At 71.1% G+C, this 55,889-nt stretch carries 51 protein-coding genes and 1 tRNA gene (2 of these 52 running past the window's edge); 27 read left to right on the forward strand and 25 right to left on the reverse strand.

From position 1 onward, the window contains the following. The 8 genes in view from AOM03_RS01855 to der are tightly spaced (at most 40 nt apart) and all read left to right on the forward strand, a layout consistent with a single transcriptional unit that may run on beyond the window. A protein-coding gene (locus AOM03_RS01855; RefSeq protein WP_062377714.1) for a segregation and condensation protein A crosses the window boundary here: on the forward strand, positions 1–819 show its 3' portion. 15 nt of this gene lie to the left of the window's left edge; 819 of the gene's 834 nt are visible here — the last part of the coding sequence; its start codon lies beyond the left edge, outside the window; the stop codon is at positions 817–819. An 11-nt stretch (positions 820–830) separates the two neighbouring features. After that, complete coding sequence (gene scpB, locus AOM03_RS01860) at positions 831–1,361, forward strand: SMC-Scp complex subunit ScpB (protein ID WP_174441932.1); 531 nt, start codon at positions 831–833, stop codon at positions 1,359–1,361. Continuing rightward, complete coding sequence (locus AOM03_RS01865) at positions 1,361–2,107, forward strand: pseudouridine synthase (protein ID WP_062377718.1); 747 nt, start codon at positions 1,361–1,363, stop codon at positions 2,105–2,107. The genes scpB and AOM03_RS01865 overlap by 1 nt, the downstream gene beginning before the upstream one ends. Positions 2,108–2,147: 40 nt before the next feature. Further along, positions 2,148–2,510: a chorismate mutase gene (gene aroH, locus AOM03_RS01870; protein WP_062377720.1), complete on the forward strand. Its 363-nt coding sequence runs from the start codon at positions 2,148–2,150 to the stop codon at positions 2,508–2,510. Positions 2,511–2,521: 11 nt separating this feature from the next. Further along, entirely contained in the window at positions 2,522–3,571 is a 1,050-nt protein-coding gene (locus AOM03_RS01875; protein ID WP_062377728.1) for a prephenate dehydrogenase, read from the forward strand. After that, entirely contained in the window at positions 3,568–4,365 is a 798-nt protein-coding gene (gene cmk / locus AOM03_RS01880; protein WP_082092144.1) for a (d)CMP kinase, read from the forward strand. Before AOM03_RS01875 ends, cmk begins: the two co-directional genes overlap by 4 nt. After that, positions 4,362–5,063: a lysophospholipid acyltransferase family protein gene (locus AOM03_RS01885; protein WP_227589847.1), complete on the forward strand. Its 702-nt coding sequence runs from the start codon at positions 4,362–4,364 to the stop codon at positions 5,061–5,063. Before cmk ends, AOM03_RS01885 begins: the two co-directional genes overlap by 4 nt. Further along, the gene (gene der / locus AOM03_RS01890) at positions 5,060–6,538 is read left to right on the forward strand and encodes a ribosome biogenesis GTPase Der (RefSeq protein ID WP_062377730.1); all 1,479 of its coding nucleotides are present in this window, start codon (positions 5,060–5,062) and stop codon (positions 6,536–6,538) included. Before AOM03_RS01885 ends, der begins: the two co-directional genes overlap by 4 nt. A 66-nt stretch (positions 6,539–6,604) precedes the next feature. Here der and AOM03_RS01895 read toward each other — a convergent pair whose 3' ends face one another. The 5 genes from AOM03_RS01895 to pcp form a co-directional block, all read right to left on the reverse strand. Further along, a complete protein-coding gene (locus AOM03_RS01895) occupies positions 6,605–6,790 on the reverse strand; it encodes a hypothetical protein (protein ID WP_062377732.1) in 186 nt (61 codons plus the stop codon). After that, entirely contained in the window at positions 6,787–7,224 is a 438-nt protein-coding gene (locus AOM03_RS01900; RefSeq protein WP_062377734.1) for a DUF1801 domain-containing protein, read from the reverse strand. Before AOM03_RS01900 ends, AOM03_RS01895 begins: the two co-directional genes overlap by 4 nt. Before the next feature lie 15 nt (positions 7,225–7,239). Further along, on the reverse strand, positions 7,240–7,998 hold the full coding sequence (locus AOM03_RS01905) for a glycerophosphodiester phosphodiesterase family protein (protein ID WP_062377736.1): 759 nt from the start codon (positions 7,996–7,998) through the stop codon (positions 7,240–7,242). After that, on the reverse strand, positions 7,995–8,915 hold the full coding sequence (locus AOM03_RS01910; RefSeq protein ID WP_062377738.1) for a serine aminopeptidase domain-containing protein: 921 nt from the start codon (positions 8,913–8,915) through the stop codon (positions 7,995–7,997). Before AOM03_RS01910 ends, AOM03_RS01905 begins: the two co-directional genes overlap by 4 nt. Before the next feature lie 81 nt (positions 8,916–8,996). Continuing rightward, positions 8,997–9,935 carry a pyroglutamyl-peptidase I gene (gene pcp / locus AOM03_RS01915; RefSeq protein ID WP_062377740.1) on the reverse strand — a complete coding sequence of 313 codons (939 nt, stop codon included), beginning with the start codon at positions 9,933–9,935 and terminating at the stop codon, positions 8,997–8,999. A 128-nt stretch (positions 9,936–10,063) separates the two neighbouring features. Here pcp and AOM03_RS01920 point away from each other — a divergent pair. Continuing rightward, positions 10,064–10,137, forward strand: a tRNA-Pro gene (locus AOM03_RS01920). Between the two features lie 381 nt (positions 10,138–10,518). Here the strand turns inward: AOM03_RS01920 and AOM03_RS01925 are convergent. The 4 genes from AOM03_RS01925 to AOM03_RS01940 are packed head-to-tail and all read right to left on the reverse strand — an operon-like array spanning position 10,519 to position 13,110. Further along, the gene (locus tag AOM03_RS01925) at positions 10,519–11,283 is read right to left on the reverse strand and encodes an N-formylglutamate amidohydrolase (RefSeq protein WP_062377742.1); all 765 of its coding nucleotides are present in this window, start codon (positions 11,281–11,283) and stop codon (positions 10,519–10,521) included. An 8-nt stretch (positions 11,284–11,291) separates the two neighbouring features. After that, positions 11,292–12,047 carry a TY-Chap2 family putative peptide chaperone gene (locus tag AOM03_RS01930; RefSeq protein WP_062377744.1) on the reverse strand — a complete coding sequence of 252 codons (756 nt, stop codon included), beginning with the start codon at positions 12,045–12,047 and terminating at the stop codon, positions 11,292–11,294. Between the two features lie 50 nt (positions 12,048–12,097). Continuing rightward, complete coding sequence (locus tag AOM03_RS01935; RefSeq protein WP_062377746.1) at positions 12,098–12,469, reverse strand: hypothetical protein; 372 nt, start codon at positions 12,467–12,469, stop codon at positions 12,098–12,100. Next, positions 12,466–13,110, reverse strand: a complete 645-nt coding sequence (locus AOM03_RS01940; RefSeq protein ID WP_062377748.1) for an NUDIX hydrolase — start codon at positions 13,108–13,110, stop codon at positions 12,466–12,468. Before AOM03_RS01940 ends, AOM03_RS01935 begins: the two co-directional genes overlap by 4 nt. A gap of 78 nt (positions 13,111–13,188) precedes the next feature. Between AOM03_RS01940 and AOM03_RS01945 the strand changes: the two genes are divergently transcribed. The 3 genes from AOM03_RS01945 (at position 13,189) to AOM03_RS01955 (ending at position 16,398) form a co-directional block, all read left to right on the forward strand. After that, on the forward strand, positions 13,189–14,667 hold the full coding sequence (locus tag AOM03_RS01945) for an ADP-ribosylglycohydrolase family protein (protein WP_062377750.1): 1,479 nt from the start codon (positions 13,189–13,191) through the stop codon (positions 14,665–14,667). Then, positions 14,667–15,383: a TY-Chap2 family putative peptide chaperone gene (locus AOM03_RS01950; protein ID WP_062377752.1), complete on the forward strand. Its 717-nt coding sequence runs from the start codon at positions 14,667–14,669 to the stop codon at positions 15,381–15,383. Before AOM03_RS01945 ends, AOM03_RS01950 begins: the two co-directional genes overlap by 1 nt. Positions 15,384–15,462: 79 nt before the next feature. Continuing rightward, positions 15,463–16,398, forward strand: coding sequence for an FRG domain-containing protein (locus AOM03_RS01955; protein ID WP_062377754.1), 936 nt, complete (start codon positions 15,463–15,465; stop codon positions 16,396–16,398). Positions 16,399–16,586: 188 nt separating this feature from the next. Here the strand turns inward: AOM03_RS01955 and AOM03_RS01960 are convergent, their stop codons facing one another. Both AOM03_RS01960 and AOM03_RS01965 read right to left on the reverse strand, forming a co-directional pair. Further along, the gene (locus AOM03_RS01960) at positions 16,587–17,684 is read right to left on the reverse strand and encodes a class I SAM-dependent methyltransferase (RefSeq protein ID WP_062379091.1); all 1,098 of its coding nucleotides are present in this window, start codon (positions 17,682–17,684) and stop codon (positions 16,587–16,589) included. A gap of 38 nt (positions 17,685–17,722) precedes the next feature. Next, entirely contained in the window at positions 17,723–19,372 is a 1,650-nt protein-coding gene (locus AOM03_RS01965) for an SDR family NAD(P)-dependent oxidoreductase (RefSeq protein WP_082092020.1), read from the reverse strand. Between the two features lie 135 nt (positions 19,373–19,507). Between AOM03_RS01965 and AOM03_RS01970 the strand changes: the two genes are divergently transcribed. Further along, positions 19,508–19,807, forward strand: a complete 300-nt coding sequence (locus tag AOM03_RS01970) for a UBP-type zinc finger domain-containing protein (RefSeq protein WP_439645023.1) — start codon at positions 19,508–19,510, stop codon at positions 19,805–19,807. Here AOM03_RS01970 and AOM03_RS01975 read toward each other — a convergent pair. The 3 genes from AOM03_RS01975 to AOM03_RS01985 form a co-directional block, all read right to left on the reverse strand. Then, a complete protein-coding gene (locus AOM03_RS01975; RefSeq protein WP_062377761.1) occupies positions 19,804–21,465 on the reverse strand; it encodes an FAD-dependent oxidoreductase in 1,662 nt (553 codons plus the stop codon). The genes AOM03_RS01970 and AOM03_RS01975 overlap by 4 nt on opposite strands. Before the next feature lie 11 nt (positions 21,466–21,476). Beyond that, on the reverse strand, positions 21,477–23,720 hold the full coding sequence (locus tag AOM03_RS01980; RefSeq protein ID WP_062377763.1) for a PAS domain S-box protein: 2,244 nt from the start codon (positions 23,718–23,720) through the stop codon (positions 21,477–21,479). A gap of 173 nt (positions 23,721–23,893) precedes the next feature. Continuing rightward, positions 23,894–25,384 carry a ribonuclease E domain-containing protein gene (locus AOM03_RS01985; protein WP_062377765.1) on the reverse strand — a complete coding sequence of 497 codons (1,491 nt, stop codon included), beginning with the start codon at positions 25,382–25,384 and terminating at the stop codon, positions 23,894–23,896. Positions 25,385–25,625: 241 nt separating this feature from the next. Between AOM03_RS01985 and AOM03_RS01990 the strand changes: the two genes are divergently transcribed. Continuing rightward, positions 25,626–26,585 (forward strand): ABC transporter ATP-binding protein, encoded by a 960-nt coding sequence (locus AOM03_RS01990; protein WP_062377767.1) that lies wholly within the window; start codon positions 25,626–25,628, stop codon positions 26,583–26,585. After that, positions 26,578–27,357: a DUF2705 family protein gene (locus AOM03_RS01995; protein ID WP_062377769.1), complete on the forward strand. Its 780-nt coding sequence runs from the start codon at positions 26,578–26,580 to the stop codon at positions 27,355–27,357. Before AOM03_RS01990 ends, AOM03_RS01995 begins: the two co-directional genes overlap by 8 nt. A 49-nt stretch (positions 27,358–27,406) precedes the next feature. On the opposite strand, the gene AOM03_RS02000 is transcribed toward AOM03_RS01995, so the two are convergent. Further along, positions 27,407–28,738, reverse strand: coding sequence for a maltokinase N-terminal cap-like domain-containing protein (locus AOM03_RS02000; RefSeq protein ID WP_062377771.1), 1,332 nt, complete (start codon positions 28,736–28,738; stop codon positions 27,407–27,409). Continuing rightward, on the reverse strand, positions 28,735–30,429 hold the full coding sequence (gene treS / locus AOM03_RS02005; protein WP_062377773.1) for a maltose alpha-D-glucosyltransferase: 1,695 nt from the start codon (positions 30,427–30,429) through the stop codon (positions 28,735–28,737). Before treS ends, AOM03_RS02000 begins: the two co-directional genes overlap by 4 nt. 130 nt (positions 30,430–30,559) lie before the next feature. Between treS and AOM03_RS02010 the strand changes: the two genes are divergently transcribed. Beyond that, positions 30,560–32,233: an alpha/beta-hydrolase family protein gene (locus AOM03_RS02010; protein ID WP_082092022.1), complete on the forward strand. Its 1,674-nt coding sequence runs from the start codon at positions 30,560–30,562 to the stop codon at positions 32,231–32,233. A gap of 15 nt (positions 32,234–32,248) precedes the next feature. Here AOM03_RS02010 and AOM03_RS02015 read toward each other — a convergent pair whose 3' ends face one another. Next, on the reverse strand, positions 32,249–33,031 hold the full coding sequence (locus AOM03_RS02015) for a phospholipase A2 (protein ID WP_062377777.1): 783 nt from the start codon (positions 33,029–33,031) through the stop codon (positions 32,249–32,251). A gap of 535 nt (positions 33,032–33,566) precedes the next feature. On the opposite strand from AOM03_RS02015, the gene AOM03_RS02020 reads away from it, so the two are divergent. Genes AOM03_RS02020 through AOM03_RS02040 form a run of 5 tightly spaced genes read left to right on the forward strand, consistent with a single transcriptional unit; the run spans position 33,567 to position 40,594 of the window. Then, the gene (locus AOM03_RS02020) at positions 33,567–34,829 is read left to right on the forward strand and encodes a glycosyltransferase (RefSeq protein WP_162197254.1); all 1,263 of its coding nucleotides are present in this window, start codon (positions 33,567–33,569) and stop codon (positions 34,827–34,829) included. Next, positions 34,819–36,126, forward strand: a complete 1,308-nt coding sequence (locus tag AOM03_RS02025; RefSeq protein WP_062377781.1) for a glycosyltransferase — start codon at positions 34,819–34,821, stop codon at positions 36,124–36,126. The genes AOM03_RS02020 and AOM03_RS02025 overlap by 11 nt, the downstream gene beginning before the upstream one ends. Continuing rightward, a complete protein-coding gene (locus AOM03_RS02030) occupies positions 36,123–38,717 on the forward strand; it encodes a glycosyl hydrolase family 8 (RefSeq protein WP_062377783.1) in 2,595 nt (864 codons plus the stop codon). Before AOM03_RS02025 ends, AOM03_RS02030 begins: the two co-directional genes overlap by 4 nt. A gap of 24 nt (positions 38,718–38,741) precedes the next feature. After that, complete coding sequence (locus tag AOM03_RS02035; RefSeq protein WP_062377785.1) at positions 38,742–39,191, forward strand: GtrA family protein; 450 nt, start codon at positions 38,742–38,744, stop codon at positions 39,189–39,191. Next, on the forward strand, positions 39,188–40,594 hold the full coding sequence (locus AOM03_RS02040) for an NAD(P)/FAD-dependent oxidoreductase (protein WP_062377787.1): 1,407 nt from the start codon (positions 39,188–39,190) through the stop codon (positions 40,592–40,594). The genes AOM03_RS02035 and AOM03_RS02040 overlap by 4 nt, the downstream gene beginning before the upstream one ends. A gap of 85 nt (positions 40,595–40,679) precedes the next feature. On the opposite strand, the gene AOM03_RS02045 is transcribed toward AOM03_RS02040, so the two are convergent. Both AOM03_RS02045 and AOM03_RS02050 read right to left on the reverse strand, forming a co-directional pair. Beyond that, positions 40,680–41,957, reverse strand: a complete 1,278-nt coding sequence (locus AOM03_RS02045) for a glycoside hydrolase family 5 protein (RefSeq protein WP_062377789.1) — start codon at positions 41,955–41,957, stop codon at positions 40,680–40,682. Positions 41,958–42,066: 109 nt separating this feature from the next. After that, positions 42,067–43,668, reverse strand: a complete 1,602-nt coding sequence (locus tag AOM03_RS02050; protein ID WP_062377792.1) for an SDR family oxidoreductase — start codon at positions 43,666–43,668, stop codon at positions 42,067–42,069. Positions 43,669–43,858: 190 nt separating this feature from the next. On the opposite strand from AOM03_RS02050, the gene AOM03_RS02055 reads away from it, so the two are divergent. Further along, the gene (locus AOM03_RS02055) at positions 43,859–44,533 is read left to right on the forward strand and encodes a DUF4386 domain-containing protein (RefSeq protein ID WP_062377794.1); all 675 of its coding nucleotides are present in this window, start codon (positions 43,859–43,861) and stop codon (positions 44,531–44,533) included. Beyond that, the gene (locus tag AOM03_RS02060; RefSeq protein WP_062377796.1) at positions 44,530–45,423 is read left to right on the forward strand and encodes a DUF6544 family protein; all 894 of its coding nucleotides are present in this window, start codon (positions 44,530–44,532) and stop codon (positions 45,421–45,423) included. Before AOM03_RS02055 ends, AOM03_RS02060 begins: the two co-directional genes overlap by 4 nt. On the opposite strand, the gene AOM03_RS02065 is transcribed toward AOM03_RS02060, so the two are convergent. Both AOM03_RS02065 and AOM03_RS02070 read right to left on the reverse strand, forming a co-directional pair. Continuing rightward, positions 45,399–46,202: an SDR family oxidoreductase gene (locus tag AOM03_RS02065; protein ID WP_062377798.1), complete on the reverse strand. Its 804-nt coding sequence runs from the start codon at positions 46,200–46,202 to the stop codon at positions 45,399–45,401. The genes AOM03_RS02060 and AOM03_RS02065 overlap by 25 nt on opposite strands. Before the next feature lie 35 nt (positions 46,203–46,237). Further along, on the reverse strand, positions 46,238–47,008 hold the full coding sequence (locus AOM03_RS02070; protein ID WP_062377800.1) for an enoyl-CoA hydratase/isomerase family protein: 771 nt from the start codon (positions 47,006–47,008) through the stop codon (positions 46,238–46,240). Between the two features lie 174 nt (positions 47,009–47,182). On the opposite strand from AOM03_RS02070, the gene AOM03_RS02075 reads away from it, so the two are divergent. Next, positions 47,183–47,815 carry a hypothetical protein gene (locus tag AOM03_RS02075; protein WP_062377802.1) on the forward strand — a complete coding sequence of 211 codons (633 nt, stop codon included), beginning with the start codon at positions 47,183–47,185 and terminating at the stop codon, positions 47,813–47,815. Between the two features lie 121 nt (positions 47,816–47,936). Next, positions 47,937–48,287 (forward strand): DUF2200 domain-containing protein, encoded by a 351-nt coding sequence (locus AOM03_RS02080; protein ID WP_062377804.1) that lies wholly within the window; start codon positions 47,937–47,939, stop codon positions 48,285–48,287. A gap of 25 nt (positions 48,288–48,312) precedes the next feature. Here AOM03_RS02080 and AOM03_RS12345 read toward each other — a convergent pair whose 3' ends face one another. Further along, positions 48,313–49,323, reverse strand: a complete 1,011-nt coding sequence (locus AOM03_RS12345) for a C40 family peptidase (RefSeq protein WP_227589849.1) — start codon at positions 49,321–49,323, stop codon at positions 48,313–48,315. Positions 49,324–49,586: 263 nt separating this feature from the next. On the opposite strand from AOM03_RS12345, the gene AOM03_RS02090 reads away from it, so the two are divergent. Beyond that, entirely contained in the window at positions 49,587–50,801 is a 1,215-nt protein-coding gene (locus AOM03_RS02090) for a cobalamin-independent methionine synthase II family protein (RefSeq protein WP_062377809.1), read from the forward strand. Positions 50,802–50,873: 72 nt separating this feature from the next. On the opposite strand, the gene AOM03_RS02095 is transcribed toward AOM03_RS02090, so the two are convergent. From AOM03_RS02095 to AOM03_RS02105, 3 genes are read right to left on the reverse strand one after another with little or no spacing between them, the layout of a single operon-like run. Then, the gene (locus AOM03_RS02095; protein ID WP_062377811.1) at positions 50,874–51,770 is read right to left on the reverse strand and encodes an EamA family transporter; all 897 of its coding nucleotides are present in this window, start codon (positions 51,768–51,770) and stop codon (positions 50,874–50,876) included. 9 nt (positions 51,771–51,779) lie between these two features. Continuing rightward, a complete protein-coding gene (locus AOM03_RS02100; RefSeq protein WP_082092025.1) occupies positions 51,780–53,795 on the reverse strand; it encodes a DEAD/DEAH box helicase in 2,016 nt (671 codons plus the stop codon). 47 nt (positions 53,796–53,842) lie between these two features. Next, entirely contained in the window at positions 53,843–55,195 is a 1,353-nt protein-coding gene (locus AOM03_RS02105) for a hypothetical protein (RefSeq protein ID WP_062377813.1), read from the reverse strand. Between the two features lie 192 nt (positions 55,196–55,387). Here AOM03_RS02105 and AOM03_RS02110 point away from each other — a divergent pair, with 192 nt between their 5' ends. Continuing rightward, a protein-coding gene (locus tag AOM03_RS02110; RefSeq protein WP_162197255.1) for an HNH endonuclease signature motif containing protein crosses the window boundary here: on the forward strand, positions 55,388–55,889 show its start. The gene runs 998 nt beyond the window's last position; the window shows 502 of its 1,500 coding nt (coding positions 1–502); its start codon is at positions 55,388–55,390; its stop codon lies off the right edge, out of view.

A 55,889-nucleotide genomic window follows, 5' to 3' on the forward strand; every position in this document is an offset into this window, starting at 1 on the left:
GCACCCCGCGGCTTCGAGGTCCACCTCGAGAACTTCGAGGGGCCCTTCGACCTGCTGCTGAGCCTCATCTCGAAGCACCAGCTCGAGATCACCGAGGTCGCGCTCGCGCAGGTCACGGACGAGTTCCTGGCCACCATCGCCTCCCACGAGGACGCGTGGGACCTGTCGCAGGCCTCCGAGTTCCTGGTGGTCGCCGCGACGCTGCTGGACCTCAAGGCCGCGCGGCTGCTCCCGCAGGGCGAGGTGGACGACGTCGAGGACCTCGAGCTGCTCGAGGCGCGCGACCTGCTGTTCGCGAAGCTGCTGCAGTACCGCGCCTTCAAGCAGGCCGCCGTGCACCTCGAGACGGAGCTCACCGCGCCGCCGCGCCTGCCGCGCGACGTGCCGCTCGAGCCCCAGTTCGCGATGCTGCTGCCGGAGCTCATCTGGACGGCCACGCCGGAGCTGCTCGCGCGCCTCGCCGCGCACGCGCTCCAGCCCAGGTCGGCCCCCCAGGTGAGCATCGCCCACCTGCACAACCCCGCCGTGAGCGTGAGGGAGCAGGCCGCGCTCGTCACGCATCGTCTCCAGCGGGAGGGCACGCTCACCTTCCGGTCGCTGGTGGCCGATGCGGGACAGACCGCCGTGGTGGTCGCCCGCTTCCTCGCGCTGCTCGAGCTGTTCCGCGAGGCCGTGGTGGCCTTCGACCAGGTACGCTCGCTCGGCGAGCTGACGGTCCGGTGGACCGGCGGCGACGACCAGGTCGAGGTCTCGGACGAGTTCGACGAGGACGATGCGCTGGGGGTCGCCAGGGCGGCGCAGCAGGAGGAGGCACAGTGACGGACACGCGCATGCGCGGCGCCCTCGAGGCGGTGCTCATGGTGGTCGACGCGCCGGTGCCGGCCGCGCACCTCGCTGCCGCGCTCGAGGCGCCCGTCGCGGACGTCACCGCCGTCCTCGAGGCCATGCGCGACGAGTACGCGGATCCCGACGCGCCGCGCGGCTTCGAGCTGCGCGAGGTGGACGGCGGCTGGCGCATCTACTCGTCCCGACTGTTCGCGGACGTGGTGGGCCGCTTCGTGGTGGACGGGCAGTCCGCCCGGCTGTCGCAGGCGGCGCTCGAGACGCTCGCCGTGGTCGCATACCGTCAGCCGGTGACGCGGGGCCAGGTCTCGCAGATTCGCGGCGTGAACGTCGACGGCGTCATGCGCACGCTCGCCGCGCGCGGGCTCGTCACCGAGGTGGGCGAGACCGGCGGCGCCGTGCTGTTCGGCACGTCCACCGAGTTCCTCGAGCGGATGGGGCTGTCGAGCCTCGACGACCTCCCGCCGCTCGCGCCATACCTGCCCGACCTGGCGGACATCGACGGAGAGGGGGCCTGATGGGGCTCGAGATCCACCGGCCGGAGGGCATCCGGCTGCAGAAGGTGCTGGCGGCGGCGGGCGTGGGCTCGCGGCGCAAGTGCGAGATCCTCATCGAGCAGGGCCGCGTGACGGTCGACGGCGAGATCGTGGACCAGCTGGGCGTGCGCGTGGATCCCGAGGCGGTGTCCATCGCCGTCGACGGCAAGCGCGTCGCGGTCGACTCCGCGCACGTCACCGTCGCGCTCAACAAGCCGTTCGGCGTCGTCTCCACCATGAGCGACCCGCAGGGCCGGCCCGACCTGGGGCAGTTCGTCGCCGAGTACGACGAGCGCCTGTTCCACGTGGGCCGCCTCGACGCGGAGACCACCGGGCTGCTGCTGCTCACCAACGACGGCGACCTCGCGAACCGCCTGGCGCACCCCACGCACGGCGTGTCGAAGGTGTACGTCGCGAAGGTGCGGGGTCGGCTCACCAAGGCCGTGTGCACGCGCCTCAAGGAGGGCGTCGACCTGGACGACGGCCCGGTGCGCGCTACCTCCGCCCAGATCCTCGACACCTCCAAGGACTCCACGCTGGTCCAGGTGGAGCTGCACGAGGGCCGCAACCGCATCGTCCGCCGCATGCTCGACTCCGTGGGCCACCCGGTGCTCGAGCTGGTCCGCGTGCAGTTCGGGCCCATCCGCCTGGGCACCATGGCGCCGGGAGACGTGCGTCGCCTCACGCCCAGCGAGGTGGGCGAGCTCATGGACGACGCGGGGATGTAGGTCGGGGGATGCGTCCCCGGCGGCCATTACGATGGACGCCATGACGATTCGTGCGATCCGTGGCGCCATCACCCTGGAGCGCGACGAGCGCGATCACCTCCACGAGCGCACCCGCGAGCTGGTCTCCGCGATCATGCGCGACAACGCGCTCACGCCGGACGACGTGATCTCCGCGCTGTTCACCTGCACCCCGGACGTCTCGAGCGACTTCCCGGCGGCCGCGGCCCGCGACCTGGGCTTCGGCGCCGTGCCGCTCATGTGCGCCCAGGAGATCGCCGTGCCCGGCGCGCTGCCGCGCGTCGTGCGCGTGATGATGCACGTGGACACCGACCGCGCCCGCGACCAGGTCCAGCACGTCTACCTGCGCGACGCCGTCAAGCTCCGCCAGGACCTCGCCCAGTAGAGGGGACGGACATGACGCGCACGCCGCGCACCCACATCGTGGGGGCGGGACTCATCGGCACGAGCCTGGGCATCGGGCTGGTCGCCGAGGGCTGGACCGTCTCCATCGAGGACCGCGACCCCGAGGCGCAGCGGCTCGCCCGCGCGCTGGGCGGCGGGGGAGAGCCCGCCGGGGACCCCGAGCTCGTCGTCGTGGCGACGCCGCCCTCGGTCGCGCCGTCCGTGGTCGCCGACGCGCTCGAGCGCTGGCCGGACGCGATCGTCACCGACGTCGCCTCCGTCAAGGCGCCGCTGCTCGAGGCCGCGCGCGCCACCGGACACGCCGAGCGCTACGTGGGCTCGCACCCCATGGCCGGGCGCGAGGTGTCCGGCGGCCTGGGCGCCCAGGGCGACCTGTTCAAGGCCCGTCCCTGGGTGATCTGTGCCGGAGACGCGGGGGACGATGCGGTGGCCCAGGTGCGGCTCCTGCCCGCCGCCCTGCAGTGCGACGTGGTGGAGATGGACGCGGCCGCGCACGATGCGGCGGTCGCCCGGGTCTCGCACGCGCCCCAGGTCGCGGCGTCCGCCGTCGCGGCCGCGCTGGGCACCCTGCACGAGGACGACGTGGCCCTGGCGGGCCAGGGGCTGCGCGACGTGACCCGGATCGCGGGCTCCGCGCCCGGCATGTGGGCGGACATCGCGCGCCTCAACCGCACCCACCTGATCGCCACCCTGGACCACATCATCGCGGACCTCGACGAGGTGCGGGAGGCCGACGACGTGGGCGAGGCCCTGTCCGACCTCATCGACCGCGGCCGCTACGAGGTGGCCCGCATCCCGGGCAAGCACGGCGGGGCGACCCGCGAGTGGACGCCCGTCACCGTCATCGTCCCCGACGAGCCCGGGCAGCTGCTCCGGCTCCTCGCCACCGCCGCGGGCGTGGGCGTCAACGTCGAGGACATCACCATCGAGCACTCGCCGCGGCAGCCGGTGGGACTGACGACGCTCCATGTGCTGCCCTCCCGCGCGGGCGAGCTGCTCGCCGCGCTGGAGCGGACCGGATGGGACATCGCCGCATCATGACCGGAATCTCGATCGCGATCGACGGGCCTGCGGGCACCGGCAAGTCGACGGTGGCGCGCGAGGTCGCGCGCCGCCTCCGGCTCGCGTACTTCGACACGGGCGCGACCTACCGCGTCGCCACGCTGTGGTGCATGCGCGAGGGCGTCGACCTCAACGACCAGGACGCGGTGGCCGCCATGGCGGAGACCATGAACGTCGCGATGGTGCTGGACCCGGGCAACCCGCGCGTGATCCTCGAGGGCGACGACGTCTCCTCGCTCATCCGCTCCGACACCATCGCGCTGACCGTGTCCAAGGTGGCCACCAACCTCGAGGCCCGCGCGGCGCTGGGGCAGTGGCAGCGCGAGGTCATCGCGCACGAGCTCGACGGCGGCTTCTCGGGCGGCCGCGGCGTCGTGGCCGAGGGTCGCGACCTCACCACCGTGATCGCGCCCGACGCGGACGTGCGCATCCTCATGACCGCCGACGAGGAGGTCCGCGTGGCCCGCCGCGCCGGCGAGGGCGCGGACGCCGCGAGCGTGCGCGAGGCCGTGCTGGGCCGCGACAGGCGCGACGCGACCGTGGTGCAGTTCCACGTGGCCGCGGACGGCGTCACCACCATCGACACCACCGACCTCACCATCGAGGAGGCCGTCCAGGCCGTGATCGACCTGGTGCTCACCATGCGTCCCGACGTGGAGCCGCCGCGCTTCACGCTCGAGGGACTCGACCCGGCCGGCGGCGAGGCTCCCGCGGAGGCGACCGGAGCATCGTCCCCCGAGCCCCCGGCCGCCGACGATTCGAACCCCGCGTGAGCGTACCCGCGGCGCCGAGCCCCTGGGGCCCGCGCTGGTCGCGCTGGCTCGGGGTGTTCCTCGCGAAGGTGCTGTGGCGCACCGAGGTGCGCGGCGGCCGGTCGTTCCCGCGCCGCGGTGCGGTCATCGTGGTGTGCAACCACGTGGGGCTCATCGACGGCCCGGTCTTGCACGGCGTGATCCCGCGTCCCTCGCACTTCCTCATCCGTGAGGGCATGATGACCGGCCCGTTGGGCGCGCTCCTGACCGCCGCCCAGCAGATCAAGGTCTCTGGCTCGGGCCGCGAGGCGCTCGCGCAGGGGCTCGCGGTGCTGCGTCGTGGCGGCGTCGTCGGTGTCTTCCCGGAGGGCACGCGCGGCGCCGGCACCGCGGAGGCCGTGCACGGCGGCGCCGCGTGGCTCGCGGTGCAGTCCGGCGCCACGGTGGTGCCGGCGGCGATCATCGGCTCGCGCCGCACGGGGGAGAGGGTGAGCGTGTGGCCGCGTCCCGGCCGACGCCTGCTCGTCGCGTTCGGAGAGCCCCTCGACGTGACCCCGCCCCCGGACGTGAGGGGCGGCCGCGCCAAGCAGGCCTGGGCCGCCGCACGGCTCGGCGAGGCGCTGCGTGACCAGGTGGCCCGTACCCTGGAGTCCACCGACCTCGAGCTGCCGCTCGACGATCCGCGCCGCGACGGCGCGTCACAGAAGGAGATCCGATGAGCGACGAGCTTCCCGCGCCGCACGAGTCCGACCCGGCGGAGTCGCTCGACCAGATCCGCGAGGCCGCGCTGCTGGCGGGTCTCGAGGACTACGACCTCACGGACGCGGACCTCGCCGACCTCGCCGGCGAGGACGAGGCCTTCACCGAGGAGGCGCTGCCGACGCTCGCCATCGTGGGCCGCCCCAACGTGGGCAAGTCGACGCTGGTCAACCGCATCCTGGGCAGGCGCCTCGCGGTGGTCGAGGACCAGCCGGGCGTGACGCGCGACCGCGTCGCCTACCGCGCCGAGTGGGCGGGCCGCGACTTCACCCTGCTCGACACGGGCGGCTGGGAGAAGAACGTCACCGGCATCGACCTGTCCGTCGCGCAGGCCGCCGAGGCCGCGATCGACATGGCCGACGCGATCGTGTTCGTGGTCGATGCGACCGTGGGCGCGACCGCCACCGACGAGCAGGTGGTGCGCCTGCTGCGCAAGGCCGACAAGCCCGTGGTGCTCGCCGCCAACAAGGTCGACGGGCCCCAGGGCGAGCTCGAGGCCGCCGCGCTGTGGAACCTGGGCCTGGGGGAGCCGTATCCCGTGTCCGCGCTGCACGGCCGCGGCACGGGCGACCTGCTCGACGCCGCGCTCGCCGCGCTGCCCGAGGAGATGCCCCAGGTGGAGGTGGACGAGGACGCCCCGCGCCGCATCGCCCTGGTGGGCCGGCCGAACGTGGGCAAGTCGTCGCTGCTCAACCACCTCGCGGGCGCCGAGCGCGTCGTGGTCAACGAGGAGGCCGGCACCACCCGCGACCCGGTCGACGAGGTCGTCGAGATCGGCGGCCGCCCCTGGACGCTGGTCGACACGGCCGGCATCCGCCGCCGCGTCCACATGACCAAGGGCGCCGACTTCTACGCCTCGCTGCGCACCCAGACCGCGATCGAGCGCGCCGAGGTCGCGCTCGTGCTCCTCGACGCGTCCGTGCCGCTCACCGAGCAGGACACCCGCGTCATGCAGCAGGTGGTCGACGCCGGGCGTTCCATGATCTTCGTGTTCAACAAGTGGGACCTGGTGGGCGAGGACGAGCGCTTCCTGCTCGAGCGCTCCATCGAGAAGGACCTGGTCCAGCACACCTGGGTGCCGCGCGTGAACCTGTCCGCGAAGACCGGCTGGCACACCAACCGGCTGCTGCCCGCCGTGGACCTGGCCCTGTCGAGCTGGGACCAGCGCATCTCGACCGGCAAGCTCAACGCGTTCCTGGGCGAGCTGGTCGCGGAGCACCCCCACCCGGTGCGTGGCGGCCGCCAGCCCAAGATCCTGTTCGCCACGCAGGCCGCGACGCGCCCGCCGCGCTTCGTCATCTTCACGTCCGGCTTCCTGGACCCGCAGTACCGCCGCTTCATCGAGCGGCGCCTGCGTGAGACCTTCGGCTTCGAGGGCACGCCCATCCAGATCTCGGTGCGCGTGCGCGAGAAGCGGGGCCCGCGGCGCAAGTAGGGGCGGCAGGGGCCGTCCGCCCGAAGGGGCGGCCGGCGCCGTCAGTCTCGGGGGCGGTTGACGCCGTCAGGCGCGGGGGCCGCCTCCCGCCTGGGAGAACGCGAGGCCCAGGCCGACGCCCACGCCCAGGAACGCGGGGAAGAGCGCGAAGTTGTCGGTCGCGATCCAGATGATGAATCCGATCAGGGCGCCCAGGAGCATGCCCGCCGCGAACGGGACGGGGCGGACCGGCGGCCGCCCGTCGCCGCTCACGGGGTCTCCTCGTCTGCCGGGGACGACGCGTCGTAGTCGCCCTGCGCGAAGCCCAGGTCCGCGAGGTCGGCCAGCACCTCCTGGTCCACCTGCACGAGGCGCTTGACGTACACGCATCCCGCGCCGGTGGTGTGCGGGCCCAGTCGCTCGAGCAGGGGAGCGGCCGCGGGCACGTCCTTGAGCCCGTAGAAGGACAGCTGCGCCTTGCGAGGCGAGAAGCCCACCCGCATCCAGTCACCCTCGCGGCCGGTCGCGTAGCGATAGTGGCGCTCGCCCCAGCCGATGATCGACGGCCCCCACATCACGGGCTCGACGCCGGTCACCTGGGTGAAGAGCGCGACCACGCGCTCGGCCTCCTCGCGCCGCCTGTCCGGCGTGACCGCCGCGACGAACGCCTCGACGGGCTGGTCCGTCGGCTGCGTCTTGTTGCTCATGACCCCATCATGACGTCAGCGCCACAGCCCGCGCGCGACAAGCGTCTCCTTGAGCAGGTCCGCCCGGTCGCTCACGAGTCCGTCGACGCCCAGGTCGATGAGACGCTCCATCTCTGCCGTCTCGTTGACGGTCCACACATGGACCGGCCGCCCCGCCCGGTGCGCGGCGCGCACGTGACGGCCCGTCAGCAGGGTGACCCCGCGCATCGTCCACGGGATCTGAAGGCCGTCGACGTGGCGCAGGACGGCCGAGACGCCGCGTCCCAGGTTCCCCAGCGCGAAGTAGCGAGCGGCCTCGCTCGTGCCGGCCGAGGTGGCGACGGGCCGGCTGAGCCGGGCGACGGTCGCGCGCCGGCGCTTGCCGGAGAACGAGGCGAGGCAGACCCGGTCGTGCGCGCCGGTGCGCTCGATCGCCTGGGCGATGGGGACGATGCCCGACTCGCCCTTGACGTCGATGTTCACCCTCAGGTCCGGCCAGGTGCCGAGCAGATCCTCGAGGGAGGGCACGGGAGCCACCCCTCCGATGCGCGCGCGGCGCACCCGCGACCAGGGCAGTGTCGCCACCTCGCCGGCGGCGTCGGTGGTGCGGTCGAGCGACGCGTCGTGCAGGGCCACCGCCACGCCGTCGGAGGTGCCGTGCGCGTCCGTCTCGACATAGCGGAACCCGAGTCGGACGGCGGCCTCGAACGCCTCCATGGAGTTCTCGAGCCCGTCGCGCGAGAAGCCCCGGTGCGCGAGCGCCGCGAAGCCGCCGTCGAAGTACCCGTGAGTCACACCAGTACCCCGTGGAGCCAGTTCTCGACCGCGGTGAGGTAGTCGCGCAGGGGAGCCGGCGCCGAGAGGGTGAGGTCGTGGACGCCGCCCTCGATCGCCACGGAGGTGACGTTGCGGCCCAGGCGCTCGCCCAGGCGGCGGAGCGCCTCGACGTCGAGGACCGTGTCCTCGCTGTCGAGCAGCGGATTGTCGGGGGAGTCCGGCCCCGACCGCGCGGATCGCGCGACCAGCACGGGCACGTCGACGTCGAGGCCACGGGCCACGCGTGCCTGGGCCTGACGGACGGCGTGCAGCCACGCGGCCCGCACCGGCACGCCCGCGGCGTTCTTCCACGTCGTGTCGAAGCTCCAGCGGCCGCCGTTGTCGACGTGCATGCGCTTGCCATAGGTCGAGGGGCCGGAGCTCACGATGCGCTGCGGCGTGGCCTTCGCCATGGCCGGCACGGCGCGCAGAGCCAGGCGCTGGCGCGGGGTGAAGTGGGAGTGCAGGAAGGGGCTGTCGAGGATGAGCCCTGCGAGCGCCGGCGCGGGACGGTCGGCGGCCCAGATCGCGGCGCTCAGGCCTCCGGTCGAGTGTGCGTGGACGATGAGGGGCGTGCTCGGGTATGTCTCGCCGATGGCCGCGGCTGCGGTCTCGAGGTCGTCGCCGTGTTCGGCGACGTCGGTCATGAAGTGGGGGACGTCGCCCTCGCTCAGTGATCGGCCGGCGTTGCGCAGGTCGACGGCGAAGAAGGCCAGGTTCTGGGCGTGGGCCCACTGGGCCAGGTGCGTCTGGAAGAAGTAGTCGTTGTACCCGTGGACGTGGAGGAAGGCGGCGCGGGGATGCTCCGGCCTGTCGACGGCGCGGACCAGCGTCGCGGGTCCGATGGCGCGGGCCTCGAAGCCCGGCAGCACGTCGGCGGACCAGGTCCCAGTCATACCTTCATGGTCCCACGGGGCGGGCGGGATGCCGTGCCCGGCGGGGCACGGGGCGGGGCGGTGTTGGGCCCCGTCCGGGTGTCAGCGGCCGCGCGGACCGCCGATGATCTCGTCCCAGGTGGGCAGGCGCGGCCCGGCGTCGGGCTCCGCCGATGCCGTCGGCGCGGGATCAGGGGTGGGCTCGGGCTCGGGCGCGGGCTCGGGCTCGACGGGTGCCGGTGCCGGCTCGGCGAAGGGCATGGCGAAGGCCTGCGTGGCCTCGGCGTCGGTCTCCTCGCGACCCTCCGGGACGTCCGGGACGTCCGGGACGTCCGGCACGGCGGGCGCGGCCGCCGCGGCCACGGTCGCGGCGGCCTCGTCGCTCTCCGGGCCGGCGGTGGGCGCGGCGACGGAGGTGACCGGCGCATCGTCCCCATTCAAGTGCGCGATGGTCACCTCGACGGCGATGCGCAGGCCCTCGGCGATGGTCGCGGTCGGCACGGTGGGGACTGACTCCGGAAGGCCCATCTCCGGCGTCGCGGGCACGTGGATGAAGCCCGAGGGCACGCCCCAGCGCTCGAGTTCCCGCTGGAGCATGTAGAAGACGTGGTTGCAGACGTAGGCGCCGGCGGTGAGCGAGAGCGAGGCGGGGATGCCGTGGGCCTTCATCGCCTCGACGATGCGCTTGTCCGGGAGGGTGGTCCACAGCGCGGCGGGGGCGCCCTCGGCGATGGGCTGGTCGAGGGGCTGGTAGCCGCCGTTGTCCGGGATGGAGGCGTCGTCGAGGTTGATGGCGACGCGCTCGGGGGTGAGGCCGCGGCGGCCCTCGGCCACGCCGGTTGCGATCACGATGTCCGGGAGGTGCTTGGCGATCGAGGCGCGCAGCTTGCGGGGCGCCTCCTCGAACTCGACCGGGAGGAGGCGCGGAATGATCTCCGCGGAACCGCGCCAGCGCTCCGCCATGAGGGACACGGCGTCCCAGGAGGGGTTGGTGGGGGCATCGCGGAACGGCTCGAAGCCGGTGATGAGCACGCGGACCATGGAGAACAGGGTAGTCGCGGGCCCCTGCGGAGGCGTGGGACCGGTGACCGCGCGGGCGTTTCGCGGCACGCCGGGACCTCCGATGTCACGCGGCCCGGTGAACTTCAGGTAATCTAGTCGGGCTGTCACGGGCTGTGGCGCAGCTTGGTAGCGCACCTGACTGGGGGTCAGGGGGTCGCAGGTTCAAATCCTGTCAGCCCGACTCGGGAGAAATCCCTGGTAGAAGGCCGGATTCCGATTTTCGGGACCGGCCTTTCTGCTTGCCTGATGACCGTCATCGGGGATTCCGCGGGCCTGCCTCCGGCCGTCATGAGAGCGGTGGGCTTGGCGCCAGTCTTGGCGAACACTCTTCAGTAGGACGGGTGCGCGCACGTTCCCCGCGGCGCGCCAGTGCTCCGAGCAGATCGTCAAGGGGATCCTCCGCGGAGCGGCGACTGTCGCGGGTGGTCTCGCGGGCGTGCGCAACGCTCTCGGGGAGGCCCACGGTCGCGGCAAGGGCTCCGTCGGGCCCGCGCCCCGGCGCGCGAAGCTCGCCGTCGGGGGCTTCCTTATCGATGCTCATATCGAGAGGCCCGCGCGCAAGTCAGACGCGAGTTGATCCCGCGGTGATGCGATCGCAGAGGCCGGCGAGTCCGTCTGCGAGTCTCGATAGCCCATCGTGCTGACGGACCGAAGCTTCGTCCATGTACTGATCCCGGCGGATCTCGATCATGATCGAGGCGACCCGGGCGTCGTTGCCGTAGTAGCGCAGCGGCACGTAGGTTCCTCCGAACGGCGAGTCGAGGGCGACTTCGTAGTCCGCGAACGCGGCGCGAGCGGCTTCAAGGAGCCGTGTCGGCGTGTGGAGCGCGTCGGTTCCGATGCAGATCTCGGGGCGTAGCGCATCGTCCTCAACCATCTCGTAGGGAAGGCGGCGGGTGGGATAGGAGTGGACGTCGATCAACACTGCGCGCCCGTGCGTCCCGAGTGATGCGGTCGCCGCGTCCTCGACTGCCTGCGCGTGCGGGCGGAAGTAGCGGTCCAGGAGCGTGCGGTCGACCCTCTCGCGCAGGACCCCACGGTCGTGGGTCGCGGTGTAGATCGGACCCATGCCGACGCGCTCCATCGGTTCCGACCCGTCAGTGAAGCGCTCAACGTCGACGACCAGTCGTGACACTGGCGCCGCCACGATGGTCGGTGGGGCGCCGGAGGCCTCGGCGGCGCGTGACGCGATAGCGTCGGTGAAGGAGTCGGTCATCATGTCGAGTTCGTGTTCGAGCCCGATGTCGGACAGGACGATGCCGCCGCGGGCGTCCCTTGGGATCTCGCGCGAGGCGTGTGGCACGTGAAGGATGATCGGCGAGGACATCGTGCGCGTCACTGATTGGCCATGGGCGGCGGGACGTACCCCTGCGGTTCGACCTGCACTCTCACCGGGGGCAGCGTGGTCGACGCCTTCGTGCCTGAGCGGCTGACGAGGTCGCGGGCGAGCGCGTCGATCGAGTCGCCCCGCGAGTAGCGCGCCGCGAGGTTGATGCGTTCACCTACACCGTTCCAGGCCCAGCCGTTCCACACGTAGGCGACGGGCTTGTCGTCGCGCATGATGGCCCAGAACTCGGTGGGCGGAATGGACGATGCTTCGGGCGACGGCGCCGTGAAACGCAAGTTCGGCTCGCTGTAGTGTCCCGACGAGTCATCGAACTGAAGCCGGCAGTCCCAGAGCGCAGAGTCGAAGATCCGGCTCGCGAGCACCCGGGCGATCACCTGGTAGGTCAGCGGCCAGGGTGCACGTGACGGGCTCTTAGTGGCCGAGAGCCGGCAGTGGGCTGCGAGGCGTTCGAGGAGGGCAGCCGTTCCGGGAGCGGAGGACGCGGCCGCGCGCCATTCCTCGGCTTCGACGAGTGGCATTGCCTCTCCGCCGTCGCTCACATGGACGTGGACTGAGCCGTTGCGGTTGATGTCGATCTTCAGGCCTTGGCGACCGATCGATAGGCAGTCGTACATCCCGCCGCCAGGGTGGTACTCGTAGACCCGTGAGGCGGGGTCGATTCCGACGATGCGTGCGGCGAAATCCCAGGACGCCGCAATGCGGACGCGCTCGGCGCCCTGGTCTTCGAGGCCGAAGTTCGACATGGATCGGTACTCCTCAGCTGATGGTTGTGTGGTTGCCAAGCGCGTCGTCTTCAGTTGATTCCGGAGCCCATGGCCAAGAGGATCTCGTCGTCGGTCCAGTCGTCGCCATTCATGAGGTTGGCTTTGAGCCAGGACTCGCGCTCGGTGCGGCTGAGGCGGGGTGCGAAGCACTTGCGCGGCGGAGCCGGCGGTAGTCGATCGAGAGAGGCGAGGAACCTGCCGTATGCGGCGCCGTCGTCGTCGATCGGGCCCACGATGTCGGCGAGAGATCGGCCCGCGCCGAACTCTCTGGAGCGAGTTGCGAAGAGGGACTTGAGCGAGGCAACGGCCTCCGCATCGCCGCGCGCCTTCGCATCGAGGTAGAGGCGTTGAAGCGCAATCAACTCGAGCTGCGTGATCGGTTCGGGATTCTCGGCGGTCATCGTTGCCCTCGCTTCCTGGTGAATAGCCTGGCAGGCTTGCCTACGGTTCCTTGCTCGAGCTCGCCCGTGTCGAGCAGTTGTGGTTCCATGAGGCGACGGAACGTGTCCTTGTGGTCCGGACGAGAGGGATCGACGGCACGGTGTAGCCGCTCGAGCTCGAGCAGTGTGAACGGGCCAGCCGCCAGAAGGCCCCACGGATCGGGGCGCTCCCTGTAGTCGGCCTGCAGTCGTGCGACGGCCAGCTCGAGGATCGCCCTGTGGTCGAAGGCGAGGGGTCCGACGTCGGTCACCGGTGCAAGCGTGGCCTCGCCGAGTCGATCGGCTGGCACGGCGACCAGGTGTGCGACGGACAATACCCAGCCGCGGTCGTCGCGGTCGAGTGCATCGAATACGTGCAGTTGGGTTGGAGCGAGTCCTGTCAGGCCCCCCTTGTCGGCCAGCGACCTGCGGACCGCGTCGGCCAGCACTTCGCCCGCGTGGAGGAAGGTGCCGGGGAGCCTGCGTGACCTGTCCCGCGCATCGTCCACCAGCAACACGCACAAGGTCCCGTCGGTCACAGTGAGGACCGCCGTGTCGACGGCGACCGAGGGGCGCGGGTAGTCGGCGAGCGTCTTGCCGGAGGAGTCGGTGTGTACGGCCACAGAACTGAATGTCGCACCCTTGCGCTAACTTGTCAATTGACGCAGAATCGCTTTAACAGAAATCGAGGGGGGACCACCATGACGAAGATCAGCAACTCCATCGCCCACCGCGCCGCCGGCGCCATCCTGGGATCCGCCGTCGGCGACGCGATCGGCGCGCCCTACGAGTTCGGACCCGCCCGGCCCCACCTCACTCTCGCCGGAAGTGCCGACGACATGACCGGCAACGGCATGTGGGACAGAGGCGAGTGGACCGACGACACCTCCATGGCGGTGCCGATCCTGCGCGCTGCCGCGGCAGGACTGGACCTTGCCAGCGCAGAGGTCCACAACCGCATCGTCCAGGAATGGGCCACCTGGGCACGCGGCGCGAAGGATGTCGGCATCCAGACCTCTCAGGTCCTGAAAGGCATGCGGGGCGACGATGCGGCCGCCGCGACAGCATCCGCACGCCGGGTCCACGAAGCGCACGGCCGCAGCGGCGGCAACGGCTCAGTGATGCGCACCGCGCCCGTGGGACTCGCCTACATGGCCGAGAGCGACGGAGTCGCAAAGGTCGCCGCGGCCGCCCACGCGATCGCCGCACTGACGCACTTCGAGGACGACGCCCGCGACGGTGCGGCCCTGTGGAGCGTGCTGATTCACCTTGCTGTGCGCGACGGTCGGGTGAGGTTGGACCACGCTCTCGCCGCCTTGCCTGTCGAGCGTCGCGAGCGGTGGGGTGCGATGCTCGCCGCAGCAGACGGCGCAGACCCGGATGCATTCCAGCACAACGGCTGGGTGGTCCACGCGGTCCAGGCAGCGTACGCGGCGATCTGTGCCGGCGGCATCGTCCTTGACGACCCTTCGACGCACACACCCGCCGCGTTCCGCCGCACCATCGAGGCCGCGATCCGCATCCACAACGACACCGACACCGTCGCCGCAATCGCCGGTGCACTCGCCGGCGCGCTCGTCGGCGCCTCGGCGATCCCGATCGGCTGGCAGCGGCTGCTCCACGGATACCCGGGACTGGGTGCACGTGAGCTCACCAGGTTGGCAGTCCTCGCTGTGCGTGACGGCAGGCCCGACTCGCGCGGCTGGCTCACGGGAGACAGCGTCGACTACTCGACCTGGAGCGGGCGCGACGCGACCGCCGTTCATCCACACGACAACGGCGTGCTGATGGGCGGCGTGGCCCATCTTGCAGATCTGCCCGCGGACATCGACGCCGTCGTGTCGCTGTGCCAGCTCGGGAGTCGCGAGGTGCCGGCGCGCATCCGCCGCGAAGACGTCGCTGAGGTGTGGCTTATCGATCGTTCCGAGCCGGACGCGAACGTGCACCTCGCCTTCGTCCTCGAGGAGGCCGCCGACACCGTTGCCGCGCTGCGGGCCGATGGCAAGCGCGTCTACCTGCACTGCGTCGCAGCACAATCGCGGACGCCCACCGTCGCGGCACTGTATGCGACGAGGCACCTGGGGGTAGCGCCGGAGCAGGCTCTCGCGGATGTGGTGGCGGCGTTGCCTGCTGCCGACCCCAACCCCGCCTTCCGTGCCCACCTCGCGCAGGTGAAGTGATGAGCGGCACCAAGGTGTTCCGCCCGGCCGACCGGTTCATCGACTCGCAGCTGTGGTGGGTCGCGTCGGAGCTGTGCCGACGACATCCCCGGATGGGATTGATCGAGTCGGTCTTCGACGAGGTCGGAGCCGTCGTCGAGGCCGCCGGCACGATCGACGGCCGCGAGGTCCGCGTCGGCTTCTCGCGCACCGCAGGCATCGCGATCAAGGGCCGCGAGTTCGGCGTCGCGCCGCCCGCACTGCTCGAACAGATCAACCCGCACGCGATCCTGCGCAAGGTTGAGGACGCTCACGGAATGGGCAAGCCCGCCGAGACGCCGGCAACCACCGGAACCACCATCGGTTACCGAGCGATCGCATGGGCCCTGGCCGCGATGGTCAACTCTCGCTACTCGTGGACGCTGCGTGGCGAGCGTGTCGAGGACCCGCACGTGTTGCACGACCTGTCGTGGATGGGGGAAGCCGCAGGGTGGGCTTCGATCGCGGAACTCCGTGACTTCTGGCGAGCCGAGGATGAGATCGACGAGCTCTATGCGGGGCCTGTGAGCCAGGCATGGGTGCTCATGCGCGATCTGGAGCCTGTGGCGGTGTTCGACAGGTACGGACAGGTGCGGACCGTTCATGGTTCGACGGACCTGCTTGATACGTACCGCCGCATGGATTCGAGCCTGGCACCCGCGGTCGTGATGTCGCTCGGGAAGTCGCTGTGGACCTGAGGGTGAAACAGGTGCGCTCCGGCGTGACGCGGTTGACGACCAGGCGATAGTGTGCGGCCAACACGACTGAGGAGCGCCAATGGCCGGACCGTTCGCCGCCGACTTCTTCCGCGAGTGGGAGCCCGAGCCGATCGAGAGCTGGCCGGACTTCCAGATCCAGGTGAACGAACTCACCGGACGCTATCCGGCGCAGCGCTTGCTGTGGCGCGGCGCCCGCAACGCCAACTGGGGCGTCGAGAGCTCGCTCTACCGCGCACTCCGGGGAGTCCGCCACAGGCCGCCGACCGAGCAGGAGATGGTCGACGCGGAGAAGCGGATCCTCGACCATGCGCGCACCGATTGGCGCTTCGACGGCAAGCCCGCGATCGAGATCTTCGCCGAGCTGCAGCACGTCGGAGGGCCCACTCGACTGCTCGACGTCACCGAGAACCCGATGTTCGCACTGTGGTTCGCAACTGAGCCTTCGGGCCCGGATCCCGAGGAAGAGGCTGACGGACGCATCTTCGCATTCGTCGCTCCCGACAAGAGCGACATCACGCTGAACCAGAATTGGCATACACGCGAGCCGCTGTGGCACGCGCTCACGGATGACGCGATCCGAGCTCAGAAGCGTTGGGGCACCGGCACCTGGCGTCGATATTGGCGCCCGCCGGTCTACCACTCGCGCATCGCCGCGCAGAGCGCCGGATTCTTGCTCGACGGCGTTGCCATCGACGCGAACAGGACTGGTATTGGGCGCGTGGCACCGGGGGAGCGGTCGCGGTGGAGCGTCGAGCAGATGCGGCAGTACAGCTCGATGCCGCTTGAGCTCACCCGGGCCCGTGACGGCGTGCTTCCGGCAGATCGCGCGCCGGTGTTCACCTTCCGGGTCGCGCAACGTGCGAAGGCAGAGATCCGCGACCAGCTCGAGCGCCGCTACGGGATCCGGACATCGACGATGTACCCAGACATGTTCGGTCTCGCCCGCTGGCTCGAGAAGCGGCCGGAAGAACTCATCGGAAGCGGCCGCGACTAGGCATTCGAGGGGCCCTCGCTCGGCCTCTAAGCGCTCACAGGACGCTCCTGCTGCGGCAGCCGACGGTCGCTCATCGTCACCGTGCTTCTTGTTGCCGGGCTGGCCTTGGCGATCGCGCCGCTGCGGCCCTCGAGCTGAGGAGGGATCCGCTCAGAGGTATGTGCCTGAGCGCATCGGCCGCGCAGTGCTCAGCGACGCGTCGAGACGGTGACCGTGAACTTGGCGTTGCGCGCGACCTGGCTCGTCGGGCCGATCGCAGTTTCGAGCAGCGGCCGATACCTGAGCATGGAGTTCCACACGCACCACAGCTGACCCCCGGGGCGCAGGACCCTGGCGACATCGGCGAACATGCGGGGCGCGATGAGGTCGGTCACGGCCGCGGCCGAGTGGAATGGCGGGTTCAGCGCGATGAAGGATGCGCTTGCGGACGGCCTGGTGCCGAGCACGTCGTCCCGGACCACAGCGACCCGATCCGAGATCCCGTTGGCGAGCATCGTCGCGTGCGCGGACGCGACCGCGACGGCCGACTGATCGCACGCGTACACATGGGCACCGGGATACCGCGTTGCGATCCACGCACCGACGATCCCCGTGCCGCAGGCCAGATCGATGAGGGGATCGTCGGGAGTCCCTCCGGCCGGAGCGTCGGGAAGGTTGTCGAGGAGCAGGCGCGTGCCGATGTCGAGCCGCGCGCCCGCAAAGGCCCCGCCGAACGCCCGCACCTCGAGACCTTCGACCCGTGCGGCGGCAGGGGACGGATCGCGACCGTCCCGTGGCGCGCGAGCGATGAGCACCCGCGACTTCTGCCGAGCATGGCTGATGTCCAGCTGCTCGAAGCTCTCGCGCAGCACGTCATTCATCGACACCGACATGTGCTTGAGCCGCCCGCCCGCGACCACGACGACCCTCGGGTCCGCGTGCGCGGCGATCAGGCCGGCGATGTCGCGCAGGGCGTCGAGGGAGCGGGGCAGGCGGAGCAGGACAACCCGCGCCCCGCGAACCAGTTCAGCGTCGAGAGGGAGCGTGCGGAAGCTGCCGGTGAGGCTCACGCGCGACGCGTTGGCGTCGAGCGCGCGCTCTCCGGTGAGCGCGTCGATGTGCGTACCCATCCCACTCGCGCCGGCCTGCGCCGCCCCCAGGGTGAGCGCGCCGTAGGCGTCGTTGATCACCACGATGTCACCTGGCTGGGCGGACGCTCGCATTTCCGCGGATTCGTCCAGGATCAGTCGATCCGCCGCGTCGACGGCGACAAGCCCGGGCGCCTCGACGTCGGGCCAGCGCCGCATCGCATCGAAGATCACGTGGAAAGCGTAGCCGCGGGCGGTCACCACCTCGACGGCGCGTAGTCCTTGAGGAACACCCCGAAGAGGTCCTCGCCGGCCTCGCCGCGCACCACAGGGTCGTAGACGCGTGCGGCACCGTCGACCAGGTCCAGGGGCGCGTGGAAACCCTCCTCGGCGAGCCGCACCTTGGTGGGGTGCGGGCGCTCATCGGTGATCCACCCGGTATCGACGGACGTCATGAGGATCCGGTCGGAGTCGAACATTTCGCGCGCGCTGGTGCGGGTGAGCATATTGAGCGCCGCCTTGGCCATGTTGGTGTGCGGATGCCCGGGGCCCTTGTAGCCTCGCTCGAACACGCCCTCCATGGCGGAGACGTTCACCACGTAGGATCGCCCGCTGGACGATGCGCGGGCCGCCGCCGCGAGCGACGTGCGCAGGCGGTTGATCAGGATGAACGGCGCGGTCGAGTTGCAGAGCTGCACCTCCAGCAGCTCGAGCGGAGTGACCTCGCCGACCGCCTGGACCCACGAGTTGGTGTCATGCGTGTCCGGCACCAGCCCGCCCGCGTCGATGGCCGTACCGTCCGCGAGCCGCTCCAGCGACGAGGACCCCGGCGCGAGCGCCAGGTCGGTGAGGCGCTGGGCCGACTGATCGGCCATCTCTCCGTGATGTGCGGACGCCAGCAGGGGATGGACGGCGATGCTCGCCTCGATGCCGCGCGGGTGCGCGTCGCTGGTGTGCCCCAGCGTCAGAAGGTGGGGGCCGTTGCCCTCCTCCCAGAGTCTGGGCGAGAGCGGCACGGACTCGGCGTCGACCAGGGGCGCGTAGGCGCCGGGGGAGCGACGAACCGTCTGCGCCGCGTTGTTGATGAGGATGTCGAGCGGGCCGTCCGCCGCGACCGTATCGGCGAGGGCCACGACCTGAGAGGGGTCGCGCAGGTCGATCCCGACCACGGTGAGGCGAGACAGCCACTCTGGGGCATCGGGCATGGCCGCGAAGCGCCGCACGGCATCGCGCGGGAACCTGGTCGTCAGCGTCAGCGCGGCACCGTCGCGCAGGAGCCGGAGCGCGATGTGCATCCCGATCTTGGCGCGGCCGCCCGTCAGCAAGGCACGGCGCCCGCGCAGGTCGGTGCGGGCGTGGCGCTTGGCGTGACCCGTCTCCGCGCAGGAGGGGCACAGTTGGTGATAGAACGCGTCGACGGTCGTGTAGTCCTGCTTGCAGATGTAGCAGGGACGGGGCCTGAGGTAGGTGCCCGCGGTGGGAGAAGTCACGCGCGCCTCGAGCGTGAGCCCCCGGGTCTCGTCGTCGATGCGATCCGCGGCGCCCGTCGCCGTCGCGGCCACCACCGCGGAGTCGGCCTCGGCGATAGCGGCACGACGGTCCTTGCGGCGACGATGCTTCACGGCCTTGATCATGGAGGCCGTGGCGTTGCGCACGACGGTGAAGTCGGGATCGTCCTCGTCCATCTCGCTCAGCGACGCCAGGACTCGCAGGGTGACCTCGAGCTCCGCGGGATCGATGACGTGCGGGCTGGATGCAGGGGCGGGAGTGTCGGGCACTCGGTCGATGGTACCGCCGGCATCGACAGTGCCCCCCGCCGGGGGCGGCGTGGGCAAAGCGCGCCCTGGGGATCCCTGCGCAGGGATCCTTGGCGATGGGGCTTGAGTCGCGCATCCAAATGGGCCCATAGTGGCGGGGAAGTCATGCTGGCCGCGCCGCGCCCGTGTCGAACAACGCGGCGCACAGGGGGGACGGGGGGAGTCATGGCGGCTCAATCGGACGATGCGTTCGACGCCGAGGTCCCTCCGAGCGGGCCCGGGTGCATGGAGTGCGAGCGGGACGGCGGCTGGTGGTGGCACCTTCGCCGTTGCGCGCGGTGCGGCCACGTCGGTTGCTGCGACGGCTCGCTGAGCACGCATGCGCGCCGACACGCCGCCGCTACCGGCCACCCCGTGGTGCAGAGCTTCGAGCCCGGCGAGGAGTGGTTCTGGGACTACCCAGGCGAGGCCATGCGTGAAGGACCGGCTCTCACGGCGCCCACGAGCCATCCGGCGGACCAGCCCGCGCCCGGTCCGGCCGGGCGCGTGCCCGAGGACTGGCGGGAGATCCTCGAGGGACGCTAGACCGTCTCGAGGTACCGGTGGACCGCGCTGACGGCGACGGAGCCCTGGCCCACTGCCGAGGCGACGCGACGCACCACATCGTGGCGCACGTCGCCCGCGGCGAAGATGCCGGGGACGCTCGACTCCATCAGGAGCGGGTCGCGCGGCAGATGCCAGCCGCGCGGCCTGCGGCCTCCGGCGACCAGGTCCTGTCCCGTGAGGATGAAGCCGGCGGGGTCGCACTCGACCAGATCGGCGACCAGCTCCGAGCGGGCCACGCCCCCCACGAAGATGAAGATCGCGTCCGCGGGCTCGGTCACCATCGCCCCGGTGCCATGGTCGAGCAGCGTGACGCTGCTCAGGTGACGGTCGCCCGCGACGGCCGTGATCTCTGTTCGTGGCCGGACGGCGATGTTGGCGGTCCGCTCGATCTGATCGATGAGATACCGGGACATGCTCCGGTGCAACGACTCCCCGCGCACCAGGATGGTGACGCTCCTGGCGAATCGTGACAGGAACATCGCGCCCTGGCCTGCGGAGTTGGCGCCGCCGACTACCAGGACGTCCCGGTCCCGGTAGTTGCCGGCCTCCGACGTGGCCGCGCCGTAGTACACAGAGGCGCCCAGCAGAGGCTCGAGACCCGGCACGTCGAGTGTGCGGAGGGCGACCCCGGTTGCGAGCAGGAGGGCGTGGCACCTCAGCTCGCTGCCGTCGTCGAGGGTGACGATGCGGTACTGGCCCTCGACGCGCACGCTCGTCACCTCCTGCGCGACCAACAGCTCCGCGCCCAGGCGGCGCGCCTGCGTGGCCGCGCGGCGGGCGAGGTCCGCCCCGCCGATGCCCTGGGGGAAGCCCAGGTAGTTCTCGATGCGTGCGCTCGTGCCGGCCTGCCCGCCGGGCACCTCGCGTTCGACCACCACCGTCCGCAGGCCCTCCGAGGCCCCGTAGACGGCGGCCGCGAGGCCTGCGGGGCCGGCGCCGATCACCACCAGGTCGTAGAACGGCTCGAGGGCGGGGGAGCGGAGGCCCACCTTGTCGGCCAGCACCTGCAGGTCGGGATCCTCGAGGACGGTGCCGTCGGGGAGGAAGAGTAGCGGCAGAACGTTCCGTCCGGGTGTCGAGGCCTCGACGAGCGAGCGCGCCTCGTCGTCCTTGTCGATGTCGAGCCACTGATAGGGAATCTGGCTCCGGGCGAGGAACTCCTTCACCGCGTGCGAGCGCGGCGACCACAGGGTGCCCGCAACGCGGATGCCGTCGTAGGGCACGGGAACGGTGGCGGCCCAGGCGTCGAGCAGATCGTCGAGCACCGGATACAGCTGCTCCTCGGGCGGGTCCCACGGCTTCATCAGGTAGTAGTCGAGCGCGACCTCGTTGATGCTGGCGATCGCGGCGTCGGTGTCGGCGTATGCGGTCAGCAGCACCCGCTTCGCGTCGGGGTACAGGTTGATCGCCCGCCCGAGCAGTTCGATCCCGCTCATACCCGGCATGCGCTGGTCGACCACGAGCAGTGCGAGCGCGGCGCCCCGGCGCTTGAACTCCTGCGTCGCCTCGAGCGCCTCCTGGCCGGAGAGCGCCTTGACGATGCGGTAGTCGCCCCGATAGCGCTCCTGCAGGTCACGCGTGACGGCGTTGAGCACGTGGGGCTCGTCGTCGACGGCGAGGATGATCGGCTTGGGCACGGTGGGGCCCCTCACTGGTCCGGCGGGGTGTGGTGGACGGGCAGGCGGACGGAGAAGCACGTCTGACCGGGTCGCGAGGCGACGTCGATCTGCCCGTGATGCTTCTGCACCACGATCGACCGAGAGATGTTGAGGCCGAGCCCGGTGCCCTCCCCGGGACCCTTCGTGGTGAAGAACGGGTCGAAGATGCGGGACCGCACCTCGCGCGGGATCACCGGTCCGTCGTTCTCGATCTGCACGACCACCCACGGCTCCTCGTGGAACGCGCGGACGACGATCCGACCCTCGCCGTTCATCGCGTCGACGGCGTTGTCCACGATGTTGGTCCACACCTGGTTGAGCTCACCCGCGAACGCCTGGATCCGGGGCAGGTCCTCGGCGTACTCCCGCACGACGGTCACTCCGTTCTTGAGCTTGTTGTGCAGGATGATCAGCGTGTTGTCGAGTCCCTCCCGCACGTCGGTCTCGCGGACGGGGGCCTGGTCCATGTACGTGTAGGTCTTGAGCGCCTTCACGAGTTCGACGATGCGGTGGGTTCCGACCGCGATCTCCGAGAACAGCGAGTGGATCGTGTAGGTGAAGGCGGCCCACTCGACCACCACGGGCAGCACCGCATCGTCGAAGGTCGCGCTCAGCCGGTCGAGGTCATCCGAAGCAAGGCCGAGCCCCACCAGCGCGGAGGCGACGTTGCCCGCAACGTCGTCGGTCAGCCCGTCGAGCCAGCGCTCGAACTCCTCCTCCCGGTCGCTCCGCGTCACGGCGTTCAATTCCGCGGGGTGGAGGGCTCGTTCCACGATCAGGCCGTCGAGCCGGTCGATCTCATCCCGCTGGGGCGAGGAGAGGTCGGCGGCGCACAGGCGCCGGTGGATCAGCTCCAGGCGCGTGAAGGCGGAGCGCAACTGGGCCGCGCCGCGTTGCGCGGACGCCGCCGGATTGTTGATCTCATGCGCCATGCCGGCGCTCAGCTTGCCGAGCGATGCCATCTTCTCCTGGATCACCAGTTGGTCCTGCATCTCGTTCAGCCGCGCCAGGGTCTCCACCAGCGCATCGTTCTTGCGCTTCAGCTCCTCGGTGCGCTCCCGGAGGGCGGCCTCGCTCGCGCGGAGCGCGTCCTCGGCACGCTTGCGCTCGCGGATGTCACGGATGATGCCCGTGTAGTAACGCGCGTCCTGGACGGTCCACGTCGACAGCGACAGCTCGATGGGCAACTCCTCGCCCGACTGATGGATCGCCGCGAGCTCGACGGTCGTGCCGATCACGTGGGCCTCACCCGTGGCCGTGAATCGCGCCATGCCGGCACGGTGCGCGTCGTGGTAGCGGGGCGGGATGATCATCTCGAGACGCTGCCCCAGCACCTGTTCCTCGGCGTACCCGAGGATCCGCGTCGCCGCCTTGTTCCAGCTGATGATCTCGCCTGAGTGGTCCGCGGAGATGATCGCGTCGATCGCCGACTCGGTGACCGACCGGAACTTCTCCTCCGCCTGCTTGCGCTCGCTGATGTCGCGAATGATGCCGGTGTAATAGCGGTCGTCGTCGAGGAACCACGTCGCCAGCGACAGCTCGACCGGGAACTCCATGCCGTCGGCGCGCAGCCCGGAGAGTTCGACCGTCGTGCCGATCACGTGGGTCTCGCCGCCTCCTGACACGCGGTCTACCCCGGTGCGGTGAAGGTCCCGGTAGTCCTTCGGGATGATCAACTCGAGCGGCTGCCCGATCACCTGGTCCTCGGCGTACCCGAAGAGCGCGGCCGCGGCGGTGTTCCACGACCGGATCCGGCCCCGCGCATCGGCGGAGATGATCGCGTCGATCGCCGACTCCATGACGGACCTGAATTTGGCCTCCGACTCGCGCAGTGCCATCCTGACCTTCGCCACGGTGACCTGGCGCTCCACCCGCGCCAGCACCTCCCGCGGCTCGAACGGGCGCGTGATGAGGTCGTCGCCCGCCTCCAGGCCAAGCATGCGCGCCGATGCGTCCTCGCCGGTCGCGATGAGGATCACCGGGGTGTCCTGGGTGCGGGGGTTCGACCTGAACTCGCGGATGAGTGTGTCGGGGTGCATCCCGGCGATTCCGCCATCGATCATGACGAGGTCCGGGGCGGCGCGAAGAACGGCTTCCGGAGCGAAGGCGCTGCCGGCCGCTGTGGTCACCGCGTAGTCGCCGCGCTCCACGATCTCCTGCAGCTCGGCCGCGCAGGCGGGGTCGTCCCCGATGATGATGACCAGGCCGAAGTGGGAGATGGCGGGACTCCTCACGGATCCGACGCAACGTCGCGTCGTGGGTTTCCTCAAAAGTATGGGAGGCCTGGCAGGCCGTCAAAAGATCGGTGCGCGCCCGGTCACGGCGCGGCCCCATGCATCGGATGGCCTGATCGTGCCTCGCTCGGTCGCGAACCGGCGCACCCTGCGGTGGGCGAGGCTGGGGTGGGTCAGTCCCGGCGGCGTCGTGCCAGGCCGACGGTGGCGGTGCCCGCGAGCATCATCAGGGCGGCGCCGCCGGCCAGCACGTAGAGCTGGTCACTCGCACCGGTCGACGACAGGGTCGAGCGCTCGACCGCGCTCGCCGAGGTGGTCGCGGTGGTCGGGGACTCGCTGGTGGTGGACGGCTCGGACGCGGTCTCGTCCTGGGCTGTGGGAACGTCCGTGGTCGGAGTCGCGACCGCGTCGAGGAGGGCCGGGGTCGCGGCGGTCGCGGCCGTCGGCGCGGCGGGCTCGGTCGCCGCGGCGAGCGCCGGCGTCTGCGCGGCGGCGGGCTGCAGCGCGGGCTCGGCCTGGGTGGTGGCCGGAACCGCCAAGGGGCTCCGGCTCGGCGCGGCCGAGGCGGGCTGGTCCGGCACCTGCTGGGCGATCCCGCCGGCATACGTCTGGCCAGGGACCGCCACGGGGGCCGGGACGGGCGAGTTGCCCCCCGCAGTGGTCGACTGCCCGGTGACCACGATGACGTCCGCCTTCTGCGGGACCAGCTGCGGAGTCTCCTGCGTGGTCGGCGGGATCAGGTCGGGGGCGGCGTCGTCCGCGAGCGCGGGCGGGGTGGGCGGCGTGGCGTCCGGCCACTGGTAAGGCACCGGAGCCTGGGCGTCGGACTGCGCGCCCGACGGGGAGTACCCCGCCACGGTGTCGGCGACGCCGGTGACGGTGGTGTCGACGGGCTGGTCGGCGGTGGAGCCGCCCTGGATGGTCTCGCCGGGGTCGGTGTCGTAGAGGCCGGTGGCGGGGTTGGTGCCGGTGAGGGTGTCGGCGACGCCGGTGACGGTGGTCTCGATGGGCTGGTCGTCGGTCGAGCCGCCCTGGATGGTGTGACCGGGGTCGGTGTCGTAGAGGCCGGTGGCGGGGCTCGTGCCGGTGAGGGTGTCGGCGACGCCGGTGACGGTGGTCTCGACGGGCTGGTCGTCGGTGGAGCCGCCCACAACGGTCGGGCCAGGATCGGTGTCGTACTGCTCGACGGCCGGCGACTCGCCGGACTTCACGACCGTGTCGGGGTCTTCGACCGGCACCTCGACCACGGGGTCGGGGACCGGGCAGTCGACGCTGCCGGTGTGCGCGGGGTCGACGGTCTTGCCGTCGAAGGTCACCGACAGCGTGTAGTCGTACGGTCCGTCGGGGAGATACGAGGCGGGAATCGTGGCGTGGTAGCCCCGCAGGTCGCGGTCCTGGTCGTGAATGGTGAACACGGACTGGCCGGTCGCCTGGAAGTGGAGCACCACGTCCATCGGGGTCCCGTTGTCCGCGGTGGTGTGCCGGGGCTCGAAGCCCCAGGTGATGTCCAGCTCGAGGTCGGAGCCGCACGTCGCCTTCTCGAGGACGTTGGCGATGGTGCCGTTGAGGTCGGGCGTGTCGTCCAGCGCGAGCGCCGGCGCGGCCAGTCCGGTCGTGAGCGCGGCGGTGGTGCCGAGTGCGAATGCGGCGGTGGTCTTGCGCAAGGGGAGCCTCCGGGGTTGTGATTGCACAACAGTGTTACAGCGGCAACCGAGCCTCGCTCGTGACCTTCGTCACGGCGTTATGGCAAAAGGTGCCCGATGCATCGGCCTTCCCGACCCTGCACGTCGTGACCTGCGTTGATACGTTCGAGAAGGGGCCGCGCGCGGACGCGCGGTCTCACGTCCGGCGACGCGCCCACCGAACTCCACCGCGCCGACGGGCCTTCCTAGGGGGGAGGGGCGCATGGGCGAGGGAGAGCTTGTCGTCGCCACCGACGCGCTGACCAAGTCGTACGGGGGCGTCGATGCGGTGAAGGCGCTGCGTCTCGAGGTCCCGCGCCACTCGATCTTCGGCTTCCTGGGGCCGAACGGCGCGGGCAAGACGACCACGATGAAGATGCTCCTGGGCCTGATCCGCCCGAGCGGCGGCACCGGGAGCATCTTCGGGCTCGACATCGTGCGCGACAGCCCCGAGATCCGTGCCCGGATCGGCTACCTGCCCCAGGACCCGCGCTTCTACGAGCACATGTCCGCCCGCGAGACGCTCCGCTTCGCGGCGGGCTTCTTCTTCTCTGGACCGGCGGCGGGGATCGATGCCCGCGTGGAGCGCATGCTCGCCCTCGTCGGGCTGGAGGACAAGGCGGACCGCCCGATCAAGAGCTTCTCGGGCGGCGAGAGGCAGCGGCTCGGCATCGCCCAGGCGCAGATCCACGAGCCGGAGCTGCTCATCCTCGACGAGCCCGCCGCGGCGCTCGACCCGTTGGGCCGGCGCGACGTGCTCGCCATCCTCGAGGGCTTCCGGGAGACGTCGACGGTGTTCTACTCCACGCACATCCTCGACGACGTGCAGCGGGTGAGCGACACCGTGTGCATCCTCAACAAGGGGGAGATCGCGGCCCAGGGGTCGATCGGCGACGTGCTCGCCGGCGGTGACGAGATCGCCTACGCCGTGGAGGTCCGCGGCGACGTCGGACGCGCCAGGGCCGCACTCCTCGCGCAGGCGTGGGTGACGGAGGTGTCGGTCGCGGCGCGCGGCGATGCGGCCACGTTGCGCGTGACGGTGACGGACCCCGAGCCCGCGGACGCGCACATGCAGCGCGTCCTCCTCGAGGACGAATCGCTGGTGGTGACCCAGTTCCGGCGCGAGACCACCGACCTCGAGAGGATCTTCATCGACCTGGTGGAGGGAGGGCACGATGGCTAGCGGGGACGTGGCCGGGCTGGTGCGCCTGGACGAGCGCGGCTGGCGCCGCGGCATGACGAACCTGATGCGCGCCGGGTTCGGGGCGTGGTGGCGGACCAGCACCTGGTGGGTGCAGGCGCTGCTGTGGACCGCCGTGATCAACGGCTCGCTCGCGGTGGTGATCTGGGGCGATGCTCCTGACGACGTCTCGGCGTTCACGCTCTTCGGGGTGATGACCATGTTCGCCGCGATCGCGGTCGCGATCGTCATGCAGGAGGCGATCGTCGGGGAGAAGCGCAGTGGGACCGCGGCATGGGTGCTCTCCAAACCCACGTCGCGCACGGCCTTCATGCTGTCCAAGCTGGTGCCCAACGCCGTGGGCGCGCTGGCGACCATGCTGGTCATCCCCTCGGCGGCGACGCTCCTCCACCTCGCGGTCGCGGGCGTCGAGGTCTCGCCCCTCCGCTTCGCACTGGGCGTGACCGTCGCCGCCCTCAACCTGCTCTTCTATCTCACCCTGACGCTCATGCTCGGCACCCTGTTCAACGGCGCGGGCCCGGTCATCGCCGTGCCGCTCGCCTTCGCGTTCGGGCAGCAGCTGCTCGGGCCGGCGGTGACCGCGTACCTGCCGTGGTCGCTGGTCGTGCCGGTCGGCGGAGCCGAGTCGAGCGTCATCGGCGCGATCATCGGCGGCGAGCCGGTGGAGACCTCCGCGGCGATCGTGGTGACGGCCGTGGCCTGCGTGGTGTTCACCGTGGTGGCCTTCTGGCGGTGGGCGCGCACCGAGCTCTAGGGGGACGATGCGACGGCCGGGTCACGGGGGCCCGCGCCGTTCGCGACGTTCACAGCAGGCGGTGCAGCGCGTGCAGCGGGATCTCCACCCAGTCGGGGCGGTAGTGCGACTCGTAGATGAACTCGTACACGGCCTTGTCGATCTCGTAGGCGTGCAGCAGCGCGGCGGCGGCCTCGGAGGACTCGTAGCCGTAGCCGCGCAGGAACGCCACGCGGTTGCGCCGGACCCAGTCGTCGACGTGGGCCTGATCGTCCGAGCCGGCGGCGAGACCAGCGGAGGTGATCGCGACCGAGTGCGCCGCGTAGTCGAGCGAGCGCAGCATGCCGGCGACGTCGCGCGCGCCGGCGTCGAGGCGCACGCGGTCCTCGAGCGCCTGGGCCGGTTCGCCCTCGAAGTCGATGATCTTCCAGCCGGTCGTGGTGCGCAGGGTCTGGCCCAGGTGGAAGTCGCCGTGGATGCGCTGGACCGGCACCGGCGTGTCGGGGTCGATCGCGGCGTAGGCGGCGCGCGCCCGTGCCGAGAAGTCGCGCACGGCCGGGTCCAGGGCCATGGCCCGGTCGAGGCGCGCCTCGAGCCGGCCCACCAGCGCCTCGACGTCCGGCCGCGACCACACGCCCGTCGGCAGGGCCTCGCGCATCTGCGCGTGCACCGCCGCGAGGGCCGCGCCCAGCCGCTCGCTCTCGCCCGCGAAGTCGCCGCCCGCGTCGCGCGCCCGCACGTCGTCCGCCTGGAGCGCGCGAATGCTGGCGCGGGCCGAGTCCCAGCCGTCGGTGGCCGAGCGCTGGTACGCGCCGGCCATCGCCAGGTCGACGTCACCGCTGCTGATCCATCCGTACAGCGGCGAGATCTCCTCGGACCCCAGCCGCGTGAGCGCGGCCTGCACCTCGATGTCCGGGTTCCTGCCGTACTCGAGCCGCCGGAAGAACTTGACGAGCACGTCCCCCACGATCACCGAGGTGTTGCTCTGCTCGACCGACATCAGCACGGACTCCGCGTCCGCGGCGATCGGCGCGCCCTCGAGGCTCACATAGGAGATGTCCGCCGGGCTGTCAGCGTCGTCGAGGAAGCCGCGCAGCAGGATCGCGCGCGCCTCGGGGTCGTGCATCGCGTCGTACACGTACAGCACCTCGCCGTCGAGCGCGACGGCGCCGATGAAGCCGTACGAGAGGTCCTCGCGCGGCTGCGCCCGGTACGACAGCGGCACGCTGTACGGCGCGCCCGCGACCACGATCTCGAAGCGCACGCCCACCCCGGAGGCCGGCTCGGCGAGCCAGGCGAGTTCGCGCACCTCGGTGATGGTCACCTCCTCGACGGCCTCGCCGTACCAGCGTTGGCGCGCCATGTAGGCGCCGAGCTCGGGGCGTTCGGTCCACGCGCTCATGCGACCATTCCTTCCGTCGTGGTGGGCGGCGAGAGCCGGAACCAGTAGAAGCCGTAGCCGGCCAGGGTCAGCAGGTAGGGCAGCTCGCCGATCGCGGGGAAGTCGACCCCGCCCAGCATCTCGACGGGCCGGTAGCCGCGGAACTCGTGCAGCTCGAGTTCGACGGGCTGGGGGAAGCGGGACAGGTTGTTGACGCACAGCATGACGTCCTCGCCGTCGCGGCGCAGGTACGACAGCACCGACGGGTTGGAGCCGCCCAGGTCGTAGAAGTCGCCGCGGCCGAACGCCGAATGCTGGCGCCGGACCTGCAGCATCCGCCGCGTCCATTGGAGGAGGGACGATGCATTGGCCTCCTGGGACTCGACGTTGATGGCCTGGTATCCGAAGACCGGGTCCATGATCACGGGCAGCGACAGCCTGCCCGGGGTCGCCCGCGAGAAGCCCGCGTTGCGATCGGGCGTCCACTGCATCGGCGTGCGGACCCCGTCGCGGTCGCCCAGCCAGATGTTGTCGCCCATCCCGATCTCGTCGCCGTAGTAGAGCACCGGCGAGCCCGGCAGGCTGAGGAGCAGGGCGGTGAACAGCTCCATCTGGTTCGTGTCGTTGTCGAGCAGGGGAGCGAGCCGCCTGCGGATGCCGATGTTCGCCTTCATCCGCGGGTCCGTGGCGTACTCGCGCCACATGTAGTCGCGGTCCTCGTCCGTCACCATCTCCAGCGTGAGCTCGTCGTGGTTGCGCAGGAAGATGCCCCACTGGCAGTGTTCGGGAATCTCGGGCGTCTGCGCGAGGATCTCGCTGATGGGGTAGCGGGACTCGCGCCGGACACCCATGAAGATGCGCGGCATCACGGGGAAGTGGAAGCACATGTGGCACTCGTCGCCGCCCACCTCCGGATCGCCGAAGTAGTCGACCACGTCCGCGGGCCACTGGTTCGCCTCCGCGAGCAGCACCCGCCCCGGGTACTTGTCGTCCACGTGCTTGCGCACCTGCTTGAGGAAGTCGTGGGTGCGCGGGAGGTTCTCCCCGTTGGTGCCCTCCTCCTCGTACAGGTAGGGGACCGCATCCAGGCGGAACCCGTCGATGCCCCGGTCGAGCCAGAAGTCGAGAGCGTCCAGCATGGCCCGGTGGACGGCGGGGTTCTCGAAGTTGAGATCGGGCTGGTGGCCGTAGAAGCGGTGCCAGAAGTACTGCTGGCGCACCGGGTCCCACGTCCAGTTGGAGGATTCGGAGTCGACGAAGATGATGCGCGCATCGGCGTAGGACTCGTCCGTGTCGCTCCAGACGTAGAAGTCCCCGTACGGGCCGTCCGGGTCGGAGCGCGAGGCCTGGAACCAGGGGTGCTGGTCCGAGGTGTGGTTCATGACGAAGTCGATGATGACCCTGATGCCGCGCGCGTGCGCCGCGTCGAGCAGCTCCTGGAAGTCCTCGATGGTGCCCACGTCCGGTGCCACGTCCGTGTAGTCGGCGACGTCGTAGCCGCCGTCCCGCAGGGGCGAGGGGAAGAACGGCGGGAGCCACACGCAGTCGATGCCCAGCCACTCGAGGTAGTCGAGCTTCTCCGTGAGCCCCCGCAGGTCGCCCACGCCGTTGCCGGACGAGTCGTGGAAGGACCGGACCAGGACCTCGTAGAAGACGGCGGACTTGAACCAGTCGTGATCGGTCGCGTCGATGCCCTCTGCTCCCTCGGCCATGTCCCCACCGTATTGATCCGGCGGCCAGGAGGCCAGGGCTTCGCCCCCGATAGCGCTGAAATGCCTGGTTCCGATGGCGCTGAAGGGCCTGGTCCCACCGCTAGGGTGAGGGTGACGAAGGGGGAGCGTCATGGTTCGTGTGGTGCGCATCGGCGCGAGGCTGGACGTGGCGGGGGCGGTGCTGGGCCTGCTCGCCGTGGCCGTCTCGCTCACGCCGTCCCTGCTCCCGCGCCCCGCGTGGGGGCAGGGCCTGGTCTCCGGGCTGGCGTTCGCGGTGGGCTACGGGGTGGGGGTGATGGCCTGGCGAGGCCTCGCCCGGCTCGGACGGGGCCGGCTGCCTCGCGCGGCGGAGGCGCCCGTGTGGGCGGTGGTGCTCCTCGGGTTCGCCGGCGCGGCCGCGATCATGCCGTTCGCGGTCGGCTGGCAGAACTCGGTGCGCGCGGCCGTGGGCATGCCGGCGACCAGCGGCTTCGACTGGATGGTCGCCGGCGTCGCGTTCGCGGCCGGCTCCTGGCTGGCCTTCGCGATCGGGCGGGGCGTGGCGGGCGGGTACCGGCGGCTGTCGCGCCTGATCGGTCCGCGCCTGCCCGGGAGGGCGGACCGGCCGCGCGCCGCCGCGGCCGGCACGGTGGCGGCGACCGTGGTCGCGATGGCGCTGGTGTTCTCCCTGGGGATCGGGGCGCTGTCCTGGCTGCTCACCGTCGCCTCCGAGCACAAGAACCGTCAGTACGACCCGTCGTATGCGCAGCCCGCGAGCGCACTGCGGTCCGGCGCCCCCGACAGCCTCGTGGACTGGGACGATGTGGGGCAGGCGGGCGTCAAGATCGTCGCCGGCGGCCCGACGGCCGCGCAGATCGAGCTCGTCACGGACCTGCCGGCCGTCGAGCCGATCCGCGTCTACGTGGGCGTCGACGTCCCCGGGACCTTCGCGGAGCGGGCGGAACTCGCGGTCGCCGAGCTCGAGCGCACCGGTGCCGCGGAGCGGTCGGTGCTCATGATCGCCGGCACCACCGGCTCCGGCTGGCTCGACCCGGCGGCGCTCGACGGCTTCGAGTACCTGCACGCGGGGGACACCGCGCTGGTCACGCTGCAGTACGGCGCGACCGGCAGCCCCGTGTCCGCCGTGCTCACGCCCGAGCTCTCCCAGGAGGGCACCGCGGCGCTCGTCGACGCGGTCACCGCGTGGTGGGAGGGGCTCCCCGCGGACGACCGTCCCCGCCTCGTCGTCTACGGGCTCAGCCTGGGGTCCTTCGGGATCCAGGCCGCCTACGACGACATGGCGGACCTGCTCGCCTCGACGGAGGGCGCGGTGCTCGCGGGTACGCCGTCGTTCACGCCGCTGTGGAGCGCGGCGCAGGACGCGCGCGACCCGGGCAGCCCCTATCCGCTGCCCGTGCTCGACGCGGGCCTGCATGTGCGGTGGTCCGACGAGTGGGGCGGCCTCGAGGTGCTCCCGGGCCCGTGGGAGGAGACGCGGATCGCGTTCATCCAGCACGGCAACGACCCCATCACCTGGATCGGGCCGAGCGTGATCTGGAAGAAGCCGGAGTGGCTCGAGGAGGGCCAGCGGTCGGACTCGGTGAGCGAGGACATGGTGTGGATCCCCGTCGTCACCGCGTTCCAGGGACTCATCGACCTGATCCTGTCGACGGCCGTGCCCGAGGATGCCGGGCACAAGTACGGCAACCTCGCGGTGGACGCGTTGCACCAGGTGACCGGGGACGCGGGCCTGAGCGAGGACGCCCTGGCCCGCGTCCGAGCGGTGATCGAGCAGTACGACACCTACTCGCCGGTGGCGAACTGACCCGCCGGTGCGCCGCTACGCGGTGGTGCGGAAGAACGGCTCGCCGCCGCCCAAACGCACTCCGGTGTGGAACAGGTCGGCGCCCGCGAGGCACTGCGCCCGGTCGCTCGGGAGCGCGTCGCAGATGAGCCGCATGTGCTCGAGGAAGCGCTGATCCACGGCCTCGCGCACCGCGTCCGTGGCGCCGTTGCCGGCGTTGCCGTAGTAGCCGTAGTTGCGATCGTGGGTGGTGCAGGCGGGCTCGAAGGTGACGCTGAGGCCCGCGATCGTGGGCGCGAGCCATGACGGCACGGACGGCACGCTGCACCCGTCGGTGGAGCCCGTCCAGCCCGAGGTGTCGCCTGGTGCCTGCGCGGCGAGGGTGGCCTGGACCGCCGCAAGATCCACCGGCGGTTCCATGAGCGGCAGGACGCCGGTGGAGTCGCAGCGCCACCACGAGCATGCGGTGATGCGCACGCCCGCGATGCCGGTGCCCAGCCCCGCCCGGAGGTCGACGTCGGTCGGGCCGTCGCCGCAGTCGACCGTGCGGGTGCGGTTGCCCCCGGACTCGACCACCAGGGTGACGTAGACGGTGCAGGACGACCGCGACGGAGCGAGCTCCACCGAGGCGCCCCAGCCGGTGCGGAACGCCTCGTAGCCGACGGACACCCCGCTCCGGGGGGTCAGGGTTCCGCTCGGATCGCCGGGGAGTGCGGACGCCGCAGGGGCGAAGGCGACGGCGCCCACGAGGGCGAGCGTGAAGGCCGCCGCGATGGCGCGGAGGCGGCGGGATGCGTGCGGGTGCTTCCAGGACGGCATGGGGACTCCTTGGGTCGGGGAGAGCGCGGTGGTGGGTGCCTGGAGCATCGGTGCCGGTGGGCGCCGGACGATGCGGGGGCCGGCTGAGCGAGGAGGCGGCCGGGCGCTCCGGGCGGGAGGGGAGGAGTGCGGCCGCCGCCATGGCGGAGGCCTTCCGCTGGCCGGCACGCACGGTGGTGCCGGTGGGCGCCGTCGCCCCTGCCGGGCGCCCGGCAGGCGCCCACCCCCCACGCCTCAATCTACGCACGGTGGGGGTGCCCGCGCCCGCCGAGTGCACGGGCGGGAAGGCTGTGCCGGATTTATAGCTTTTTTAGTGTTTTTCGTTTTTGTGCTGTACATGCGGAATGTCCACTACTACCGTGACTAGTGCCAGCGTTGGCGCGGTGCCCTGGGGGGTTGGATCCGCTAGTTCGCTCTTGTGGCGAGCGCGTCCGGAGACTTCCGCCTGCGCAGCAGATTCCCTCCTCCTCGGGTTCCGTGTCATGGCCGGTACATGCGCGACATAGGCACGGCCCAAACCAGGAGGACACCGGCCATGGCTTCAGCTATTCAACCCGACGAGGATCATGCGAAGTGGACGGCTCCGGCGCGCACCGCACTCATGATCGTCCCGACCTACAACGAGGCCGGGAACATCTCCGCACTGCTCGACGAGTTGTTCTCCCTGCCGACGCGCGAGCGCACGGGTTGGGACCTGCACGTCCTGGTGCGGGACGACCGGTCGCCCGACGGAACCGGCGAGATCGTCGAGGGGCTCGCGGCCGGCGCCTACGCGGGGAGGCTGCACCTCTCACGCGGCACCAAGCAGGGGCTGGGCAAGGCGCTCGAGCTCGCGTTCAAGTCGTCGCTCGAGCTCGGCTACGAGGTCGTGATGACCATGGACGCGGACTTCTCCCACGCGCCGGAGGACGTGCTGCCGCTGCTCGAGGCCATCGAGGGCGGGGCGGACGTCGCGGTGGGCTCGCGCTACACGCCCGGCGGGCTCATTCCTGGCGACTGGCCGCTCAGCCAGATCGTGCGCACGCGCGTCGCCAGCCAGGTGGCCCGCGGCGTGGGCGGAATCGACCCGGGGCTGCGCGAGCTCACCACGAACTTCCGGGCGATGCGTCGCGAGGTGCTCGCGTCGATCGACTTCGGACGCGTGGTCGCGCGCGGCTACGGCTTTCAGATCTTCCTCGCCAACGCCTTCACCAGCGGCGGTTGGGTGGTGAAGGAGGTGCCCATCAGCTTCCACACGCGGGCGAACGGTGTCTCGAAGGCCAGCGTCAAGGACGTGCTCGAGTTCATTCGCATCGCGTTGCAGTTGAACGACGACTCGCCGTTCAAGCAGTTGGTCCGGTTCCTCCTCGTGGGCGCCTCGGGCACCGTCGTGAACCTCGCCGCGCTGTGGACACTGCGGCAGATCTTCCTTCCCGAGGACCCGGTGGGCGACAGCGTCTGGGTGCTCTCGGCCGCCGCCATCCAGATCTCGATCCTGTGGAACTTCATGTGGCACACGGGCTTCACCTTCCGGCGCTACCGCCGCGAGGGAGGTGCGCTCGGGCCGCGTCAGGTCGCGGTCAACCTGGTGAAGTTCGAGGGCGCGAGCGCCCTCACTCAGACCGTGATCTTCCTCGCCTTCGTCGTGTTCTCGAACCTGGGGGTCTTCTACCTGCTCGCGCAGGCGCTGGGCATCGTCACGGCGGTGGGCGTGAACTACTGGGTGAGCAGCCACTACATCTGGGACTGGCGTCGCCGAATCGGGGCGGTGTCCGCGGCCGGCTTCGGAGGAGCCAAGGAGTTCCGACGTGCCACTTGACATCATCACGGTCATCGTCCTGCTGGTCGCGGCGATCCTGCTCGTCCAGGCGGGCACGAGCCTGATCCAGACCCTGTACATCTGGGACTCGCCCGAACGGATCCGCGCCGCCGGCGCGCCCGACACCTACGCGAAGCCCAAGCACGGGTTCACCGTGCTGCTGCCGGCCCGGCACGAGCAGGAGGTCATCGGGGAGACGGTTCGCAAACTCGGGGAGGCGAAATACCCGAAGGAGCTTCTCGAGCTCATGGTGATCTGCTCGGAGGACGACACCGAGACCATCGCCGCGGCCGAGCACGCCAAGCGCGAGTACGGGCTCGAGAACGTCACGGTGCTCGTGTTCGGCGGATCGCCGGGCAAGGCCAAAGCGATGAACCTGGGCCTCGAGGCCGCGAAGCACGAGCTGCTGACCATCTTCGACTCCGAGGACGACGTGAGTCCCGAGCTGTTCTCGATCGTCGACACCCTCTACCAGCGCAAGCGCATCGACGTGCTGCAGGGTGGCGTCCAGCTGATGGACTACGACAGCCACTGGTTCAGTGCCCACAACGTGCTCGAGTACTTCTTCTGGTTCAAGTCCCGCATGCACTACTTCGCGAAGTCGGGAGCCGTGCCCCTCGGGGGCAACACGGTGTTCTTCCGCGCCACGGACCTTCAGGAGGTGGGCGGCTGGGACGAGAGCACGCTCACCGAGGACGGTGATCTGGGGGTGCGCCTCAGCATCGCCGGCAAGCGGTTCGGCGTGATGTACGACTCCGACCACGTCACCAAGGAGGAGGTTCCCCACTCCACCAAGGCATTCATCAAGCAGCGGACCCGATGGAACCAGGGCTTCCTGCAGATGATCCGCAAGGGGGACTGGCTGCGCCTGCCCACCCTGCGCAAGCGGCTGCTCATCGGCTCGGTGCTCACGGCGCCCACGTTCATGGCTCTCGTCATCGCCAGCGCTCCGCTGTTCATCATCGTGGGCATCACCGTGAAGCTTCCCGTGCTCGTGAGCCTGCTCACGGCAGTGCCGCTCCTGATGGCCGTCCTCATGCTGTGCACGAGCATTCTGGGGCTGTACGAGTTCGGCAAGGACCAGGGACTCCACGTCCGGTGGTGGCAGTACCTCTACCTGGTCGTCACGTTCGTGCCGTACCAGGGGATCCTGATGATCAGCGCGGTCCGCGCGGCCTATCGCGAACTGCTGGGCCAGCGAGGCTGGGAGAAGACCGCGCACTCCGGCGCCCACCGAGGCGCACCCCAGCCGGCGTCGCCCGCGCTCGTTCCGGCGATGGCGTCGGAGGCCGCATGACGATGCTGGGCACGCGCCCGCGCTCCCGCAGCCACGCCGTGCCCACGCGGTCGAGGTCGCCCGAGGCCGTGCTCATCGTGGCGCTGCTGGTCCTCAGCGCGGTGGTCCACGCGTGCAACATGCTCGGCTACCCCTACTACGACAACGACGAGGCCACTTACATGGCGCGCGGCTGGGCGCTCATCAACGAGGCCCAGCTCGACGTCGTCACCTATCGCTACGATCACGCGCCGTTCGGGTGGATTCTCTTGGGCGGCTGGCTCGGCCTCACGGGTGACGGCGCACTGTTCGGCGGGATCCTCGAGGCCGGTCGCGTGTTCATGCTCGTGGTGCATGTGGTCAACACGCTGCTCGTGTACGTGATCGGCAAGCGGCTCTCCGGAGGTGCGATCACGGCCGGCACCATCGCCGCCCTCGTTTTCGCACTGTCCCCGCTCGGCATCTACTTCCAGAGGCGCATTCTCCTGGACAACCTCATGGCCATGTGGGTGCTGATCGGGATCCTGCTGCTCCTGCGCAAACCCCTGACGGTGAAGGCCTCGATCGGCAGCGGCTTCGCCTTCGGAATCGCCGTGCTCACCAAGCTCAACGCGGCGTTCTTCGGGGTGGGCTTCCTGGTGCTGCTGTGGGCGGGAACGAGCGGCGCCCAGCGCAAGCACGCCATCCTGAACTGGTTCGCGGCCGCGGGCGGCACGGTGCTGCTCTTCTTCCACTTCGCGTTCCTCAAGAAGGAACTGCTCCCCGCGCCGGTCGACGAGAACGGCGACCCGACATCGGTGAGCCTCATCGACACGTTCCGAGTCCAGTTGGGGCGCGGGACGTCGTCATGGCCGTGGGACCCGGCGTCCTTCTTCTGGCGGGCGTGGGTCGACTGGTTCGCCCGGGACTCGGTGACCACGGCGGCGGGCGTCGCCGCCGCAGTGCTGCTGGTGCTCATGCTCGCGTGGCGGCGCTACCGGACCGCGGGAGCGGTGGCGCTCCTCGCGTTGATCGGTGCCTACGCGCTGTTCCTCGCGCGCGGAGGGATCGTCATCCCCCTGTACATCGTTCCGCTGATGCCGTTCCTGGCCATCGCCGTCGGCATGGTCGCCGCACGGGTGGTGCAGTGGCTGCCGCGGGGCTGGGGGCGGCCGGTGACCGCGTCGGTGGTCGTGCTGGGCGTGTCGGCCGCCTACGTCACCTCCGTCGAGACCACCCACCTCGTGGAGGACGAGACGGACAACCAGGCCTCCGCCGTGGAGTGGCTCGAGGCGTCGGCCGATCCGGACGCCATCATCGTGGTGGACAACTACGCGTATCCGGAGCTTGCGCAGGAGAACACCTTCACCGGCGCCATGTACTTCCTCAACGCCGAGTACGACCCGACCCTGCGCGCGACCTTCAACGACGATTACCGGGACATCGACTACATCCTGCTGACCCATGCCGTGGTCGACCAGATCGCGCAGGGCGTGCTCCCGACCGTCGCGGAGGCGCTGGAGCACTCCGACCTGCTGGCGAGCTACACCGAGGGCAGCACCAGCTTCATCGATCTGCCCAACTACATCTCCACCAATGGCGACTGGGCGCAGATCTGGGTGACCAAGTCGCGCAACGAGATCGTGCTCCAGGATGCGTGGGAGCGCTTCCAAGACGACTGGATCGTGTCCTACGGCCAGGTGCTGGAGGAGGTTCCGGGCGTCACCACCTCCGAGTACCAGGCGCTCGCCATGGAGCAGGCGCTGTTCGAGGGCGACGAGGCGACGTTCCGGGGCGTGTGGCAGTGGACGAGCGACAAGATGCGTCACCGGCAGAACGACGGTCTCACGTCCTGGCTCTGGGAGTCCTCGGACGTCGACGAGGGCGAGCTGGGCTCGACGGACACCGTGTGCGGCGTGGACCAGCAGTTCATCGCGCTCCTCGCCAGGGCCGGCGACCGGTGGGGCGATCCGGGCCTCAGCCGCGAGGCCGCGGACATGCTCGCGAGCTGGTGGGACCGCTGCACGTTCGAGATCGACGGCCTGCAGGTGGTCGACTCGTCCGCGGACGGCTCGATCATCGACGAGCAGGTCAACACCGCGCACTTCAACCCCGTGCTCTACCGCGAGCTGGCGCAGTGGTTCCCCGGCTACGACTGGCAGCGGCTCATCGACGACGGCTACACGTTCCTGGAGCGTGTGCTCGAGGAGCGGGGGACCATTCCCAACTGGGTCATCTTCACCCAGGACGGGGAGTTGGAGCTCGCCGAGGACCTGTTCGGAGCGGGCGCCGACGACTTTGGGGAGAGCACCCTGCGCCTCATCCCCACGCTGATCCGTGAGGAGCTCAACGGGGAGGAGCGCGCGGCCGCGCTGCTCGACGCCCTGACCCCTCAACTCATCGAGGAGGCCGGCGACACGCCGGACCTGCCGCAGGGCACCACGCTCGCGATGCTCGCGCTGGTACGCGACGTCGGCGACACGGCTCAGGACCTGTACCGCACCTACGTCGCCGTCCGGATCGATCCGGACACCGGCACCTGGGACGACAGCCTCTACGACTTCTCCTGGACCTACCAATGGCATCGGCTCCAGGAGGACCTGCCCGACACGCTCACCGTTCCGATCGACTGACCCACCACCGCCGAGGAGGCCCGCATGGACGCCACTGCACCCGCTTCGATCGCCCCGGGACGGCTGCGCGCGCTCGCGGCGCGGCACCGGAACTTCCTGATCTACGCCGTCATCGGCGGCGGAGCCGTCGTCCTGGACGTGGGCGTGTACGCGCTGCTCGCGGTGCCCGCGGGGATGCATCCGGTCTTCGCGAACACCATCTCCACGTTCGTCTCCATGATCTTCAGCTTCACGTCGAACAGCATCCTCAACTTCAAGGTGACCGACCGCATCGTCGCGCGCTTCCTGTCCTTCGCGCTCGTGACCGGGATCGGCTACCTCGTGAGCACGCTGATGCTGGCGATCCTCGTCGACGGGCTGCACGTGCATGCCTTGGTCGCGAAGGGCATCACCCTGCCGGTGGTGCTGATCCTGCAGTTCACGCTCAATAAGAAGACCACGTTCGCCCCGTCTGCTGAGAGGACCCCGTCATGATCGAGCCCACGAGCACTGCCGCCCGCATCGCGGTGGTCGGAGGAGGCTTCACCGGCCTCACCGCCGCCTACGAACTCGCCAAGGCGGGTCACCATGTGGAGGTCTACGAGGCCGCCCCGACGTTCGGCGGCCTGGTCGCCGGCTTCGAACTCGAGGACGGGTTCCCGCTGGAGCGGGCTTATCACTTCCTCTACACCACCGACAAGTGGATGATCGGCATGGCCGAGGAGCTGGGCATCCGCGACAGGCTCAGCTTCCATCCGAGTTCGATCAAGGCGTTCCACGAGGGTGAGCGGTACGGCTTCACGACTCCGCTCGAGCTGCTTCGCTTCAAGCCGCTGTCCCTCATCGACCGCATCCGCACCGGCCTCACCGGCCTGCGCACGCTGTCGCTCAAGAACTGGCAGCCGCTCACCACCGTCACCGCCTACGAGTGGCTGTGCAAGGTGAACGGCAAGAAGGCGACCGACATCGTGTGGAAGCCGCTGCTCATGGGCAAGTTCGACGTCTACTGGGACAAGGTGACCATGGCGTGGCTGTGGACCCGCATCCACGTGCGCCAGACCTCGAAGATCAAGGGGGAGCAGACCGAGCGGCTCGGCTACTTCGAGGGCGGCTTCCGCATCATGGTCGACCGCTGGCTCGAGGAGCTCACCGCGCGGGGCGCAGTGCTGCGCCCGAGCACGCCCATCCAGGCCTTCACGGAGGTCGAGGGCAAGCCCGCGCTGGTCATCGATGGGGAGGAGCGCCGGTTCGACGCGGTGCTCGGCGCGATCCCGAGCACGGCGCTCGCGCGCGCGGCCAAGGACCACCCCGCCATGACGCCCGAGTACTCGAAGCTCCTCACGGACATCGACTACCTGGGCGCGGCACTCATGGTCATCACCACCGACCGGCCCATCACGGACGTGTACTGGCATCAGATCCACGACCTCGACGCGCCGTTCCTCGTGTTCCTGAGCCTCGACTCGCTCATCGGGGTGGAGAACACGGGTGGGCGGTACATCTATTACATCGGCGACTACGTCCAGAACGACGACGAGCTGATGACCATGGACGAGGACGCGCTGCGCGAGCGCTGGTACGCCGGGCTCGAGAAGCTCCTGCCGGAGTTCACGCGCGACATGGTGACGGAGTCGCACGTGTTCCGCTTCCGCAACGCGCAGCACATCGTCGACGTGACGTTCCAGTCGCGTATCCCGGAGATGAAGACGCCGCTGCCCGGCTACTTCCTCGCCAACTTCGCTCAGGTGTTCCCCGAGGACCGCGGCACCAACTACGCCGTGCGCGACGGTCTCAAGGTCGCGGAGCTCATCGAGGAGTCGCTGGCCCAGGAGCCCACGCGCGTCGCCCGCGACGAGGCGCCGACCATCCCGGCGGACCTGGGCTCGGCGGCCTCCTGAGCGGCGCCTCCTGGGGACCACGCGGCCAGCCCGCCGTGTGCTCCCCAGGGCGGGCGGTGCATCGTCCCCGGGGACGATGCACCGCCTAGCCTCCGGTGAGGGCCGCCAGTTCCTCGGCGTAGGAGAGGTCGTACGAGCCGGCGCCGAACGAGTCCCAGTAGTGGTGGGCCTCGTAGCGGAAGTTGTCCGCCGGGTCGGAGATCCACCCGGTCGGGTGGTTCGAGCGCCACTTGGCGAGGCTCGACCAGTCGTAGCCGGCGACCAGGATGAGGTGCTCGTCGCCCGCCTCGCGCAGCGCCGTCACGGCCTCCTGGCTCACGCGCTCCCACAGCAGCGCGGGCGAGCCGGCGTCCTCGGCTCCCAGGTTGTTGGGCTCGTTCATGAGTCCCCAGCCCGCGATGGCGGGGTGCTCGCCCCAGGTGTCGGCGAGGTCCAGCCAGAAGTCCGTGAACTGCTGCGTCGTGAGCCACTCCGAGCCCACGAGCGAGGCCCCCCATTGGGTGACGTACGAGCCGTAGTTGTGCAGGTCCAGGATCACGTCGATCCCGGCCGCCGCGGCGGCGTCGAGCTGCGCCGTGACGAGGGCGACGTGGTCGGCGTCGAGGGGGCCGTCCAGCTCGGGCTGGAGACGCTCCCACCTCACGGGCAGGCGGACCAGGTCGATGCCGCGGTCGGCGAGCCACGCGTAGGACTCGAGGGGCTCGGCCTGGAACTTGCCGCCCAGTTCGCCCAGGTTGACGTTGGAGAAGTCCTCGTTGGTGCCGAAGTCGAGGCCCGCCACGTTGACGCCGTGGCGTGCGGGTGAGTCGCCGGTGCGCTCGGCCTCGAGGCGCTCGATGATGTCGCCCTGCGGGCTGCCGGTGTCGAGCGATCCGCTGCCCGCCTCTCCATAGATGAGCAACCGGTAGTCCAGCGGCCACGCCGTGCCGGCCGCCCACCCGGTGGTCCACAGCCCCTCCTGCTCGGCGAGCAGGTACCAGTATTCGCCCAGGGTGGTCCACTCGGCGTCCCCAGCGTTGTCCCATCCCACCTCGCCCACGAAGCCCTCGGCGTCGTGCTCGTCGAGCCACGCGATGAAGTCGCGCAGCTCGTCGAGGTGCACCTCCTGCAGGGCGTCGAACTCCAGACCGGCGAGCACGTCGTCGTCGGCCGAGGCCGCCGGAGTGGGCGATTCCGGCGGCTCGGTCGCCGGGGTCGTGGAGGGGGACGGCGTCGCCGAGGTGGAGCCGTTCGCGGTCGGCGTGCCGGAGAACGTGCCCGACAGTGCGAGCGCCCCCGCCCCGATGGCGATCACGCCGATCCCCAGGGCGATGGGCCAGACCGCGCGGCCGCGCGGCTGGCTCGAGTCGGACTCGCGCGACATGCTCAAGAACGGACACCCCTCGGGCGATCCGGCGTGCCGGACCGTGACGATCGACTGTGCTGGTCGTGGTGCCAGCCTAACGGGCAAGGACTGTTGACGTAACAGCGTCCTACGTGGCTCCTTCCTCGATGGCGGGCTCGGGGGCCGCCTCCTCCGCCTCGGCGACGATGCGATTGACCATGCCGGAGAAGACGAGCGCGTGGAAGGGCAGCATGGTGAGCCAGTACAGGCGGCCGGTGAGCCCGCGCGGGAAGAACACCGCGCGCTGCCAGTAGTCGGCGCCCTGGGCGGAGGGGGTGACGCCCAGCTCGAGCCAGGCCTTGCCGGGCACCCTCATCTCCGCCCGGAGCCGCAGCAGGCGTCCCTCCTCGACCCGCTCGACGCGCCAGACGTCGATCGCGTCGCCCTCGGTGACGCGCGCGTGCGTGCGCCGTCCCCGCTGGGCCCCCACGCCCCCGGTGACACGATCGATCAGTCCGCGAGTCGCCCACAGCACCGAGGCCGAATACCAGCCCGTCGCCCCACCCACCTGGGTGATGACGTCCCACACGGCCCGCGCATCGGCCGTGGTGGTCTTGTGCCGCTCGTCCTTGAAGACGGTGCGTCCCGCCCATTCGGGATCGGAGGGCAGCGGGTCGCTGGGGGCGCCGCTGACCCGCGAGTCGACCCAGCTGGTCTCCACCTGGTCGACCTCGATGCGCCCGAGCGCGTACGCCACCGAGTCCCGGTAGCTCATGAGCCCCTCGGGCGGCGGCGGGACGAGGGCGTCGATCGTGTGGTCGCGCATCACGCACGAGTGCAGGAGCGACTCGACCAGGGGGCGGGCGATCTGGCGCGGCACGGGGGTGACCAGACCCACCCAGTGCGAGGCGAGGCCGGGGGTGAGCACGGGCAGCGCGGTGATCGCCCGTTGGGGCAGCCCGGCGACGGCGGCGTACCCGTTCATCATCTCCGAGTAGCGCATCACGTCGGGGCCGCCGATGTCGAAGGTGTCGTTGACCCGCCCTTCCACACGTGCGGCGGCGAGAAGGTAGTAGAGCACGTCGCGCACCGCGATCGGCTGAATGGTGTTGCGCACCCACCTGGGCGCGGGCATGTAGGGCAGCACCTCGGTGAGGTGGCGGATCATCTCGAAGGAGGCGGAGCCGGACCCGATGACCACGCCCGCCTGGAGCACGATGGTGGGCGTGGCGGAGGCGAGCAGGATGTCGCCCACCTCCTGGCGCGAGGCGAGGTGCGCGGAGAGTTCGACCCCGTCGGGGTGGAGGCCGCTCAGATAGACGATGCGGTCCACCCCGTGCGAGGCGGCGGCCTTCGCCGTGGTGAGGGCGATGGCGCGGTCGAGCCGTCCGTAGTCCTTGCCGCTGATCATCGAGTGCACCAGGAAGTAGACGACGTCGACGCCGGCCATCGCGCGGTCCATGGCCTCGGCATCGGACGCGTCGCCCTCGACGATCTCCACCTCGCCGGCCCAGGGGAGCGCCTCGAGCCGGCGGCGGGACCTGGTCAGCGCGCGGACCCGATAGCCACCGGCGAGGAGGCGCGGCACCAGTCGTCCGCCGATGTACCCCGTCGCGCCGAGCACCAGGACCAGGGGTGCGGACCCGTCGGCCTTCGGGACGGAGCGCAGGCCCTCCTCGGAGCCGAAGGGGCTGTTCGGGGGAAGTTCGAGGGCGGCATCGGGGTGGGCGTCGGGGTCCGGGTCGTTCACGGGGGTCTCCGTTCTCCAGGTCCGCGGCACCGTCGCACGCACCAGGAGAACCAGTCTGCGGCGCCCAGGTATTCCCGGACCGCGACCCGCGGCGGGCGGGTGCGGCGCGGCTCGACGCGCCCTGGCGTGGGGGCGGGTGTATACCGAAGGAGGAGGGGCGGAAGCCGTCCGTCGGTGTCGAGGAGGCGGCATGGACACGTCCGGAGCGCGATCGCGCCGCGCGCGGTGGGCCGGCGCGGCGTACCTCGGGTACATCGCGGTGACGATCGCGGCGACCGCCGTGCTCGGCGCCGTGGTGGTGGACGACGACGGCGCCACGGTCGGCGCGTTCCACGACCGGCCGGGGCTCGTGGGTCTCGCCGTGGTCCTCGACGCCGGCGCAGCGGTGCTGTTCCTCGTCACCGCGTGGACCCTCTACAGGCTGTTGCGCGACGTCCGGTCCGGCGTCGCGTTGCTGTTCGTGCTGCTCAACGCCGCCGGCGTGGCGATCCAGGGCGCTGCGGCGGGTGCCCTCGCGGCGGCGCGCGCGGTGGGCGGCGAGGAGGGTGCCGATCCAGCCACGGTCCTGCTGCTCGTCGATCTTCATGCGGAGGGGTTCGTCGTCGCCCAGTTCTTCTACGCGGCGTGGCTGCTGCCCCTGGGGTACCTGGTGCTCACCTCCGGATTCCTGCCGCGTTGGCTCGGCTACCTGCTCATCGTCGAGTCCGGTGCCTGGATGCTCTATCCGTTGCAGCACCTCCTGGCGCCCGGTGCCGACTGGCTCGTGTACGCGAGCTCGGCCGTCGGCTTCGCCGGGGAGTTCGGCCTCGCGCTCTGGTTGCTGGTGCGTGGTACTCGGGAGACCGCGAGGGTGGCGCGCACGTGAGCCCGGCCGAGTCCACGACGGGAGCACCGCGACCCCTCTGGCCGCTGGCGGCGGGCGCGCTGGCGGGCGGAGCCTATGCATGGGCCAGGCGGGGGCCGGGCTCCGCGCGCTGGCGGTTCGACCGGGCCGACGCCCGGCCGTTCGCTGCACCCTCGCGCATCGCGACGACGGCCGACCTCGACGGGCTTCCCGAGGCGGCCGCGCGCCTGCTGGGCTCCGCGGGCGTGGTGGGCAGGCCGATCCCGGCGGGCATGAGGGCGCACGTGACCGGACGGCTGCGCAGCGCGCCGGACGCCGCATGGATGCCCTTCCGGGCGCGCCAGGTGTCCACGTTCGCGCCCCGCCCGACCCGGAGGTTCCTCATGCAGGCCACCATGCGCGGGCTGCCGGTCGAGGTGCTGCACCAGATGGAGGGCCGCACGGCGACCATGCGGGCGAAGGTGTTGTCGCTCATTCCCGTCATCACGATGAGCGGCCCCGAGGCCGACCGCGCCGAGGCGGTCACGTTCCTCAACGACATGTGCGTGTTCGCGCCGGGCGCGCTTCTCGACGCACCCGTGACGTGGCAGGGGATCGACGCGGAGCGCGTGCGCGTCGAGTACGACGCCCAGGCTGGGCGCGTGGGCGCGGAGCTCACGATCAGCCGCGACGGAAGGCTCGTCGACTTCGTCTCCCACGACCGAGTCCAGGATCCCGGCACTCCACGTTCGCGCCGCCTCGACTGGTCCACGCCGATCGACGAGCACGCCGTACGCGACGGTGCGAGCATCGGCGTCCACGGCGGCGCACGCTGGCGGGAGGACGGCCGTTGGTGGACCTACCTCGAGTTGAGGATCGATGACCTCTCGTACGCGACGCGGGCTCCTCAGTCGAGGAAGATGTCGGGGTAGAGCGCCTCGTCCGGCGTGCCCGGCACCGCCGCGTATCCCGACAGGTCCGTGATGCCCGCCTCCGCGAGCACGTCCTCGACCACGAGCGAGCGTCCGGTCAGCTCGCGGGACGATGCGGTGATCACCTCGTACGCGGCGTCCGCGTAGATCTGCGGAGTCCGGCTGAGCGCCATGAGCCGGTCGCCCCCGGGAAGCTTGTCGATCGCGGCCGTGGCGATCGTGGTGCGCGGCCACAGCGTGTTCGCGGCCACGCCTCGGGAGGCGAACTCCGCGGCCATTCCCAGCGTCACCATGGTCATCGCGAACTTCGCCACCGAGTAGCCCGTGTGCGCCCCGAGCCACTTCGCGGTGGGGTTGAGCGGCGGCGACAGGGACAGAATGTGCGGGTTGTCCGAGGCCGTCAGGTGGGGCAGGGCGGCCCGCGAGAGCATGAAGGTGCCGCGGACGTTGACGTCCTGCATGAGGTCGTACTTCTTCTCGGACAGGACGGCCGTAGGGGACAGGTCGATCACGCTGGCGTTGTTGACCACCACGTCGATCCCGCCGAACCGCTCGACCGTCTCCGCGACGGCACGGGCGATGTCGTCGTCGTTGCGGACGTCGCCCACGATCGGGTGGGCGTGGCCCCCGGCGGCGACCACCGCATCGGCCGCCGTGTGAAGCGTGCCCTCGAGGGTGGGATGCGGCGCGTCCGTCTTGGCGAGCATCGCGACGTTCGCGCCGTCGCGGGCGGCGCGCACCGCGATCGCGAGCCCGATGCCGCGGCTGCCGCCGGACATGAGGAGGGTGCGGCCCGCGAGACCGCCTCCGGCGCTCACCGGCGGCCCCCGGCGGCGGCAGCGGCGAAGGCCGCGATGCGCTCCGACGCCTCCGCGCCGACGAACGCGGCTCCGATGGTGCGGGCCTCGTCGTCCAGGCTCTCCCTGAAGGTGCGGGTGGCGGAGGCGCGCACGAGCCGCGCGGCCTGGCCGAGCGCCCCGCTGGGCCCGTCCGCCCAGCCTCGCGCGATCTCCAGCGCCCGATCGAGGGGCGCCGCGGACACCTCCGCGACCATGCCCCAGTCGCGCGCGGTGGCCGCGTCCAGCTCCCGGTCCGACAGGAGCAACTCGAGCGCGCGGCGCTCGCCGACCGCGCGCGTAAGCAGCGTGCTCACCCCCAGGTCGGGGGAGAGGCCCACGCCCGCGTACCGGCCGGCCACGCGCAGGTCCTCGCCCGCCACCACGTAGTCGGCCGCGAGCAGCAGGCCGATGCCGCCGCCCGCGACCGCGCCCTGCGCGGCGGCGACCACGGGGATGGGGGCCTCGACGAGCGCCGCGATGCCCGCGTGGATCTGGTGCGCCGCGGCGGTGATGCCGTCCTGGTCCGCGCCCGACTGCGCCATCGCGAGCACGTCGCCGCCGGCGCAGAAGGCGCGCCCCTCGGCGGAGACGAGGATCGCCCGGGTGCCCGGGTCCGCGACCGCGGCGAGACACGCGTCCCGGTACTCGCTGCCCATGGCGAAGTCGAACGCGTTGAGCCGGTCGGGGCGCGCGAACGTGAGCCGGGCGATGCCGTCGTCGAGCGAGAGTCGGATGGATCCGGGCATGGGGGACCTCCAGGCGATTCGTCGTTGAGCCGTCGTGCGCCCATCCTGGCACAGCGTGCCGTCCTGGCGGCGGGCGCGACGTCCGAATTGCCCCGAGTGTCGTTCGCCACACCTGAACGGGGCCCTCCGACCTTGGTCCCGGACCCGCGTGCGGGTCCGGCTGAGGATGGCGGCATGGCAACGCCGCCCGAGAACAATGACTGGACCCAGGCCGAGATCGACGCGCGCTTCAGCGAGATCATCGCCCCCCTCGAGGGGCGGTGGATCGCACGGGGCGGACACGAGTCCACCCCGACATCCGCCCCTACCGCGGCGACCGCGCGACGCGACAGGCGTCGACGCGGCCCCTGGCGACGCCCGCTGATGCTCGCGGCGTCCGCGCTGACGGTGGCGGGCCTCACCAGCGTGTTCATGCCTCCCGCGCAGGCGGCGGAGATCGCGCTCGACTTCCCGGCGTCGACCAGCGTGCAGCAGGTGTCCGAGCGCCACTTCGAGGTGGCCGACTCCTTCGGGGAGGCCTCGGTCACGCTGCACCGTGGCGCGCACGCCACGGCGAGCCGAGGACCGGGCGACGCGTGCGACTCCGTCGTCGAGCCCGTCGCCGTGGGCGGGCACCTGGCCGAGCGCGCCGTGGTCGACTGTCCCGACGGCCGCATCGACCGCGTGGTCGTGACCGTGGGCGAGGACCAGCTCATCGCCACGCGCGCGGTCGGAGCCTCCGAGGACCTGTCCGCGGGGGACGATGCATGGCTCGCCTGGCTCGCGGGACTGGGACTCGGGACGGCGCTCGAGCCCGAGGGGCTGTAGGCCGCGCCGGGTGGCCCTGGCATCCCGTCGGTGCCGTGGACGAAGGCGCGGGGGATGCGACGCGCGTGCCGTCGCCTACGCTGAGGAGATCGCCCGACCGTCGCCCGCCCAAGGAGCAGCCATGTCCAGCCACCGCATCTTCTCGATGAGCTTCGCGAAGATCTACCCGCTGTACGTCCAGAAGGTCGAGCGAAAGGAGCGCGCCCGCGAGGACCTCGATCGCGTGCTGACCTGGCTCACCGGCTACGACGAGGAGGGCCTCGCAAGGGCGGTCGATGGCGAGGTGGACGTCGAGACGTTCCTCACCGAGGCGCCCGCGTACAACCCGCATGCGGACCTCATCACGGGCGTGATCTGCGGTGTGCGCGTCGAGGAGATCGAGGACCCGCTCATGAAGCGCGTGCGTCAGATGGACAAGCTGGTCGACGAGGTCGCGCGGGGGAAGAGGATGGAGTCGATCCTGCGCGGCTGAGCGGCGGGGCGGCGCCTGCCGGGACTCAGCCGAAGCGGAGGAAGACCGGCGCGCTCTGCCAGATGCGCGTCTGCTGGACGCCGCTGCCGTAGCCCACGGCCTCGACCTGCTGGTTGCCGCCCACGTAGATGGACACGTGCCCGGGCGACCAGATGACGTCGCCGGGCCGGGCGTTCGCCCGGGACACGACGGTGCCGACCGAGCGGATCGCGCCCGAGGAGTGGGGCAGGCTGATGCCGATCTGCGCGTACGACCACGACACGAGGCCCGAGCAGTCGAACGCCCAGGGGCCCGTGGCCGCGTAGCGGTAGGTGGAGCCGATGCGCGACTGGGCCGCGCCGACCACGCCGCCCGTGCTGACGGCAACGGTCGAGGAGTCGGTTGCGGCCGTCGAGGTGCTGCCGGTGACCGTGGTGGTGTTGCCCACGAGAATCGCGGCGGGCTCGACGTAGTCCTCGAGCGATCCCTTGGCGACGAAGCCGGTGACGCCGTCCTCCGTGTAGACGCGCACGAACCCGTCCTCGACGTGGCGCTCGTCATCGGTGCCCAGCTCCGCGTCCTTGGCGAGCGTGCGCAGCTCCTCCGACTCGGACGAGGGCGCGGCGTAGAGCGTCGTGGCGGCCGTGGTGACGACCTCGGGTTCGGCGGCGAGCCGCTTGGCCTTCTCGATCTGCTCGGGCTGGTCGCGGAGGGGAGTGACGGCCGGAGTCTCGGGCGCGTCCGCCTGCCAGGTGAGGTCCGTGGAGGCGGTGATCTCCGTGATCGCGCCGTCTCCGGAGGTTGCGGCGTCGTCCTCGGCCATGCCCTGCGTCTCCGCCGCGGCCGCCTCGGGCGCCTCGACCGAGAGCGGCACCGCGTCCACCTGGGAGATGTCCGCGAAGAGAGCGCTCGCCTGAACCGACTCGGTGGCCGCACTCGCGTCGGCCGGCGACATGATCGCGCCGGCACCGTAGCCGAGCGTCATCGCGCAGCCCGCGACCGCGACGGCGGCGACGCGATTGACGGGCGCGAAGCGCACCGGGCGACGATTGGACAAGTTCTCTCCCTCAGAAGGCTTCAACGAAGATAACAAAATGGTCACGGAGCGCGAAATCTTGCGGCGTGTCGTTGCTCACAGGCGCCGATGCGGGGGCCGGGGACATCGGCGGCCGGGCGCTTGGACTTTGCGACGGCCTCGGGACACAATGGCGGTGCCGTCACGCATCAAACGAGGCCTCGGATCCACATCGAGTGGGCATTGCGGACGGGCGACACCCGTACGTTGGCGGGCGACCGCCCACCCAGACCCGAGGAGCCCACATGACCGTGACCATCCAGACGACCACGTCCGGATCGCTGCCGCGCACCCCCGAGCTCGCCGCCGCGAACGCGGCGCTCGCGAAGGCGGAGGACGGCTTCACGCTGGTCCGCACGCCCGAGTACGACGAGCTCGCGGAGCAGGCCGTCAAGGACATCGTCAAGCGCCAGGTCGAGGCCGGCATCACCATCGTCGGCGACGGCGAGCTGGGCAAGGCGATGTCCGCGTCCCACGACTTCGGCGCCTGGTGGTCGTACTCGTTCCAGCGCACCGCGGGCCTCGCGCTGCCCGAGCCGGGCGCGCCCATGCCGGAGCCGGTGCGCTCCGAGCCCGGCAACGTGCGCCTCACCTCCATGAACGACCGTCGCGACTGGGTCGCCTTTGCGGCGGCCTACGGCGACCCGACGTCCGGCGTGCTGCTGGGCGAGCCGCCGTTCTGGCCGCAGGCGGTCGGGCCGCTGTCGTACCGCGGTCACGACCTGATCGCCCACGACATCGCGAACCTCAAGTCCGCCCTCGCGGACGCCGGCCTCGAGAAGGGCTTCCTGACCTCGCTCGCGCCCGGCTCGGCCGCGCGCATCGGCAACGCGTTCTTCCCGTCCGAGGAGGAGCACATCGCGGCCTGGGCGGACGTGATGCGCGAGGAGTACAAGGCGATCGTCGACGCGGGCCTGACCGTGCAGCTCGACGACCCGTCGCTCGCGGAGTCCTGGGACCAGATCAACCCCGAGCCCTCCGTCGCGGACTACCGCGCCTTCCTCCGCACCCGCATCGACGCGATCAACCACGCGATCGCGGGCCTGCCCAAGGAGCAGGTGCGCCTGCACATCTGCTGGGGATCGTGGCACGGCCCCCACACCACGGACCTCGAGCTGCGCCACATCCTGGACCTGCTCCTGGAGATCGAGGCGGGCGAGTTCTCGTTCGAGGCCGGCAACGTGCGCCACGAGCACGAGTGGAAGGTGTGGCGCGACGCGGATTTGCCCGCGGGCGCCCGCATCCTGCCCGGCGTCGTGAGCCACGCGACCAACGTGGTCGAGCACCCCGACCTGGTGGCCGAGCGCATCGTCCGCTTCGCGGAGATCGTGGGCCCGGAGAACGTGGTCGCGTCCACCGACTGCGGCCTGGGCGGTCGCGTCCACCCGCAGATCGCGTGGGCCAAGCTGGACTCGCTCGGTGAGGGCGCCCGCCGCGCGGCGGCGCTTCTCAACGGCTGAGCCTTCCCCCGCAGGCGCGCGGCGCCGGTCCCAGGGCCGGCGCCGCGTCCGCTCGGGCGGTTGCTGCAAGGGTCAGGCGGGGGCGGCGTCCGGCACCGGGCGAGGCGCCCGCCCGGCGCGCACCGCGAGGGCCGAGGCGCCGATGACCAGCGCGATGCCCACGAGCGCCTGCCACGACAGGCGCTGACCCAGCGCCACGAAGCCGGCGATCGAGGCGATCGCGGGCATGAGGCTCATGAGGATCGCGAACGTCGCAGGCCGGATCCGGCGCAGCGCCGCCATCTCGAGGACATAGGGGATCGCCGACGACAGCACGGCGACCGCCGCGCCCAGCGCGAGCGTCGCGGGGTCGAGCAGCGCCGTCCCGGCCGACGCGATGCCGAGCGGCAGCGCGGCGACGGCGCCCAGGGCCATGGCGATCGCGAGGCCATCGTGTCGCCGGAAGCGCCGGCCGGTCGCGGCCGACATGAGGATGTACCCCGCCCAGCACGCGGCCGCCGCGAGCGCGAACGCGACGCCCCACGGGTCGAGCGACTCGAAGCCGCCGCCGCTCATGAGCACCACGCCGGCCAGCGCGATCCCCGCGGCGATCCACGACACCAGACGCCTGCCGGTGATGATCGCCAGCACGAGGGGTCCGAGCATCTCGATCGTGACGGCGGCCCCCAGCGGGATGCGTGCGATGGCCTGGTAGATGGTGATGTTCATGGCCGCCAGGCAGGCCGCGAAGCCGGCCACCGTGAGCCAGTCCGCTCGCTGGAGACCCCGGATGCGGGGGCGCAGGACCGCCAGGAGCAGGATCGCGGAGAACGCGAGGCGGAGGAAGACGATCCCGCCCGGCCCCGCGCGCGGGAACAGCAGCACCGCCAGCGCGGCGCCGAACTGCTGCGTGAACGCGCCGGCGACCACGAGGGAGACGGCGCCGCCGGAGCCCAGGCCGCGCGTCAGCCCGGCGCCCGGACGTGCCACCCGCGTGCGTCAGCCGTCGCGGCGCTTGAGGCGCGGCTTGCGAGCGGGCTTGCGGTCGTCGAAGCCGCCCGTGCGCCCGCCCTTGCCGAAGCTCTTGCCCCCGGACGATGCGCGGCCGGGCTTCGAGTCGCGCCGATCGCCGCGGTCCCGCCCGTAGCGGTCCCCACCGTCCCGGTCCGAGCGATCCGAGCGGTATCCGCGGTCCTCACGGTCCCGGTCTCGGTTGCGGTCGCCGTAACGGTCGCCGTAACGGTCGCCGTAACGGTCGCCGCCCCCGCGGTTGCCGTCGCCGTAGCGGTCGTCGCCGTCGCGGCGCTGGCGCTTGACGGTGCCCGGCCCGCGATCCACCTGCAGCTCGATGAGCTGACCCGAGATGCGAGTGCGGGAGAGCTTCTCGAGCGTCGCGGGGGAGAGGTCGCCCGGCAGCTCGACCAGCGAGAAGTCCGGCTTGATGGTGATCGCGCCGAAGTCGCCCCGGTCCAGGCCGCCCTCGTTCGCGATCGCGCCGACGATCTGACGGGGCTCCACCTTCTGGCGACGGCCCACGGAGATGCGATAGGTGACCCGACCGTCACGGGGCGTGCGAGGACCGCGGCCCCCTGCATCGTCCCTGGTCCGGCCGGCGCCCTTGTCGGGGGCGAGGGACTGGCGGGGGAGCTCCTCGTGCTCGTCGAGCAGCAGGCGGGTGTCGCCCTGGGCGACCACGGCGAGCGCGGCGGCGACGTCCGCCTCCGGCACGTCGTGGTGCGCGACGTAGTGGTTGATGATGTCGCGGAAGCGATCGATGCGGTCGGACTGCGACAGGGCCGCGGTGATCGAGTCGTCGAACCGGGTGAGGCGGCTCGCGTTGATGTCGCCCACGGTGGGCAGCTGCATCGGCGTGAGCGGCTGGCGGGTCGCCTTCTCGATCGAGGCGAGGCGGCGGCGCTCGCGCGGCGTGACGAAGGCGATGGCGTCGCCGGTGCGGCCGGCGCGGCCGGTGCGGCCGATGCGGTGGACGTAGGACTCGGTGTCCACCGGGAGGTCGTAGTTGAACACGTGGGTGATGCGGTCGACGTCGAGGCCGCGCGCGGCGACGTCCGTGGCGACCAGGAGGTCGAGCTTGCCGGCCTTGAGCTGGTTGACGGTGCGCTCGCGCTGCGCCTGAACGATGTCGCCGTTGATGGCGGCGGCCGCGAAGCCCCGGGCGCGGAGGCGCTCGGCGACGGTCTCCGTCTCGTTCTTGGTGCGCGTGAAGACGATGGCCGCCTCGAAGTTCTCCACCTCGAGGATGCGCGCGAGCGCGTCGAGCTTCTGCTGGTAGGACACCACCACGTAGCGCTGGGTGATGTTCGCGGCGGTCGCCGTCTTCTGCTTGACCGTCACCTCCTGCGGGTTGCGCAGGTGCTTGGTCGCGATGCGGCGGATCGAGGCGGGCATGGTCGCGGAGAACAGTGCGACCTGCTTGTCGTCCGGGGTGGCGGCGAGGATGGTGTCGACGTCCTCGGCGAAGCCCATCTTGAGCATCTCGTCGGCCTCGTCGAGCACCATGTACTTCAGCTCGGACAGGTCGAGCGTGCCGCGGTCCAGGTGGTCCATGATGCGGCCCGGCGTGCCGACGACGATGTGCACGCCCCGGCGCAGCGCCGACAGCTGCACGCCGTACGCCTGGCCGCCGTAGACGGGAAGGATGTGGATCTTGTCGGAGTGGCCGGCGTACTGCTCGAAGGCCTCGCAGACCTGGAGCGCGAGCTCGCGGGTGGGGGCGAGCACCAGAGCCTGAGGCTTCTTGGCGGAGCGGTCGAGGCCGTCGAGGACGGGCAGCGCGAAGGCCGCCGTCTTGCCGGTGCCGGTCTGCGCGAGGCCGATCACGTCCTGCCCCGCGAGGAGCAGCGGGATGGTCTGGGCCTGGATGGGGGAGGGCGTCTCGTAGCCGACGGCCTTGACCGCCTTGAGGAGGGGTGCGCTGAGCCCCAGGTTGTCGAAGGTGGGACCGGCGGGCGCGTCCCCGGTGGCCGTCGTGTCCGTGGACGTGGTGTCACTCATATGCCCAGGTTAGTCGCGATCTGCGCGGATGGGTCGGAACCGGGCGCTCAGGCGGCGTCGCGGGGGCCCTGGAGCACCAGATACGCCGTCCCCGCGGCGCCGAGCACCAGGGTGCCGATGAGGACGTCGAGCACGGTCAGCGGCGGCATCGTGGCGGCCAGTACCACGAGCACCAGGGCGAGCCAGCACCACAGCAGCCAGGGGAGGCGCCGGAGCACCATCGCGACACCCTCGGGCCGCCAGCCGCGTCGGTCCAGGGCGGCCGTGCCCCGAGCGATCGCCGATGCGCCGGCGCGCCGTACCGTCGCCGCGGCCGCGCTCGAGCCGCCGAAGAGCGCCCCGGCGAGGATGAACAGCGCCCCGAGCGCCGCGTACGCGAGCATAACCGCGGCCGTCTCGCCGGTGAGGGTTCCGTAGATGGCGGAGGTCGCGTCGGCGGGCACCTCGGTGGCGAGGAGCGTCGCGATGACGGAGCCGCCGACCGCGATGAGACCGCCCAGCGTCAGGCCGACGATCAGCAGCAGGGTGCCTGCGACGGCGAGCGCCCGGGCTCGGCGGGGGTGCAGCGCCACGCCGAGCACCAGCAGGGTCAGCGCCACCCACGGCAGCACGGTGCCCACCGTCGTGAGGATCGAATAGCCCAGCCGCGCCTTCGCGACGGAGGGCACCTGGGCGACCGTGATGCTCGCGTCCACCTCGGGGATCGCGGCCGCGAGCGTGAAGCCGGCGTCCACGAGCGCGGGTCGGAGTCGCTCGATGACCGGACCCAACTGGATCGCCACCGTGCCGGCGTCGTCGATCGCCAGGGCGCCGTCCGCATCGGCCTCCATGACGGCGACAATCTGACGATGGGTGAGGCGAAGCGCCTCCTCCCAGGTGGTCGCGAAGGCCCGCGACTCGACCACCGCCGTGAGCGCGCTGCGGATCGCGACGCGGGCCTGGTCGGCGAGCAACGGCCCGAGTAGCTCGGAGGCGTTCGCCAGCCGCGGTGAGGTGTCCTCGTCGAAGACGGAGGTGAGCAGGTCGTCGACCAGGGCGTCCGTGTCGAGGGCCGCGTCGATCGCCTGCGTCGCCTCGTCGACGACGAGCGCCTGCACCGCCGGGTCGCTCGCCAGGGGCGCGAGGGTGCGCACGAACGCCTCGGTGTCGCTCGCCTCGCGGACGGCGAAGGCGGCCACCGTCGCCAACGGTGCGATCACGGTCGCCAGGACGATCAGCGCGATGGCGAGGAACGCCCTCCCGCGATGGCTGCCGGTGGACGATGCGGCGGCCGGGTGCGTCGCGGTCACCCCCAGGGCGGGTCGGGTGGCCTGGTCGTCGAGGGCGGCGCGCAGCCGTAGGTTCTCGGCCTCGAGCGCGGCAAGCCGCGCCTCGAAGTCCGCGGTGTTCGGCTCGGTCATGGCGCCTCCTCGGGGGTGGGCCGCCCGCGTGTGAGCGACTGTCACCCCTGGGTCGAGCCTAGGGTGCCGTGGCTTATCGGGGGCGGGCGCACAGCCGGCAATCCACAAGGCCGCGTCCGGTTTGTCGGGAATGTCAGAGGGTCGAGGTTGACTTGCGACATGGAGTTGAACGCCGCCCGTGCCGCCACCGTCGTGGCGGATCTGGGCGCGCACGACGGCGCGGACTCCCGCGAGTTGGACGACGACGAGCTGTGGGTCGCGCTGGAGCGCGCCTGCCGCCTGATCAATGAGGCGCGGGTGTACGCGGCGCCGTTGGCGGCGCAGGCCAAGCGTCGGTCGCCGTCCCGGGTGACGGGATTCGCGAAGAAGGCGGGACACGGATCGGCCGAGCGGCTCATCGCGGCGCTGCTCACGGGCACGCTCGCGGAGGCGCACCGGCTGATCGAGGCGGGCATGGCCGCGGATCCGGAGGAGGACCCGCCCGATCCGGACGACGATGACCAGGGCGATAGCGACCACGACCGGGGCGACCCCGACGGTGCCGACGGTGCCGACGACGACACTGATGACACTGACGACCCTGACGATGACGACGTGGACGATGAGTCGGACTCACAGCAGCAACGCCCCCGCGAACGTGCGCACGGGCCGGTCGAGGGTTCGCTGGCATGGGCGGTGTGGGCCGGAAAGGTCT

Origin of the sequence: Demequina pelophila (genome assembly GCF_000971175.1) — a bacterium.
In the GTDB taxonomy this organism is placed as follows: Bacteria; Actinomycetota; Actinomycetes; order Actinomycetales; family Demequinaceae; genus Demequina; species Demequina pelophila.

Excerpts from the sequence above, each read along its gene's own strand:
- scpB (WP_174441932.1), top strand. The coding sequence starts at position 831 with ATGCGCGGCGCCCTCGAGGCGGTGCTCATGGTGGTCGACGCGCCGGTG.
- AOM03_RS01865 (WP_062377718.1), top strand. The coding sequence starts at position 1,361 with ATGGGGCTCGAGATCCACCGGCCGGAGGGCATCCGGCTGCAGAAGGTG.
- aroH (WP_062377720.1), top strand. The coding sequence starts at position 2,148 with ATGACGATTCGTGCGATCCGTGGCGCCATCACCCTGGAGCGCGACGAG.
- AOM03_RS01875 (WP_062377728.1), top strand. The coding sequence starts at position 2,522 with ATGACGCGCACGCCGCGCACCCACATCGTGGGGGCGGGACTCATCGGC.
- cmk (WP_082092144.1), top strand. The coding sequence starts at position 3,568 with ATGACCGGAATCTCGATCGCGATCGACGGGCCTGCGGGCACCGGCAAG.
- der (WP_062377730.1), top strand. The coding sequence starts at position 5,060 with ATGAGCGACGAGCTTCCCGCGCCGCACGAGTCCGACCCGGCGGAGTCG.
- AOM03_RS01900 (WP_062377734.1), bottom strand. The coding sequence starts at position 7,224 with ATGAGCAACAAGACGCAGCCGACGGACCAGCCCGTCGAGGCGTTCGTC.
- AOM03_RS01910 (WP_062377738.1), bottom strand. The coding sequence starts at position 8,915 with ATGACTGGGACCTGGTCCGCCGACGTGCTGCCGGGCTTCGAGGCCCGC.
- pcp (WP_062377740.1), bottom strand. The coding sequence starts at position 9,935 with ATGGTCCGCGTGCTCATCACCGGCTTCGAGCCGTTCCGCGATGCCCCC.
- AOM03_RS01925 (WP_062377742.1), bottom strand. The coding sequence starts at position 11,283 with ATGTCCTCGCCGATCATCCTTCACGTGCCACACGCCTCGCGCGAGATC.
- AOM03_RS01930 (WP_062377744.1), bottom strand. The coding sequence starts at position 12,047 with ATGTCGAACTTCGGCCTCGAAGACCAGGGCGCCGAGCGCGTCCGCATT.
- AOM03_RS01935 (WP_062377746.1), bottom strand. The coding sequence starts at position 12,469 with ATGACCGCCGAGAATCCCGAACCGATCACGCAGCTCGAGTTGATTGCG.
- AOM03_RS01945 (WP_062377750.1), top strand. The coding sequence starts at position 13,189 with ATGACGAAGATCAGCAACTCCATCGCCCACCGCGCCGCCGGCGCCATC.
- AOM03_RS01950 (WP_062377752.1), top strand. The coding sequence starts at position 14,667 with ATGAGCGGCACCAAGGTGTTCCGCCCGGCCGACCGGTTCATCGACTCG.
- AOM03_RS01955 (WP_062377754.1), top strand. The coding sequence starts at position 15,463 with ATGGCCGGACCGTTCGCCGCCGACTTCTTCCGCGAGTGGGAGCCCGAG.
- AOM03_RS01960 (WP_062379091.1), bottom strand. The coding sequence starts at position 17,684 with ATGCGGCGCTGGCCCGACGTCGAGGCGCCCGGGCTTGTCGCCGTCGAC.
- AOM03_RS01965 (WP_082092020.1), bottom strand. The coding sequence starts at position 19,372 with ATGGGCCCATTTGGATGCGCGACTCAAGCCCCATCGCCAAGGATCCCT.
- AOM03_RS01970 (WP_439645023.1), top strand. The coding sequence starts at position 19,508 with ATGGAGTGCGAGCGGGACGGCGGCTGGTGGTGGCACCTTCGCCGTTGC.
- AOM03_RS01990 (WP_062377767.1), top strand. The coding sequence starts at position 25,626 with ATGGGCGAGGGAGAGCTTGTCGTCGCCACCGACGCGCTGACCAAGTCG.
- AOM03_RS01995 (WP_062377769.1), top strand. The coding sequence starts at position 26,578 with ATGGCTAGCGGGGACGTGGCCGGGCTGGTGCGCCTGGACGAGCGCGGC.
- AOM03_RS02000 (WP_062377771.1), bottom strand. The coding sequence starts at position 28,738 with ATGAGCGCGTGGACCGAACGCCCCGAGCTCGGCGCCTACATGGCGCGC.
- treS (WP_062377773.1), bottom strand. The coding sequence starts at position 30,429 with ATGGCCGAGGGAGCAGAGGGCATCGACGCGACCGATCACGACTGGTTC.
- AOM03_RS02010 (WP_082092022.1), top strand. The coding sequence starts at position 30,560 with ATGGTTCGTGTGGTGCGCATCGGCGCGAGGCTGGACGTGGCGGGGGCG.
- AOM03_RS02015 (WP_062377777.1), bottom strand. The coding sequence starts at position 33,031 with ATGCCGTCCTGGAAGCACCCGCACGCATCCCGCCGCCTCCGCGCCATC.
- AOM03_RS02020 (WP_162197254.1), top strand. The coding sequence starts at position 33,567 with ATGGCTTCAGCTATTCAACCCGACGAGGATCATGCGAAGTGGACGGCT.
- AOM03_RS02030 (WP_062377783.1), top strand. The coding sequence starts at position 36,123 with ATGACGATGCTGGGCACGCGCCCGCGCTCCCGCAGCCACGCCGTGCCC.
- AOM03_RS02035 (WP_062377785.1), top strand. The coding sequence starts at position 38,742 with ATGGACGCCACTGCACCCGCTTCGATCGCCCCGGGACGGCTGCGCGCG.
- AOM03_RS02040 (WP_062377787.1), top strand. The coding sequence starts at position 39,188 with ATGATCGAGCCCACGAGCACTGCCGCCCGCATCGCGGTGGTCGGAGGA.
- AOM03_RS02045 (WP_062377789.1), bottom strand. The coding sequence starts at position 41,957 with ATGTCGCGCGAGTCCGACTCGAGCCAGCCGCGCGGCCGCGCGGTCTGG.
- AOM03_RS02055 (WP_062377794.1), top strand. The coding sequence starts at position 43,859 with ATGGACACGTCCGGAGCGCGATCGCGCCGCGCGCGGTGGGCCGGCGCG.
- AOM03_RS02065 (WP_062377798.1), bottom strand. The coding sequence starts at position 46,202 with ATGTCCGGCGGCAGCCGCGGCATCGGGCTCGCGATCGCGGTGCGCGCC.
- AOM03_RS02070 (WP_062377800.1), bottom strand. The coding sequence starts at position 47,008 with ATGCCCGGATCCATCCGACTCTCGCTCGACGACGGCATCGCCCGGCTC.
- AOM03_RS02075 (WP_062377802.1), top strand. The coding sequence starts at position 47,183 with ATGGCAACGCCGCCCGAGAACAATGACTGGACCCAGGCCGAGATCGAC.
- AOM03_RS02080 (WP_062377804.1), top strand. The coding sequence starts at position 47,937 with ATGTCCAGCCACCGCATCTTCTCGATGAGCTTCGCGAAGATCTACCCG.
- AOM03_RS02090 (WP_062377809.1), top strand. The coding sequence starts at position 49,587 with ATGACCGTGACCATCCAGACGACCACGTCCGGATCGCTGCCGCGCACC.
- AOM03_RS02100 (WP_082092025.1), bottom strand. The coding sequence starts at position 53,795 with ATGAGTGACACCACGTCCACGGACACGACGGCCACCGGGGACGCGCCC.
- AOM03_RS02105 (WP_062377813.1), bottom strand. The coding sequence starts at position 55,195 with ATGACCGAGCCGAACACCGCGGACTTCGAGGCGCGGCTTGCCGCGCTC.